This is a genomic window from Microbacterium sp. 22195, assembly GCF_052056515.1.
Taxonomy (GTDB): Bacteria; Actinomycetota; Actinomycetes; order Actinomycetales; family Microbacteriaceae; genus Microbacterium.
Genome location: NZ_JBQEPE010000006.1, coordinates 56056 through 109982, shown reverse-complemented (window position 1 = coordinate 109982; position 53927 = coordinate 56056). Strand labels below are relative to the sequence as shown.

54 protein-coding genes and 1 tRNA gene (2 of these 55 only partly in view) are annotated in these 53927 nt (G+C 69.6%); 23 read left to right on the top strand and 32 right to left on the bottom strand.

Annotation, left to right across the window (positions count from 1 at the left end):
- Positions 1-8, bottom strand: partial view of a hypothetical protein gene (locus tag ACTJJ4_RS16195; protein WP_440944262.1) — the beginning only. 448 nt of this gene lie to the left of the window's left edge; the window shows 8 of its 456 coding nt (coding positions 1-8); it begins with the start codon at positions 6-8; its stop codon lies off the left edge, out of view.
- Between the two features lie 144 nt (positions 9-152).
- Here ACTJJ4_RS16195 and ACTJJ4_RS16190 point away from each other — a divergent pair, with 144 nt between their 5' ends.
- On the top strand, positions 153-575 hold the full coding sequence (locus tag ACTJJ4_RS16190; protein WP_292698715.1) for an NUDIX hydrolase: 423 nt from the start codon (positions 153-155) through the stop codon (positions 573-575).
- A gap of 33 nt (positions 576-608) precedes the next feature.
- Positions 609-1796: an amidohydrolase family protein gene (locus tag ACTJJ4_RS16185; protein ID WP_440944261.1), complete on the top strand. Its 1188-nt coding sequence runs from the start codon at positions 609-611 to the stop codon at positions 1794-1796.
- A 3-nt stretch (positions 1797-1799) separates the two neighbouring features.
- On the opposite strand, the gene ACTJJ4_RS16180 is transcribed toward ACTJJ4_RS16185, so the two are convergent.
- Both ACTJJ4_RS16180 and ACTJJ4_RS16175 read right to left on the bottom strand, forming a co-directional pair.
- Positions 1800-2282 (bottom strand): aminoacyl-tRNA deacylase, encoded by a 483-nt coding sequence (locus ACTJJ4_RS16180; protein WP_440944260.1) that lies wholly within the window; start codon positions 2280-2282, stop codon positions 1800-1802.
- A 2-nt stretch (positions 2283-2284) separates the two neighbouring features.
- On the bottom strand, positions 2285-2779 hold the full coding sequence (locus ACTJJ4_RS16175; RefSeq protein WP_292698718.1) for a DNA helicase: 495 nt from the start codon (positions 2777-2779) through the stop codon (positions 2285-2287).
- Between the two features lie 137 nt (positions 2780-2916).
- On the opposite strand from ACTJJ4_RS16175, the gene ACTJJ4_RS16170 reads away from it, so the two are divergent.
- Both ACTJJ4_RS16170 and ACTJJ4_RS16165 read left to right on the top strand, forming a co-directional pair.
- Entirely contained in the window at positions 2917-3474 is a 558-nt protein-coding gene (locus ACTJJ4_RS16170) for a peptidylprolyl isomerase (RefSeq protein WP_285630953.1), read from the top strand.
- Positions 3475-3492: 18 nt separating this feature from the next.
- Positions 3493-4374 (top strand): rhomboid family intramembrane serine protease, encoded by an 882-nt coding sequence (locus ACTJJ4_RS16165; protein WP_440944259.1) that lies wholly within the window; start codon positions 3493-3495, stop codon positions 4372-4374.
- A gap of 337 nt (positions 4375-4711) precedes the next feature.
- Here the strand turns inward: ACTJJ4_RS16165 and ACTJJ4_RS16160 are convergent, their stop codons facing one another.
- On the bottom strand, positions 4712-4954 hold the full coding sequence (locus tag ACTJJ4_RS16160) for a cell division protein CrgA (protein ID WP_440944258.1): 243 nt from the start codon (positions 4952-4954) through the stop codon (positions 4712-4714).
- Positions 4955-4991: 37 nt separating this feature from the next.
- On the opposite strand from ACTJJ4_RS16160, the gene ACTJJ4_RS16155 reads away from it, so the two are divergent.
- Genes ACTJJ4_RS16155 through ACTJJ4_RS16145 form a run of 3 tightly spaced genes read left to right on the top strand, consistent with a single transcriptional unit; the run spans position 4992 to position 6561 of the window.
- Positions 4992-5774: a class E sortase gene (locus ACTJJ4_RS16155; RefSeq protein WP_440944257.1), complete on the top strand. Its 783-nt coding sequence runs from the start codon at positions 4992-4994 to the stop codon at positions 5772-5774.
- 11 nt (positions 5775-5785) lie between these two features.
- Entirely contained in the window at positions 5786-5941 is a 156-nt protein-coding gene (locus ACTJJ4_RS16150) for a hypothetical protein (RefSeq protein ID WP_440944256.1), read from the top strand.
- Positions 5938-6561 (top strand): anthranilate synthase component II, encoded by a 624-nt coding sequence (locus ACTJJ4_RS16145; protein ID WP_440944255.1) that lies wholly within the window; start codon positions 5938-5940, stop codon positions 6559-6561. The genes ACTJJ4_RS16150 and ACTJJ4_RS16145 overlap by 4 nt, the downstream gene beginning before the upstream one ends.
- Here the strand turns inward: ACTJJ4_RS16145 and pknB are convergent.
- Genes pknB through ACTJJ4_RS16110 form a run of 7 tightly spaced genes read right to left on the bottom strand, consistent with a single transcriptional unit; the run spans position 6543 to position 15366 of the window.
- Positions 6543-8240, bottom strand: a complete 1698-nt coding sequence (gene pknB, locus ACTJJ4_RS16140; RefSeq protein WP_440944254.1) for a Stk1 family PASTA domain-containing Ser/Thr kinase — start codon at positions 8238-8240, stop codon at positions 6543-6545. The genes ACTJJ4_RS16145 and pknB overlap by 19 nt on opposite strands.
- Positions 8241-8297: 57 nt before the next feature.
- Positions 8298-10034: a protein kinase domain-containing protein gene (locus ACTJJ4_RS16135; RefSeq protein WP_440944253.1), complete on the bottom strand. Its 1737-nt coding sequence runs from the start codon at positions 10032-10034 to the stop codon at positions 8298-8300.
- Positions 10031-11485, bottom strand: a complete 1455-nt coding sequence (locus ACTJJ4_RS16130; protein WP_440944252.1) for a peptidoglycan D,D-transpeptidase FtsI family protein — start codon at positions 11483-11485, stop codon at positions 10031-10033. The genes ACTJJ4_RS16135 and ACTJJ4_RS16130 overlap by 4 nt, the downstream gene beginning before the upstream one ends.
- Positions 11486-11501: 16 nt before the next feature.
- A complete protein-coding gene (locus ACTJJ4_RS16125) occupies positions 11502-12884 on the bottom strand; it encodes an FtsW/RodA/SpoVE family cell cycle protein (RefSeq protein ID WP_440944251.1) in 1383 nt (460 codons plus the stop codon).
- The gene (locus ACTJJ4_RS16120; RefSeq protein ID WP_440944250.1) at positions 12881-14185 is read right to left on the bottom strand and encodes a PP2C family protein-serine/threonine phosphatase; all 1305 of its coding nucleotides are present in this window, start codon (positions 14183-14185) and stop codon (positions 12881-12883) included. The genes ACTJJ4_RS16125 and ACTJJ4_RS16120 overlap by 4 nt, the downstream gene beginning before the upstream one ends.
- A 15-nt stretch (positions 14186-14200) precedes the next feature.
- The gene (locus ACTJJ4_RS16115; protein ID WP_292698737.1) at positions 14201-14689 is read right to left on the bottom strand and encodes an FHA domain-containing protein FhaB/FipA; all 489 of its coding nucleotides are present in this window, start codon (positions 14687-14689) and stop codon (positions 14201-14203) included.
- Entirely contained in the window at positions 14686-15366 is a 681-nt protein-coding gene (locus tag ACTJJ4_RS16110) for an FhaA domain-containing protein (RefSeq protein WP_440944249.1), read from the bottom strand. Before ACTJJ4_RS16110 ends, ACTJJ4_RS16115 begins: the two co-directional genes overlap by 4 nt.
- 184 nt (positions 15367-15550) lie before the next feature.
- On the opposite strand from ACTJJ4_RS16110, the gene ACTJJ4_RS16105 reads away from it, so the two are divergent.
- The 3 genes from ACTJJ4_RS16105 (at position 15551) to ACTJJ4_RS16095 (ending at position 16662) form a co-directional block, all read left to right on the top strand.
- Positions 15551-15634: transfer RNA gene (locus ACTJJ4_RS16105), tRNA-Leu, on the top strand.
- 84 nt (positions 15635-15718) lie between these two features.
- Positions 15719-16084, top strand: coding sequence for a low molecular weight protein tyrosine phosphatase family protein (locus ACTJJ4_RS16100; protein WP_440944248.1), 366 nt, complete (start codon positions 15719-15721; stop codon positions 16082-16084).
- A gap of 89 nt (positions 16085-16173) precedes the next feature.
- Positions 16174-16662 carry a VanZ family protein gene (locus tag ACTJJ4_RS16095; protein WP_292698740.1) on the top strand — a complete coding sequence of 163 codons (489 nt, stop codon included), beginning with the start codon at positions 16174-16176 and terminating at the stop codon, positions 16660-16662.
- A gap of 44 nt (positions 16663-16706) precedes the next feature.
- On the opposite strand, the gene ACTJJ4_RS16090 is transcribed toward ACTJJ4_RS16095, so the two are convergent.
- Complete coding sequence (locus tag ACTJJ4_RS16090) at positions 16707-17285, bottom strand: TetR/AcrR family transcriptional regulator (RefSeq protein ID WP_440944247.1); 579 nt, start codon at positions 17283-17285, stop codon at positions 16707-16709.
- A gap of 95 nt (positions 17286-17380) precedes the next feature.
- On the opposite strand from ACTJJ4_RS16090, the gene ACTJJ4_RS16085 reads away from it, so the two are divergent.
- The gene (locus ACTJJ4_RS16085; protein WP_440944246.1) at positions 17381-18223 is read left to right on the top strand and encodes an alpha/beta fold hydrolase; all 843 of its coding nucleotides are present in this window, start codon (positions 17381-17383) and stop codon (positions 18221-18223) included.
- Between the two features lie 199 nt (positions 18224-18422).
- A complete protein-coding gene (gene trpS / locus ACTJJ4_RS16080) occupies positions 18423-19475 on the top strand; it encodes a tryptophan--tRNA ligase (protein ID WP_440944245.1) in 1053 nt (350 codons plus the stop codon).
- A 40-nt stretch (positions 19476-19515) separates the two neighbouring features.
- Here trpS and ACTJJ4_RS16075 read toward each other — a convergent pair whose 3' ends face one another.
- Positions 19516-19980: a hypothetical protein gene (locus ACTJJ4_RS16075; protein WP_440944244.1), complete on the bottom strand. Its 465-nt coding sequence runs from the start codon at positions 19978-19980 to the stop codon at positions 19516-19518.
- Positions 19981-20063: 83 nt separating this feature from the next.
- Between ACTJJ4_RS16075 and ACTJJ4_RS16070 the strand changes: the two genes are divergently transcribed.
- Positions 20064-20255: a hypothetical protein gene (locus tag ACTJJ4_RS16070; RefSeq protein ID WP_440944243.1), complete on the top strand. Its 192-nt coding sequence runs from the start codon at positions 20064-20066 to the stop codon at positions 20253-20255.
- Here the strand turns inward: ACTJJ4_RS16070 and ACTJJ4_RS16065 are convergent.
- The 4 genes from ACTJJ4_RS16065 to ACTJJ4_RS16050 form a co-directional block, all read right to left on the bottom strand.
- Positions 20240-21316: a carboxylate-amine ligase gene (locus ACTJJ4_RS16065; RefSeq protein WP_440944242.1), complete on the bottom strand. Its 1077-nt coding sequence runs from the start codon at positions 21314-21316 to the stop codon at positions 20240-20242. The two genes, ACTJJ4_RS16070 and ACTJJ4_RS16065, sit on opposite strands and share 16 nt — an antisense overlap.
- Before the next feature lie 118 nt (positions 21317-21434).
- Complete coding sequence (locus ACTJJ4_RS16060; protein WP_285631031.1) at positions 21435-21608, bottom strand: CsbD family protein; 174 nt, start codon at positions 21606-21608, stop codon at positions 21435-21437.
- Between the two features lie 108 nt (positions 21609-21716).
- Entirely contained in the window at positions 21717-23228 is a 1512-nt protein-coding gene (locus ACTJJ4_RS16055; RefSeq protein WP_440944241.1) for a hypothetical protein, read from the bottom strand.
- Entirely contained in the window at positions 23225-24187 is a 963-nt protein-coding gene (locus ACTJJ4_RS16050; protein WP_440944240.1) for a hypothetical protein, read from the bottom strand. The genes ACTJJ4_RS16055 and ACTJJ4_RS16050 overlap by 4 nt, the downstream gene beginning before the upstream one ends.
- A gap of 657 nt (positions 24188-24844) precedes the next feature.
- Between ACTJJ4_RS16050 and ACTJJ4_RS16045 the strand changes: the two genes are divergently transcribed.
- Positions 24845-25051, top strand: a complete 207-nt coding sequence (locus tag ACTJJ4_RS16045; protein WP_017203899.1) for a cold-shock protein — start codon at positions 24845-24847, stop codon at positions 25049-25051.
- Positions 25052-25142: 91 nt separating this feature from the next.
- Here the strand turns inward: ACTJJ4_RS16045 and ACTJJ4_RS16040 are convergent, their stop codons facing one another.
- The 6 genes from ACTJJ4_RS16040 to ACTJJ4_RS16015 all read right to left on the bottom strand — a co-directional run bounded on the left by ACTJJ4_RS16040 (position 25143) and on the right by ACTJJ4_RS16015 (position 30256).
- The gene (locus tag ACTJJ4_RS16040; RefSeq protein WP_440944239.1) at positions 25143-26459 is read right to left on the bottom strand and encodes a hypothetical protein; all 1317 of its coding nucleotides are present in this window, start codon (positions 26457-26459) and stop codon (positions 25143-25145) included.
- 49 nt (positions 26460-26508) lie between these two features.
- Positions 26509-26952, bottom strand: a complete 444-nt coding sequence (locus ACTJJ4_RS16035) for a hypothetical protein (RefSeq protein WP_292698766.1) — start codon at positions 26950-26952, stop codon at positions 26509-26511.
- Positions 26953-27070: 118 nt separating this feature from the next.
- Positions 27071-27739: an HAD hydrolase-like protein gene (locus tag ACTJJ4_RS16030; RefSeq protein WP_440944238.1), complete on the bottom strand. Its 669-nt coding sequence runs from the start codon at positions 27737-27739 to the stop codon at positions 27071-27073.
- 48 nt (positions 27740-27787) lie between these two features.
- Positions 27788-28237, bottom strand: a complete 450-nt coding sequence (locus tag ACTJJ4_RS16025; RefSeq protein ID WP_440944237.1) for a hypothetical protein — start codon at positions 28235-28237, stop codon at positions 27788-27790.
- Between the two features lie 90 nt (positions 28238-28327).
- On the bottom strand, positions 28328-29023 hold the full coding sequence (gene nucS / locus ACTJJ4_RS16020) for an endonuclease NucS (protein ID WP_285631070.1): 696 nt from the start codon (positions 29021-29023) through the stop codon (positions 28328-28330).
- A gap of 9 nt (positions 29024-29032) precedes the next feature.
- Entirely contained in the window at positions 29033-30256 is a 1224-nt protein-coding gene (locus tag ACTJJ4_RS16015; RefSeq protein WP_440944236.1) for an MFS transporter, read from the bottom strand.
- Between the two features lie 58 nt (positions 30257-30314).
- Between ACTJJ4_RS16015 and ACTJJ4_RS16010 the strand changes: the two genes are divergently transcribed.
- On the top strand, positions 30315-31388 hold the full coding sequence (locus ACTJJ4_RS16010; RefSeq protein ID WP_440944235.1) for a LacI family DNA-binding transcriptional regulator: 1074 nt from the start codon (positions 30315-30317) through the stop codon (positions 31386-31388).
- A gap of 42 nt (positions 31389-31430) precedes the next feature.
- Here ACTJJ4_RS16010 and ACTJJ4_RS16005 read toward each other — a convergent pair whose 3' ends face one another.
- Positions 31431-32978 carry a hypothetical protein gene (locus tag ACTJJ4_RS16005; protein ID WP_440944234.1) on the bottom strand — a complete coding sequence of 516 codons (1548 nt, stop codon included), beginning with the start codon at positions 32976-32978 and terminating at the stop codon, positions 31431-31433.
- Positions 32979-33141: 163 nt separating this feature from the next.
- Here ACTJJ4_RS16005 and ACTJJ4_RS16000 point away from each other — a divergent pair, with 163 nt between their 5' ends.
- Genes ACTJJ4_RS16000 through mnhG form a run of 6 tightly spaced genes read left to right on the top strand, consistent with a single transcriptional unit; the run spans position 33142 to position 39472 of the window.
- Entirely contained in the window at positions 33142-36114 is a 2973-nt protein-coding gene (locus tag ACTJJ4_RS16000; RefSeq protein WP_440944233.1) for a Na+/H+ antiporter subunit A, read from the top strand.
- A complete protein-coding gene (locus tag ACTJJ4_RS15995; protein WP_440944232.1) occupies positions 36114-36671 on the top strand; it encodes a Na(+)/H(+) antiporter subunit C in 558 nt (185 codons plus the stop codon). The genes ACTJJ4_RS16000 and ACTJJ4_RS15995 overlap by 1 nt, the downstream gene beginning before the upstream one ends.
- Positions 36668-38221: a Na+/H+ antiporter subunit D gene (locus ACTJJ4_RS15990; RefSeq protein WP_440944231.1), complete on the top strand. Its 1554-nt coding sequence runs from the start codon at positions 36668-36670 to the stop codon at positions 38219-38221. Before ACTJJ4_RS15995 ends, ACTJJ4_RS15990 begins: the two co-directional genes overlap by 4 nt.
- Positions 38218-38802, top strand: a complete 585-nt coding sequence (locus ACTJJ4_RS15985) for a Na+/H+ antiporter subunit E (protein ID WP_440944230.1) — start codon at positions 38218-38220, stop codon at positions 38800-38802. The genes ACTJJ4_RS15990 and ACTJJ4_RS15985 overlap by 4 nt, the downstream gene beginning before the upstream one ends.
- Positions 38799-39071 carry a monovalent cation/H+ antiporter complex subunit F gene (locus ACTJJ4_RS15980; protein ID WP_292698790.1) on the top strand — a complete coding sequence of 91 codons (273 nt, stop codon included), beginning with the start codon at positions 38799-38801 and terminating at the stop codon, positions 39069-39071. Before ACTJJ4_RS15985 ends, ACTJJ4_RS15980 begins: the two co-directional genes overlap by 4 nt.
- Positions 39068-39472 (top strand): monovalent cation/H(+) antiporter subunit G, encoded by a 405-nt coding sequence (gene mnhG, locus ACTJJ4_RS15975; protein WP_440944229.1) that lies wholly within the window; start codon positions 39068-39070, stop codon positions 39470-39472. The genes ACTJJ4_RS15980 and mnhG overlap by 4 nt, the downstream gene beginning before the upstream one ends.
- Before the next feature lie 21 nt (positions 39473-39493).
- Here mnhG and ACTJJ4_RS15970 read toward each other — a convergent pair whose 3' ends face one another.
- Entirely contained in the window at positions 39494-40255 is a 762-nt protein-coding gene (locus ACTJJ4_RS15970) for an alpha/beta fold hydrolase (RefSeq protein ID WP_440944228.1), read from the bottom strand.
- A 116-nt stretch (positions 40256-40371) separates the two neighbouring features.
- Between ACTJJ4_RS15970 and ACTJJ4_RS15965 the strand changes: the two genes are divergently transcribed.
- On the top strand, positions 40372-41250 hold the full coding sequence (locus ACTJJ4_RS15965) for a patatin-like phospholipase family protein (RefSeq protein ID WP_440944227.1): 879 nt from the start codon (positions 40372-40374) through the stop codon (positions 41248-41250).
- 101 nt (positions 41251-41351) lie between these two features.
- Here ACTJJ4_RS15965 and ACTJJ4_RS15960 read toward each other — a convergent pair whose 3' ends face one another.
- Positions 41352-42008 (bottom strand): class I SAM-dependent methyltransferase, encoded by a 657-nt coding sequence (locus ACTJJ4_RS15960; RefSeq protein ID WP_440944325.1) that lies wholly within the window; start codon positions 42006-42008, stop codon positions 41352-41354.
- Between the two features lie 211 nt (positions 42009-42219).
- Here ACTJJ4_RS15960 and ACTJJ4_RS15955 point away from each other — a divergent pair, with 211 nt between their 5' ends.
- Positions 42220-43230, top strand: coding sequence for a DUF2510 domain-containing protein (locus tag ACTJJ4_RS15955; protein WP_440944226.1), 1011 nt, complete (start codon positions 42220-42222; stop codon positions 43228-43230).
- A gap of 144 nt (positions 43231-43374) precedes the next feature.
- Here ACTJJ4_RS15955 and ACTJJ4_RS15950 read toward each other — a convergent pair whose 3' ends face one another.
- From ACTJJ4_RS15950 to ACTJJ4_RS15925, 6 genes are all read right to left on the bottom strand, one after another.
- Positions 43375-46047 carry a penicillin acylase family protein gene (locus tag ACTJJ4_RS15950; RefSeq protein WP_440944225.1) on the bottom strand — a complete coding sequence of 891 codons (2673 nt, stop codon included), beginning with the start codon at positions 46045-46047 and terminating at the stop codon, positions 43375-43377.
- A 167-nt stretch (positions 46048-46214) separates the two neighbouring features.
- Positions 46215-48398 carry a YhgE/Pip family protein gene (locus ACTJJ4_RS15945; RefSeq protein WP_440944224.1) on the bottom strand — a complete coding sequence of 728 codons (2184 nt, stop codon included), beginning with the start codon at positions 48396-48398 and terminating at the stop codon, positions 46215-46217.
- Positions 48395-51253, bottom strand: coding sequence for a YhgE/Pip family protein (locus tag ACTJJ4_RS15940; protein WP_440944223.1), 2859 nt, complete (start codon positions 51251-51253; stop codon positions 48395-48397). The genes ACTJJ4_RS15945 and ACTJJ4_RS15940 overlap by 4 nt, the downstream gene beginning before the upstream one ends.
- 41 nt (positions 51254-51294) lie before the next feature.
- Positions 51295-51927 (bottom strand): TetR/AcrR family transcriptional regulator, encoded by a 633-nt coding sequence (locus ACTJJ4_RS15935; protein ID WP_440944222.1) that lies wholly within the window; start codon positions 51925-51927, stop codon positions 51295-51297.
- A gap of 229 nt (positions 51928-52156) precedes the next feature.
- Positions 52157-53587, bottom strand: coding sequence for an argininosuccinate synthase (argG, locus tag ACTJJ4_RS15930; RefSeq protein ID WP_292698822.1), 1431 nt, complete (start codon positions 53585-53587; stop codon positions 52157-52159).
- A 53-nt stretch (positions 53588-53640) separates the two neighbouring features.
- Positions 53641-53927, bottom strand: partial view of a MarR family winged helix-turn-helix transcriptional regulator gene (locus tag ACTJJ4_RS15925; protein WP_440944221.1) — the 3' portion only. It continues 238 nt past the right edge of the window; 287 of the gene's 525 nt are visible here — the last part of the coding sequence; its start codon lies off the right edge, out of view; it ends in the stop codon at positions 53641-53643.

Here is a 53927-nt window from a genome sequence, read left to right as displayed (position 1 = left end):
TCAGCCATGTCGGCCTCCTTCGTGTCTGATCCCACGCTAGAAGCGGCGTCCTCGCCGCGCTTCTCGATTCCTGATCGGATGCCACCGGGCACCCGGACTCCGCATGGCGGACCGCCCGGGATGCTCGCGGGAACCGGCGCTACTGTGAATCCATGGATCTGCGCGTCGCCGCCTACGCCGTCGTCACCGACGATGAGGACCGCATCCTGCTCGCACGCTGGACCGAGGGGCGCCGCGTCGCCTGGACCATGCCGGGCGGAGGACTCGAGGAGGGTGAGGATCCCGAGGTCGCCGTGCGGCGCGAGCTGCGCGAGGAGACGGGTTTCCACATCGAGACGACCGAGCTGCTCGGCATCCACTCCCGCGTCATCCCCGGGTCGCAGCGCGTGCACCGGGAGCGCTCGCCCCTGCACACCATCCGCATCGTGTATCGCGCGGAGATCACGGGCGGTCGGCTGCGGTTCGAGCAGAACGGGTCCACCGACATGGCGGCATGGTTCACGATCGCCGAGGTGGCGGAGCTGCAGCGGGTGAAGCTCGTGGACATCGCGATGCGGATGGCGGGAATCCTCTAGTCATCAGACAATCGGATGGGTCAGAATGGGAGGATGGTCGAAAAGCTCTCCCCCGTCTCCGCCGTTCGGAACGTCCGTCCCTGGGGCGGTGAGCTCAGCGACATCCTGATCGACGGCGACAGCATCTCGCAGGTCGTCGCAGCTTCCGGCGCTCCGATCGGCGCCGGCGAGATCGACGGGCGCGGCCTGCTCGCGATCCCCGGCATCGTCAACACCCACGCCCACGTCGACAAGTCGTGGTGGGGTCTGCCGTGGCAGTCCTACGGCGGTGTCCGCAGCACCGACGGCCGCATCCAGCACGAGCGCGCGCACCGCGACGAGCTCGGAATCCCCAGCCGCGAGCTCACCTCGCGCGTGCTGGAAGAATTCGTCAAGCACGGCACCACCGCCATCCGCAGCCACGTCGACGTCGACCTGGGCCTCGGCCAGCGCGGCATCGAGGCCGTCCGCGAGGCCGTCGCCGCCTACGACGGCGGCATCGCCTGCGAGATCGTCGCGTTCCCGCAGGACGGCGTGCTGCGCCGCCCGGGCGTGCTGGAACTGCTCGCGGACGCCGCGAAGGCCGGCGCCGAGCACATCGGAGGCCTCGACCCCGCCGGCATCGACAAGGACCCGGTCGGACAGATCGACGCGATCTTCGCCCTCGCGGCCGAGCACGGCGTCGGCATCGACATCCACCTTCACGACGGCGGATCGCTGGGCGCCTTCCAGTTCGACCTCATCATCGACCGCACGCAGAAGCTCGGCCTGCAGGGGCGGGTCAACATCGCGCACGGCTTCGCGATCGTGGATGCCGACGATGCGCGTCGCCACGATCTGCTGCAGCAGATGGGCGAGCTCGACATCTCCATGACCACCGTCGCGCCGCTGCGGATGAAGCAGTTCAGCCTGCACGAGTTCGCCGAGGCCGGCGTGCGCTTCGGCTTCGGCACCGACGGCATCCGCGACCTGTGGAGCCCGTACGGCACCGGCGACACCATGGGCATCGCCTGGCAGTTCGCGCGCAGCTCCGGCGTCGTCTACGACGACGACCTGCGTCGCGTCGTCGAGCTGGCCACCTCGCTGGGCGCGCCGTTCGCGGGCGTGCAGAAGAACGACCTGACCGCCGGATCGCGAGCGGATGTCGTGCTCGTCGACTCCGAGAACACGATGGACGTGCTCGTGCGCACCCTTCCCCGCGAGCTCACCGTCGGCGGCGGGAAGCTGCTGTACCAGCGCTGAGCGTCAGTCGCGGGGCTGCTCGGGCTCCGAGATGTCGGCGACCGTGGCGCCGTAGGCGCGGATGAGATCGTCGGCGTCGACGAAGAGGCTGTAGCCGTGCGCGCCGGCGCCCATCGCGATGCGGCGGCCCACGATCGTCTCGTCCGCGAACACCGGCCAGTCGGTGGTGCTGCCGATCGGCACGATGGTGCCGCGCTCGTAGCCGGTGGCGGCCAGAGCCAGCTCGGGCTCGGGCAGGCGCAGCTTGTTCACGCCGACGATCGCGCGCAGCTTGGGCCACGAGATCGATCGCCCGCCGGGGACCAGGGCGAACAGGTAGGTGTCATCTGAGCGCTTGACCACCAGCGTCTTGACGATGTCGGACGGCTGCAGGCCGAGCAGCTCGGCTGCCTCGTGCAGGCTGCGGGCGGCAGGACGCTCGCGGATCTCGATCTCGAGTCCGCGAGTGGATGCTGCTGCCCGAACCCGCTCGTGCGGGTCGGCCATGCTCAGGCGTTCGGCGTCGACAGCGGGTCGTCGGCGACCCACAGCTCGTCGTCCGCGCGCAGCGCCTGCCAGGCGGCCACGACCACGCCGATCGCAGCGGCGGCGCCGAGCACCAGAGCCACGACGGAGCCGAGGCCCATGCCCTTCTTCTGCGGTGCGGCGGGCGCGCGGTGCAGCACGCCGTTGCGCTTGGCGTTCGCGACGTCCCAGGCCGACAGCGCCGTGCCGACGACGCCGCCCACGATCGGGACGACCTTGTCGTCGACGACGTGCTTGCCGATCTTCAGCCCTCGATCGACCGTCGGGGCGACCTTGCGGCTGTAGGCGTCCTGCACGACCGGCACGACCTGCTCACGGTTGAAGTTGCCGAGCTGGCGGCCCGCCTCGCGGGCGATGTCCGCGGCGTGGCCGACGAGCACCTGCTGCGCCTCCCACAGGTGTCCTGCATCATCCTGAAGCTTGCGCAGTTCCTTCTTGCGCTTGCGGCTGAGGTTCACGTTGCTCTCCCGTCGGTCGGAGTCCGTTCGTGTTCATCTTGCCATGCGAGGCTGGATGCGGGCAGGGATCTGGCGCTGAGGGCGAACATCTGCGATCATGCCAGCCCGGTCAGAGGTCGCTCTGCGAGAATGTCACCATGCCTCACGCTTCTCACGTCGCAACCCTGCACACCAACCACGGCGACATCGTCGTCAACCTGTTCGGCGACCACGCCCCGAACACGGTCGCCAACTTCGTCGGCCTGGCCGACGGCACCAAGGACTGGACGCACCCCGCCACGGGCAAGCCCGGCGAGGGCCCGCTGTACAAGGACGTCATCTTCCACCGCATCATCCCCAACTTCATGATCCAGGGCGGCGACCCGCTCGGCCAGGGCGTCGGCGGCCCCGGCTACAACTTCAACGACGAGATCAACATGGAGCTGAACTTCAACGAGCCCTACATCCTCGCCATGGCCAACGCCGGCCTGCGCCGCAACGCCATCACCGGCCAGGTCGAGGGCACCAACGGCTCGCAGTTCTTCATCACCACCGACCCGACCCCGTGGCTGCAGGGCAAGCACACGATCTTCGGCGCCGTCGCCGATGAGGCCTCCAAGGCCGTCGTCGACGCCATCTCCGCCGTGCCGACCGCCGCGGGCGACCGCCCGATCGAGCCGGTCGTGCTGCAGTCGATCGACATCGTCCAGGCCTGAGAGCGCGAGCCGATCCGGATGACGAACCCAGAGTTCACGAGCAATCGCGACAACTTCTGTTACCGGCATCCGGATCGGCAGAGCTTCGTGCTCTGCCAGCGCTGCATGCGCACCATCTGCCCGGAATGCCAGACGCAGGGACCCGTCGGGGTCATCTGCCCCGAGTGCATGAAGGAGCAGCGCAAGGCGGAGTCCCCGGCCCAGCGCCGCGCCCGTCGCGCCTGGGGCCGGGGTCCCGTCGCGATGACCGGCCGCGGCGGCCGGCCCGTCGTCACCTACGTGCTGCTGGCGATCACCACGGCCATCGGCCTGCTGCAGCTGCTGCCGGGCGTCGGGGCGCAGATCACCAGCACGCTGCTGTTCAACGCCGTCTACCTCTATCCCGACCTCTCCGGCTTCCCGTTCGAGCCGTGGCGGCTGCTCACCTCGGTCTTCGTGCACGGCGGCATCCTGCATCTCGGGCTCAACATGCTCGCGCTCTGGATGCTGGGACAGACCCTCGAGCCGATGCTGGGCCGTGGCCGCTACCTCGCCCTGTATCTCATCAGCGGCCTCGGCGGCTCGGTCGCCGTCGCGCTCATGGCGCCGGGCACTTCGACGGTCGGCGCCTCCGGCGCGCTGTTCGGCATGATGGCCGCCCTGCTGATCATCGGGCGCCACATCGGCGCCAACGTCACCGGCATCCTCGTGGTGCTGGCCATCAACTTCGCCTACGGCTTCATCGTGTCCGGCATCGCCTGGCAGGCCCACCTCGGCGGCCTGATCGTCGGCGCCCTCATCGCGCTGATCTACATCAACACCAAGCGCCGCGACCAGCGCACCTGGCAGGTCGTGCTGCTCTCGGTACTCACAGTCCTGGTGCTCGGACTCGCCGTCGCAGGCAACTGGATTCTCGCTTAAGGCTGATCAACGGTTGTTAACAGGGTTATCCCCCTGTGTGAATAACACCGGTGTAATTCTCCCCAGGTTGTGGATAACTCTGGGGAGAACTCCTGTGGAAAGCTGTGGGCGGATGCTGATGGGCGGATGCTGGGGCGGGCGCGGAGATGTTCCCTGCGCTCGCAGAACGGGTGCCCCTCCCGCTTCGCGGGTCCCTCCCCGATGCTCGCTCCGGGAACATCTCCGCGCCCTCAAGCTCATGAGGGTGTCATCCAGCAGGAGTTGGTGGTGGGTACGGGTAGACGAAGAGGGCTCCTCGCTGCGCGAGGAGCCCTCTTCAGAGTCTGTGCAATTGGCGTCAGCGCCAGCGGGTGGTCATGAGGAAGCCGACCAGGGCGATGGCGAGGCCGATGCCGAGGTTCCAGCCGCCGAGGCCGGGGATCGGGTACAGCGAACCGGAGATGTAGTACACCAGGATCCAGGCGAGCCCGAGCAGCATGAAGCCGACCATCACGGGCTTGAACCAGACGGCGTTGGGGGCGGCGTCGTCAGCGCCTTCCGGGCGCTCGACGGGCTCTTCGGGTACGCGAGATCGTGCCATGGGGATCAGTCTAGCCGGGCGGAATAGACTTCCCCTCATGCACGCTCCCGCGCCGACACGCCGTACCCGGCGCGCGGCGGGCCGCTCCCGCGCGACGGTCACGAGCGTAGTCGGCGAGGTGCTGCTCACGGCGGGCGTGATCGTGCTGCTCTTCGTGGCCTGGCAGATGTGGATCGGCGACATCATCATCGGCGCGCAGAAGAACGCCGAAGGCAACCAGACCATCCGGGAATGGGCACGGGAACCCGCTCCGGCCCCGCCGCCGCTCGTGCAGCAGCCCGACGGCACGTCGGCGTACGAGCCGCCCATCCTGCCGCATCCCGCCGACGCCGAGAAGTTCGCGATCATGCGCATCCCCCGGTTCGGCGCCGACTACGCCAAGGACATCGCCGGCGGCACCACCCGCGCGCGCACGCTCGACAGGATCGGCATCGGGCTGTACACCCAGTCGAAGATGCCGGGCGAGATCGGCAACCTCTCGCTCGCCGGCCACCGCACCACCTGGGGCAAGCCCTTCAACCAGCTCGACAAGCTCAAGCTGAACGACGCCATCGTCGTGGAGACGCCCGCCGGCTGGTATACCTACCGCTTCCGCACCCTGGAGTACGTCAAACCCACCCAGGTCGACGTGCTCGACGACGTGCCGCAGATGCCCGAGCAGCAGACGGGCGAGCGCTACATCACCCTCACCGCCTGCTCGCCGCTGTACTCCCTCGCCGAGCGCATCGTCGCCTACGGGGTGTTCGAGGGCTTCCAGCCGCGCGCCGAGGGCCCGCCGGCATCCCTCGCCCCCGTCGAACCCGCCACCCCGTCCCTCTGAGGAGACCACCGATGTACGCAGCACTGTGGCGCCTCCTGCCCGGCCCCTGGTGGGTGCGCCTGATCATCCTGCTCGCCGTGCTGGCGGCGGTGCTCTATGCGCTGTTCTTCTGGGTGTTCCCCTGGGTCAGCCCGCTCATCACCCCGGGAGAGGTCGACGTGGAATGAGCGTGCGGGTGCTGGTGGTCGACAACCACGACAGCTTCGTGCACACCCTCATCGGGTACCTGCGCGAACTCGGCGCCGTCGTGACGATGGTGGAGGCGGATGCCTTGGACGAGAACGACCTCGATCCCCGGTTGGACGCCCACGACGCCGTCATGATCTCCCCCGGTCCCGGCACCCCCGCGGACGCGGGGGCCTCGCTGGCCGTCGTGCGCGCGGCGGCGGAGAGGCGGATGCCGCTCCTGGGCGTGTGCCTGGGGCATCAGGCCATCGGCGAGGCGTTCGGCGGGACGGTCGCCAGAGCGCCCGAGCTCATGCACGGCATGGTGTCGCAGGTCACCCACGACGGGTCCGCCCTGTTCCATGGCATCCGCTCTCCGTTCGCCGCCGGGCGATACCACTCCCTCGCCCTCGTCGAGTCGGATCTGCCCGCCGAACTGCGGGTCACCGCACGCGCTGAGAACGGCACGATCATGGCCGTCGCCCATGAGAGCCTGCCGATCCTGGGCGTGCAGTTCCACCCCGAGAGCGTGCTCACCGAGGACGGGCACCGTCTGCTGGGCAACTGGCTGGCGAGCGTGCGCTCAGCCCCGGATGAGCGGGATCAGCCCGCGGTGCAGTAGCTCAGGCCGACCGTCGAGAGGATCGGCACCTCGCCGGGCGAGACCGTCATCGACAGCACGGTGTTCGGCGACTGGCCCTCGGTGCAGGCACCGACTTCGGTCGGGGTGACCGTCAGCGACAGCGCCTCGAGCTTCTTGGTCGCGGCATCCATCGTGAAGCCGGTCATGTCCTCGACCGTCACCTTGCCGTTCGCGACCACCAGGTTCACGGTCGTCCCCGGCGCGACCTTGGTGCCGGCCTGCTGGCTGGAGTGCAGCACGGTGCCCGCCTGGGCGGTCGGATCGTTGGTCTGCTCGATCGTGCCGAGCACGAGCCCGTTGTCCTTGAGCACCTTGGTCGCGTCGTCCTGCGACAGCCCCTCGATCACGGGCATGTCGATGGTGTCGGCGCCGGTGGACACGTAGACGATGATCGACTCGCCCTTGGAGACCTTCGCATTCGTGCCGGGTTGCGTGCGGATCACGTGATCCACCTCGAAGTCCGCACTGGACTCGTGGCGCACGTCGGCGACCAGCCCGGCGTCCTTGAGCTCGGTCTTGGCCTCGGCGACGGTGAGGTCCACCAGGTTCGGCACGGTCACCGACGACGAGGGCGTCTCCGGCGGGCGCATCGAGAGGCTGACGACCCAGAACAGCACCGACACCAGCAGCACGGCGAGCAGCGCCACGCCGGCCCAGATCCACGCCACCGGAGGGCCGGACTGGGTGCGGGTCATGGTCGTGTCTGTGCTCAGCTGCCGCAGCGATCGGGCCGTCTCCTGCGCCTGACGCGGGCTCGACCCGTACAGCTCGCTGGTGAGGGCGCCGATCTCCTTCTTCGTGGGCGCGTGCCCCGTCGTGATGCCCTGCAGGGCCATGCGGAACGAGCCGGCGTCGGGGAAGCGCTGGTACGGGTCCTTGGCGAGAGCGCGCAGCACCACGGCATCCAGCGCGCGGGGCAGCTCCTCGTTCACCTCCGACGGCGGAACCGGCGTCTCGCTGACGTGCTGGTAGGCGACGGCCACCGGGGAGTCGCCGCGGAACGGCTGACGTGCGGTGAGCATCTCGTACAGCACCACGCCCGTGGAATACAGGTCGGTGCGCGAGTCGACCGACTCGCCTTTGGCCTGCTCGGGCGAGAAGTACGCGGCGGTACCGATGATCTGCGTGGTCTCGGCGACGGTCGACGACGAGTCCGACACCGCGCGGGCGATGCCGAAGTCCATCACCTTGACGGTGCCCTTGTCGGTGATCATCACGTTGCCGGGCTTGATGTCGCGGTGCACGACACCGGCGCGGTGCGAGTAGTCCAGCGCCTCGAGGATGCCGTCGGTGTAGCGGATGGCGTCCTCGACCGACAGGGGGCCCGCGGCGATGATGTCCTTCAGCAGCGTGCCGTGCACGAGCTCCATCACGATGTAGGGCTCGGTCTCGCCCTGCGCACCAGGGGTCGCGCCCGGGTCGCCGGCGTCGAAGACGCGGACGATCGACGGATGCGACATGCGCGAGGCGGCCTGCGCCTCCAGGCGGAACCGGGTGCGGAACGCCGTGTCGCGCGCGAGCTCGGGGTCGAGGATCTTGATCGCGACCTCGCGGCCCAGCGTCAGGTCGTACCCGCGGTGCACCTGGGCCATGCCGCCCTTGCCGATCACCTCATCGACCCGATAGCGGTCGGCGAGAATGCGCGGCTCTGTCGTCACGTCCCGTCTCCCCCTGATGCCTTGAAGTCTCCTGTCAGATTACCCGCTGGAACCTGATCAATTGGCGGGAGGCGGCGTGATCCCCTCGGTCGGCAGGGGCGATCCCGGCTGGATGCCCGTGGAGGTGCCCGAGTTGGACATGCCCGAGGCGCGGTCGCCGCAGAAGGCGCGGTAGGTGGCCGTCACGGTCTTGCCCGCCGAGCCCTGGTCGACGACGATCACTGCGGAGCCGGTGCCCGGCTTGAAGTTCAGGGTGGTCGAGCCGTTCTGGAACTTCGCGTTCACGATCGTCACCTCGTAGCCCGATAGCGCGTCCGTGCCGGAGGGGCAGACGTAGGCGTTCCAGTTGACGGTCGCCTCCTCGCCCTCGGTCAGCGTCCCGGGGATGCTGGGCGCGGACGCCGGCGCGGGGATCGCGACCTGGTCGGCGTAGTACTTCACCCGGATCGTGGCGGGAGGGGTGACGTTGCCGCTGTCCACCAGCTCGTAGATCTGCCCCTGCTCGGCCTCGGACCCGGCAGGGTTCCCGGCGACGCAGTCCAGCGTGAGGTCCTTCGCCGCGAGCACGGTCTTCGCCGCATCGCAGGTCATGCCGATCAGGTTCAGCGACTCGATGTTCACCGGCTCCGCGGTGTCCTCGGTCGGAGACTGCGACGGACTCGTGGCGGGCGCCGAGCTCGACGTCTTGTCGACCGGCTTGCCGTCACCCTGGTTCAGGAGCAGACCCAGCAGGGTGCCGCCGAGCGCGATGACGAGCAGCGCGATCAGGGCCACCAGGGGCCAGGTCCACGGGCTGCGCTTCTTCTTCTGCGGCTGCTCCTCGGCATCCGCCTGCCCGGTGGGCAGCTGAGCCGTGGTCGGCAGGATGCTGGTGGCCTGACCGTCGCCCATCCCGGTGAGGATGCGCGTCGCGTCGTCGGCGTTCGCCACGCCGATTCCGGCGATGGCGGGCACGGCGATCGCGGCCGAGTTCAGGTCGCCGCGCCGCAGCGCCTGCGCGGCGCGCGACACCGTCGCGGCCGAGGACGGCCGGTCGGCGGGCTTCTTGGCGATCATCGCCATGACCAGGTTCTGCACGGGCTGCGGCACCGTCGACGGAAGCGGCGGCGGCTGCTCGTTGATCTGCGCCATCGCGATGGCGACCTGCGACTCCCCTGTGAAGGGTCGCTTGCCCGCCAGGCACTCGTACGCGACGATGCCCAGTGAGTACACGTCGGTGGCCGGCGATGCGGCGTGGCCGGAGGCCTGCTCGGGCGACAGGTACTGCACGGTGCCCATCACCTGGCCGGTGGCGGTCAGCGGCACCTGGTCGGCGATGCGCGCGATGCCGAAGTCGGTGATCTTGACGCGGCCGTCGGGCGTGATCAGCAGGTTGCCCGGCTTGATGTCGCGGTGCACCAGGCCGGCGGCGTGCGCCGCCTGCAGAGCGGATGCCGTCTGCGAGACGATGTCGAGCGTCTTGTCCGCGCTCAGGGCGCCGTCGCGCTCGAGGATCGTGGACAGCGCCTCACCGGGCACGAGCTCCATGACGAGGTAGGCGGAGCCGTTCTCCTCGCCGTAGTCGAACACGCTCGCGATGCCCTCGTGGTTGACGAGCGCGGCGTGGCGGGCCTCGGCGCGGAAGCGCTCCAGGAAGCCCGGGTCGCCCATGTACTCGTCCTTGAGGATCTTGATCGCGACGGTGCGTCCGATGACGTGATCCGTCGCCTCCCAGACCTCACCCATGCCGCCGATCGCGATCCGCGACTGCAGCTCGTAGCGACCACCGAACGACACACCCTGCGTCGGCCTCATCTGCCCAGCACCGCCTCTATGACTTTCTTCGCAATCGGGGCGGCAATACCGTTGCCGGAACCCGACTGTCCTCTTCCACCGCCGTCTTCGACGACGACTGCCACCGCAACCTTCGGATTCTCCGCCGGTGCGAAACCTGTGAACCACAGCGTGTACGGGTTGGATCCGTTCTGCGCCGTGCCCGTCTTTCCGGCGACATCGACGCCGTCTATTCTTGCACCCGTCGCCGCCCCGGAACTGACTCCCTGCACCATCACAGAGGTGAGCGCCTTGGCCTGGTCGGCGGGCATCGCCTGGTCGAACGCCTCATCGGTGTACTGCTTGTACACCGAGAAGTCGTCGCGGATCACGGCATCCACCATCCGCGGCTTCATCACGGCGCCGCCGTTGGCGATGCCGGCGGCGACCATGGCCATCTGCAGGGGCGTCGCGGTGACCTGTCCCTGGCCGAATCCGGTCAGCGCGGTCTGCGGGTCGTTGAGCCCCTCGGGGTACTTCGAGGGAGTGGCCTTCAGGGGGATCGCGAACTCGGAGTTGAAGCCGTACTTCTCCGCCGTCTCGCGGATCGCCTTGTCGCCCAGCTCGGCCGCCAGCTCCGCCATCGGGATGTTGCAGCTGCGGATGATCGCCTGGGCGATCGTCGTCGTCTCCCCCTCGCCGCAGGTGGTGCCCGAGGCGTTGGAGATCTCGGTCGAGGTGCCGGGCAGCGTGTAGCGGGCCGGGTTCGGCAGCGTGGAATCGAGCGTGTACTTGCCCGAGCTCAGCGCGGCGCTCGCGACGACGAGCTTGAACGTCGACCCCGGCGGGTTGAGGTTCCCGGCGATCGCGCGGTTGTACAGCGGCTTGGTCGGGTCGGCCACGAGCGCGTCGTGCTCGGTGTTCACGGACTTCGCGTCGTGCACGGCCAGCTTGTTCGTGTCGAAGCCGGGGGTGGATGCCATGGCCAGGATGCGCCCGGTGGAGGGCTCGATCGCGACGACGGCGCCCTGCAGGCCCTGCAGCGCGTCCCAGGCCGCACGCTGCGCGTTGGCGTTCATGGTGAGCTGCACGCTCAGACCCTGCTGCGGCTGGCCGGAGAGGATGCGCTCGATCTCGGCGACCAGCGAGTTCGAGGTCGTGCCCGAGAGTTCGGCGTTCAGCGCGCTCTCGATGCCCGTGGAGGACTGCAGCACCGGGTTGAAGTAGCCCGTCACGGGCGCCCACATCGCGGCATCCGTGTAGACCCGCTGGTACTGGTACTTGTCGTCCGTCTGCACGGAACTCGCGATCGCCGAGTCGCCGACCAGGATCGATCCGCGCTGGATCTGGTAGCTGTCCAGCCGGGTGCGCGTGTTGGCCGGGTTCTGGGCCAGGTTGTCGGCATCCATCACCTGGATCCAGCTGGTGGCCAGGAACAGCGACAGGAACATCGCGAGGATCACGAAGCTGAGGCGGCGCAGCTCTTTGGTCATCCGATCACCACTCCCCTCATCCGATCACCACTCTGGGCTGGCGGCGCACGCCGTCGCTGATGCGCAGCAGCAGCGCGACGATGAGCCAGTTGGCGACCAGCGACGATCCGCCGGCGGCCAGGAACGGCGTGGTCAGGCCGGTGAGCGGGATGACGCGGGTCACACCGCCGACCATGATGAACACCTGCAGGGCGATCGTGAACGACAGCCCGGTGGCCAGCAGCTTGCCGAAGTCGTCCTGGCCGGCGAGCCCGATGCGCAGGCCGCGGCTGACGAACACCATGTACAGGCAGAGGATCGCGAACAGGCCGACGATGCCGAGCTCCTCGCCGAGGCTGGGGATGATGTAGTCGCTGTTGGCGAGCGGGGTGATGTGCGGACGGCCCTGACCCCAGCCGGTGCCGATCAGCCCGCCGTGCGCCAGGCCGAAGATGCCCTCGACGAGCTGGTAGCTGCCGCCCTGAGCCTGGATCAGATCGGGGTTGAACGCGTCCAGCCAGTTCGTGAACCGGCGCTGCACGTATGCGAGCACCCGGGTGGCGAGGAACACGCCGATGGCGACGCCGGTGAGGCCGATCAGCACCCAGCTGGTCTTGCCCGTCGCGACGTAGAGCATCGCGATGAACATGCCGAAGATCAGCATCCCGGTGCCCAGGTCGCGCTGGGTGACGATGATCAGCAGCGAGATGATCCACACCACCAGCACGGGGCCGAGCTCACGCATCCGCGGCCAGGTCATGCCGAGGAACCGGTTGCCCACCGAGCTGAGGCTCTCACGGGTGCGCACCAGGTACCCGGCGAAGAAGATCGCCAGGCAGATCTTGGCCAGCTCACCCGGCTGGAACGAGAAGATGCCGCCCAGCGACACCCACACGTCGGCGGTCGCGCCCCTCGCCTTCAGACCGGGGATGAACGGCAGGATCAGCAGCACGATGCCGGCGAGGCCGAAGATGTACGTGTACCGGTAGAGCACGCGGTAGTTGCGCAGGGCGATGACCAGCGCGATGACGCCCGCCAGGGAGATGGCCGTCCAGGCCAGCTGCTTGTTCGAGAACGCCGGCCAGCCGGAGAGCTGCTTGGCGATGTCGATGCGGTAGATCATCGCGATGCCGAGACCGGTGAGGGTCGTCGCGATCGGCAGCACGAACGGATCGGCATCCGATGCCACCACGCGCAGCACCACGTGCACCGCGAAGACGAGCACCGCGAGCGCTCCGCCGATCACGAGGATCATGGGGTCGATCGCGCCCAGCGCGCCGAGCTGCACGAGCGTCAGGGACGCTCCCGAGATGGCGATGGCGAACAGCAGCAGCCAGAACTCCCGGTTGCGCTGCTTCTGCGGCATCCGGATCCGCTTCAGCGCCTTCAGGACGCTGGTGTCGGCGGCGACGTCGGTCATGGCGTCGGCACCTCCGTCGGCGTGGGCTCGGGCGCGGAGGGCGTCGGCGTCGGGATCGGCACGGGGATGGGCGGGAGGGCGCTCTGCCGCAGTCGCTCGGTGATGGCGATGGCATCCGCCAGGGAGCGGGCGTTGATGGTGCGCTCGACGGAGTCGCGCTGGTACGAGGGCAGGTCGGCCAGCAGGATGAAGGTGTCCTTCACCTCGGTGGAGAGCTTGATCGGCCCGAGGTCCTGCTGGATGCCGCGGTAGATCACCACGCTGTCGTCGTCGGCGCCGACGAAGTAGCGCGTCTGCGTCCAGTTGTAGGCGAGGATTCCGCCGCCGATCAGCGCGAGCACCGCGACGAGCAGGCCGGCGAGCCAGGCGATGCGCCGGCGGGTGCGGCGGCGCTTGTCCTCCTCGATGATCTCCTCGAAGTAGTCGGAGTCGGGCTCGAAGTGGCTGGGCTCGTTGGCGGCCTGCAGCACGGGGTGCAGCCAGCCGGTCAGCGAGCTGCGCGGCGGCGCGACCGGGAGGCTGGACGGGTTGGATGCCGCGCCGACGACCGTGGGGGTGCCGGAGGAGAGCGGATGCGCCCCGCCGACGTCGACCAGCACGACCGTCACGTTGTCCGGTGCACCGCCGTCGAGCGCCTGCTTGAGCAGGTTGTCGGCCGTGCGGCCCGGGGCGAGGCCCTGCCCCATCGCCTTGGCGATGTGCGCCTCGTCGACCACGCCGGACAGTCCGTCGGAGCAGAGCAGCCAGCGGTCGCCCGGATGCGTGGGCATGACGAACATGTCCAGGTCGGGCGCGATGTCCATGTCGCTGAGCACGCGCATCAGCACCGAGCGGCGCGGGTGGTAGCGGGCCTCTTCGAGGGTGATGCGACCGGAGTCGACCAGCCGCTGCACGAACGTGTGGTCGGTGGTGATCTGGGTGAGCGCGTCGTCGCGGTACAGGTAGATGCGCGAGTCGCCGATATGCCCGATCACCGCGTGGTCATCGACCATCACGATCGCGCTGAGCGTGGTGCCCAGGCCCGCCAGCTCGGGTCGCTCCTTCGAGGCGCGGACCAGATCGGATGCCGCGGTGGTGGCTGCCGCCTGCAGCGACGCCTGCGCGTCGTCGGTGGACGCATAGGCGTGGTCGAGGCCCTCCATGCGGCCGATCGCGATGCTCGAGGCGACGTCGCCGCCCGCGTGCCCGCCCATGCCGTCGGCGACGACGAACAGGTTCGCCCCGGAGTACCCGGAGTCCTGGTTGTTGGAGCGGACCTTCCCGGTGTGGGAGATCGCGGCGCTCGAGCCCTCGAAGACCATCTGGAGGCTGCGCCCTTACGCTCGCAGCTCGAAAGTCGTGGCGCCCACCTTGATGGCGCTGCCGATCTGCACCTGGACGGGCTTGTCGCTCAGCCGGTGGCCGTCGAGGAATGTGCCGTTGGTGGAGCCGAGGTCCTGCAGGGTCCAGATGTCGCCGCGGCGGGTGAGCCTGGCGTGGTGGCTGGAGGTGTAGTCGTCGCGGATGACCAGGCCCGATTCGCTGGAGCGGCCGATCGACATGGAGTCGGCGGTGCCGAGGGGGACCTCGAGGCCCTCCTTCGGGCCCGAGGTGATGATCAGGCGTGTGGCGGCCTTCGCCGCGGGGGCGCTCGGGCGGGGTGCCTGATGCACGGGAGCCGCGGGGACCGGGGCCTCGGCCGCCGGCATCTTGCGCACGCGGACGCCGAACAGATCGGCCCGCAGCGAGTAGACCACCGCGAACACGAAGAACCACAGCATCACCAGGAAGCCGATGCGGAGCAGCAGGAGCAGCAGGTCGCTCATCGGGCGGCTCCCTTCGAGACCGGGACCACGCGGAAGGTCAGCTGCGTCCGCCCGATGGTGAAGGTGGACCCGGGGGCGAGCGCCGCCTCGCGGATCTTCTGCCCGTCGACCTTGGTGCCGTTGGTGGAGCCGAGGTCGCGGAGCATGGCGCGCTCGCCGTCCCAGAGGATCTCGGCGTGGCGCCGGCTGGAGCCGGCATCCGCGATGGTGATGCCCGCGTCGCTGCCGCGGCCGATCACCGTGCGGGCGCTGGTCAGCGGGTGCTCACGACCGTCCACCTCGACGACGCCCTGCCAGGAGACGCTGCTCTCCACGGAGGAGGAGTTCACGCGCACGGTGCCGGTGGCGACCTGCGGGTCGCCCTCGATCGAGATGTGCAGGGGGCCGGAGAAGCTGTAGCCCTGAGTGCGGGCGTGCTTGGTCAGCAGGGCGAAGAGCTCGTCGTTCAGAGCGTGGCCGAGGCTCAGCATCCGCTCGTGGTCCTCGGGGCTCAGCCGCACGAGGTAGTCGCTGGGGGTGATGATGCGCTCGCGGCTGACCACGGCCGCCTTGGTGTCCGCCTCGCGTCGCAGGGCCGAGGCGATCTCCACGGGCTGGATGCCGCTGCGGAAGGTCTTCGCGAACGCGCTGTTCACGGCGCGCTCGAGACCCTTCTCAAAGCTGTCAAGTAGTCCCACGGGGCTCCTCTGGCATCCGACCTGTTTGGGGCCATCGTAGCCAGCCCCGCTGAATATGCGCCTCTTGAGGCGGGATTACGGCTTGCGGACGCCGTTCGACGGATGCTGTCGCCAGTCGCCGTGTTCGGAGCACCGGCTCGGACATGTTAGTGTTAGCAGGTTGAGTTCTTCGGAACGAGACACTGCGCGAGTGGCGGAATAGGTAGACGCGCTGGCTTCAGGTGCCAGTGTTCGCAAGGACGTGGGGGTTCAAGTCCCCCCTCGCGCACAGTAATGAGAAGGTCCCGGCCCGGAGGGTCGGGACCTTCTCATTTGCACGCGGGGTGCTCAGGTGCGAGACCTCGACGACGCTATGTTTGCGATCGATGATCTGCGTATCGAAGTCTTCGTGATGCGGGTGCTCTTCGTCTGCAGTCGCAACCGGCTGCGCAGCCCGACCGCTGAGCAGGTGTTCCGCACGTGGCCGGGGATCGAGGTCGCCTCGGCCGGCCTGAAGCCGGATGCGGACGAGGTCCTCGGACCCGAGGACCTCGAGTGGGCCGATCTGGTGCTCGTGATGGAGAACAAGCACAAGCGGGAGCTGAGCCGGCGTTTCATGCGGCACCTCGATCACGTGCGAGTCGCCGTGCTCGGCATCCCCGACGATTACGACTTCATGGATCCGGACCTGGTCGAGATCTTGCTTCGCCGGGTTCCGCCCTTCCTGACCTCGGGCTGAACCGCAGGACGCGCCGCACACGGCGGGCGACGTTCGGGAACCCGGGATTTCATACGCTCACGCAACATCCGATCGGATGGAGTGGTGTCATGACGACTTCGAGTCTGCAGCTTCCAGCCCGTTCCGGCACCGGCATCCGGGTCCTCCTGATGCTCGTGTCGGCCGCGACGATCCTCATGCTCACGCTCGCACCGCGGGCGCTGGTGGGGCCCGCACGCGGACTCTTCATGCGGTTCGCGCACCTCGTCGCGAACCCGGTGATCGAGCCGATGACCTACGCGCAGGTGGAGAGCACGCTGAACGCGCTGATGTTCGTCCCGCTCGGGGCCGCGCTGGCGATCCTGCTCAGCAGGCGGCTCTGGGTGCTGGCGCCGATGATCGGGTTCTTCCTGTCGATCGCGGTGGAGACGCTGCAGTCGCGCATCCCCGGTCGTGTGCCCGACCTGGGGGATGTCGTCTGGAACTCGCTCGGCGCGCTCGCCGGGGCGATCGTCGCCGGCGTGCTCCGACTGGTCGGCCTCGGCCTGCGGCGGCTCCGGATGCGCGCCGATCGACACTCCGTGGCGACCTCAGCCTGACCAGGGAGGCGCGGGTCAGGTGCTCGGGCCCCAGATCGTGTGCATCACACCCGGGGCGGATGCGTCGCGAGTGACGCGTCGATGAGGATCTCGGCGGCTGCGCGCGCATGCCGCGCCGCGTCAGGGGTGGCGGCGATCGCCGCCGTGGTCTGCGCACCCTCGGCGAGTATCGAGAGCTGGAATGCGACAGCACGTGGCACCCCGGCCTCCTCCGCCAGCACGGCCATGCGCTCCTGGAAGGCCGCCTTGTGCTCTCGCACGACGCGGGCGACCTCGGGATCGTTGCCCCCGAGCTCTCCGAACGCGTTGATGAACGCGCACCCGCGGAAGTCGTCGTCGCAGAACCACCTCTCGAGATGCCCGTACACCGCGAGCAGCCGATCCCTGGAGCTGTCTCCGGCGGCAGTCACCGCCGCCTCCAGCGCCGCCTCCCACTCCTTGTGCTTGCGCTGCAGCACGGCGGCGATGACGTCGATCTTCGAGGGGAAGAGGGCGTACAGGCGCCGGAGCGACACGCCGGCGGCGGTGCGCAGCTCGTCCATGCCGACGGCCGCGTATCCCTTGCGGTAGTAGAGGTCCTCCGCGGCGCTGAGGATCTGCTCGCGTGCATCCGTCTCGGTCATGACATCAGCATACTTGACATGAGAACGATCGTTCTCGTATGGTGGGCAGCGAAGCGAGAACGATCGTTCTCGCTCACGTCGAAAGGAACGATCCCATGGGGTACATCAACGTCGGCACCGAGAACACCACGCCCATCGAGCTCTACTACGAGGACCAGGGCGAAGGGCAGCCGGTCGTGCTCATCCACGGCTACCCCTTGAACGGTCACAGCTGGGAACTGCAGACCCGCGAGCTGCTCGCTCAGGGATACCGCGTCATCACCTATGACCGTCGCGGATTCGGCAACTCGTCGAAGGTGGGCATCGGGTACGACTACGACACCTTCGCCGCGGACCTCAACACCGTGCTGGAGACGCTCGACCTCCGCGACGTGGTCCTGGTCGGCTTCTCGATGGGAACCGGCGAGCTCGCGCGGTACGTCGCCACCTACGGACACGACCGCGTCGCGAAGCTCGCCTTCCTGGCGTCGCTCGAACCGTTCCTCGTCCAGCGGGACGACAACCCCGAAGGCGTGCCGCAGGAGGTCTTCGACGGCATCGTCGAGGCCGCCCGAACCGACCGCTACTCGTGGTTCACCCAGTTCTACAACGACTTCTACAACCTCGACGAGAATCTCGGCAGCCGGATCAGCCAGCAGGTCGTGACGGCGAACTGGAACCTGTCGGTCACCAGCGCGCCCGTCGCCGCATACGCCGTCGTGCCGTCGTGGATCGAGGACTTCCGCGGTGATGTCGAGGCCGTTCGGCTCGCGGACAAGCCGACCCTCATCCTGCACGGGACGAAGGACAACATCCTCCCCATCGACGCGACCGCACGGCGCTTCCACGAGGCCGTCCCCGCGGCCGACTACGTCGAGATCGAGGGCGCCCCGCACGGTCTGCTCTGGACCCATGCGGACGACGTGAACGCCGCGCTGAAGGCATTCCTCGCGATGTGACGGACGTGCGCGGCCCCGCCCCCGGATGACCGTCCGGAGGCGGGGACAGGCGTATCCTGGTGCACATGCGTTCCCTGACCCGATCCTCGTGGTGGCTGCAGTAGCAGCCGGTTGACGCATGTTCGCGGGCTGCACGGCAGCCCGCGCCCCGGTTCGCGGCATCCCTCGTCGTGCGGCCCTTCTCTCGGAAGGACTCACCATGACGGATTCATACGCGGCGACGCAGGAGCGGATGCCGGACCTCGAACGCAGGATCAACGACGACCCCGGGGCGTTCCGCGTCCTCACCGGGGAGCGGCCCACCGGGAGCCTGCATCTCGGCCACCTCTTCGGCACGATCCGCGAGCGCGTGCGCCTGCAGGCGCTCGGCGTGGAGACGTTCGTCATCCTGGCCGACTACCAGGTGATCACCGACCGGGACACCGCGGTGAACGTCGGCGACCACGTCCGGGGCGCGGTGCTCGACTATCTGGCCGCGGGACTCGACCCCGAGCGCACCACGATCTTCACCCACTCCGCGGTCCCGGCGCTCAATCAGCTTCTGCTGCCGTTCCTCAGCCTGGTCAGCGAGGCGGAGCTGCACCGCAACCCCACCGTGAAGGCCGAGCAGGCGGCGTCCGGCCGCGCGCTGAGCGGGCTGCTGCTGACGTATCCGGTGCACCAGGCCGCCGACATCCTGTTCTGCAAGGGCAATCTCGTGCCGGTCGGCAAGGACAACCTGCCGCACGTGGAGATCACCCGCACCATCGCGCGCCGCTTCAACGAGCGGTACGGCGAGGTGTTCCCCGAACCCGAGGCGATGGTCACCGAGACGCCGGAGATCCCCGGGCTCGACGGCCGCAAGATGTCGAAGTCCTATGGCAACGCGATCGCGCTGTCGATGAGCGAGGACGAGACTGCGGATGCCGTGCGGCGCACGGTCACCGACAGCGACCGCGTCATCACCTATGACCCGGTGGCTCGGCCAGGCGTCGCGGGGCTGCTCTCCACGGCCGCGCTGTGCACCGGCAGCACGCCGGAGGCCGTCGCCGAGCGGATCGGGGGTGCCGGAAGCGGGGCGCTGAAGGCGTTCACCACGGACGCCGTGAATATATTCCTTTCAGGGCATAGAGCGCGCAGGGCCGAACTCGCCGCTGACGCCGACCTCGTCGACCGGGTGCTCCGCGCGGGCAACGCGCGCGCGAACACGATGGCCGAGGCGACGCTCGCCGAGGTGCGCGAGCACATGGGCATGGGCTACGCCAACGGTTGACACTCGGCGTCGCCGAGAAGAGCGCTCTGCAGAGCGGATGCTACGCCGCGAGGCGGATGACACCCGAGATCGCGGCGAACACGGCAACGGCCGCGATCACGAAGGCCCAGTACTGCAGCGGGATGAAGAAGAGCGTGTGCTGGTTGCGCGCGCGCTGTGCCTGCTGCGTCTCCTGCTCGAAAAGCCACGCGCTCTGCTGGCGCGCTTCCTCGACGGACTGCGGCTGCGGCTGCCCGGGGCCGAGACTGAACCGGCCGGTCTCGACGAGCTCGTGCAACTGCTCGGAACGAGCCTTCGCCCACGCGTCGATCTTGCGCTGCGCCCCGGTGCCGTTGAGCGCCTGCCCGGTGTACCACGTCGCGATCGCGGCGCCGATCATGCCGATCGCGATGGACACCGGTACCGCCGCATAGGGCAGGAACGTGCTGCCCAGCCCGCCGAACAATGCCGCCGCCGCACCGGCATAGATGACCGCCAGTATCCCCCACCCACGCCAGATGATCATCCGTGCAGTGTATCGACGGCGACCGGTTCAGGTCACATCGCGGGTGCCGAGCCGAATCAGACGGCGGGCGGTGCAGTCGGCTCGTGAGGTGGTGCCGGGACAATGGGCGACCGCTGACCGATCAGCAGCAGCACGCCGGTCGCGGCGAGGGCCACGGAGACGAGAATGAGCAGGAACATGCCGAATCCGCGGGCAACGCGCGCGCGAACACGATGGCCGAGGCGACGCTCGCCGAGGTGCGCGAGCACATGGGCATGGGCTACGCCAACGGTTGACTCGGTGCGTCGAAGAGCTCTGCCAGCCCTTCGACCCCGCCGCTCGCGTGCGCTCGCAGCTGGCGCTCGGCGCCCGTGCCCTCCGCCCGCAGGTAGGCCAGGCGATCGTCGACGAACTCGGCGTCGCCGAGCTCGTCGAGCACCGGACGGATGCCGGCCAGCACCCGCTCCGCGGCCGCCCACGCCGACTCCGACCCGCCGTCCGCGGTGCAGAACCGCGCCTGCATCCCGTGCCTCGCGGCGAGCCACAGCGAGGCGTCCAGGTCGTCGGGAGCCGAGCTGGTGGGGACGACGTCGTCGGCGAGGACGATCGCCCGGGTCAGAGCAGTCAGCAGCAGCGTGTCCTCGACCTCCAGCTGGGCATCCGCGACCCGGGTCTCGACGGTGTCGTACTGCTCCGACAGGCGCACGGCCCAGGACACGGATGAGCGGGCCGGGAGCAGTCCGATCCCGACGAGCCGGTCGACCGTGCGGCGGTAGTGATCGGCATCCGTGAAGATCGGCGGCCCCCATGACACCGGAAGCCGCCGGATCAGCGTGCTCCGCCAGCTGGCCAGTCCGGCCGGCACGCCGAACGCGAAGGGCGAGTTCGCGCTGAGCGCGAGCAGCAGCGGAAGCGCCTCGCGGAGGCGCAGCAGCGCGCGGACTCGCTCCTCGTCGCCGGTCACCTCCACGTGCACGTGCAGCCCGTTCACGGTGTGCTCCGACGCGAGCCGGCCGATCAGCTGCGAGACGTCGTCGTAGTGCGGCGTGGGGGTGACGCGCCCGGCACCGGCGAGAGCGAAGGGCGCACCCGTGGCCGCGACGACGGTGCGCTCCGGGGCGTGCTCCGCCAGCATCCGACGCATCCGCCCCAGCTGCTCGCGCGCCTGCGCGAGCGAACCGACCGGATCGGTCGCCGCCTCGACCTGGCTTGTCATGAACTCCGCGCTCAGCCGGCCTCCGCCCTCCACGTCGCCGAGCACGGCGGCGTGGACTCCCTCGGCGGAGACGGGCACGAGCGTGGAGGCGTCGAGCAGCGTGAACTCCTCCTCGATGCCGAAGCGACCGGTGAGCGGCATCCGTGCCCCCTTCACAACCGAGAGCGGGTGCGCCGTGGTCCCGTCCGGGACCGACGGTGCACCCGCCCGTTCTCAGACGGCCCGCCGTGCGAGCCGTCGCATGTCGATGATCCGACGACTACTTGTCGAAGGCGTCCTTCACGTCGTCGCCGATCTTCTTGGCACTGGCCTTGGCCTGATCGAGCTTGCCCTCGGCCTCCAGGTCCTCATTGTCCGTCGCGTCGCCGATGTGCTCCTTGGCCTTGCCGACCAGCTTCTCGGCGTTGTGCTTCGCATCGTCCATGACACCCATGGGATATCCCCTTCCTGTGGTGGGCGGTACGCCGCCCGATTGCGGAGAGGCAAGACTCTCATCCGCGAGGATCCGGATGAAGGGGATTGACAAGCAGGCGGTGTTCCGTCAGCGCCGCTTCAGCCACGCCTTCCAGTTCGCCTCGCTGAAGCGCGGATCGTTCTCGATCTCGATGAGGTTCTTGTCCACGGCATCCGCTCCGTCGAGCGCGAGCTTCCACGGGTCGCCGCCGTTCTCGGCGACGAACAGGTAGTACGAGCCCGCCGCGATGTACGACAGCCACGCGTCCTCACCCTCGGTGAGCGCCTGGTCGGACAGCGCCGCCACGCCCTGGGAAGCGACGAGATCCTTCACGTCCTGCTCCTGCAGCCAGCGGATGTCGGTGATGCCGGTGCGCAGTTCGATGTACGTCGCGAAGCCCTCGTACACCGCCACCGGCGGAGCATCGAACGAGGTCAGCGGGGCGGCCGCGTAGTGCAGTCCGTGCGCGAACTCGTGCGTGAAGGTCGCCAGCCGATTCTCGGTGCTCAGCGGGCCCATCATCACCAGCACCCCGGAGGTCGCATCGCCCACGGCGACGTCGGACTCGAAGAAGTCCGAGCGGAACGCGGGCCTGTTGGTGGCGGTGGCGTAGCCGGCGATCGTCGGGTCGCCCTCGGGCACGTCCTCGCCGTACTGCCAGCGATCCATGCGCTCCTGGTCGCCGGTGATGCCCGACACGAATCCCGCCATCGGCACCTTGCCGCCCAGGTCGGTGATCGTCCTGATCGCCAGCACCGCACCCTGCTCGGCGGTGTCGACCGTGGCGTCGACGAGGGCCCGCTCGTCGGCCATGCCGTACAGCACGACGTGGTCCCGTCTGGCGACGTACAGCTCGCCCTCGTCCCACGGCATCGGCGTGACGGGCGTGAACGAGGTGAGGCGCATCCCGTCGCCGTCGCCCTTCGTGGTGATGTCGTACGTGAAGCCCTGCGTCAGCCGGTAACCGGCATCCTGATCCCCGCTCCCCCGCAGCGGACGCGACGAGAACGCCAGCTCGGCGCCCAGGAACGCGCCCGCGCCTCCGTCGCTGCCGGTCGTCGGGACGATGTAGGCGGTTCCCCGCCCGATCCGCTCGGTGTTGTCCCACCACAGCGCGAGCTGGTCTCGGGCCTCGCCCTCGGCGTAGGAGAGGAACGCATCGCGATCCTTGGCGCGCAGCGCGTCGTTCATCGATGCCCACGCCTTCGGGTACTGCGCCGAGTCGGGGACGTAGTCCGGCAGCCAGGGCGCCTGCGGGTCGGGCGAGGCGAAGTCGGCGGAGCGGCCGGTCGCCGGCACTTCCGGCCACTCGGATGCCGCCCAGCCGCCGCTGAGCAGCAGCGCCAGCACCGTGAGCGCGACGATGATCGGCTTCGGGCGCAGCGGACGGCGCACTGCGGGCTGCGGCCGCGGAGTCGCGAGTCCGCCGAAGGCGTCCGGCAGGTGGTGCGAGCCGAGCGAGAGCGGGATGCCGGCCGGCTCGGCGTGCACGGCCGGAGCGGCGGGCGGGTCAGGGACGCGGCCGACGGAGGCCTGGGCGCCGGGAGCGTGCTGGGTGCCGGGGATGCCCGGCTCTGCGGGGCCGCGCGGATCGCTCATCGCCCGGCGCCCTTCTCGCGGATGCTGACGATGCGCACGGCCTGTCCGCCGTCGTCGGTCGTGACCGCCGCAACGGTGAGGACGTACCGGTCGGCGATGAGGAACTCCGTGAACGGAGCCCGCGCAGCGCCGAAGGCGTTCGTGTCGACCCGGGTCAGCTCGGGCGGCATGCTCGCGGCATCCGTCCTGTCGATGGCGGGGAACGCCTCGAGCAGGGCATTCGCATCCAGCCCGGAGGCCAGGGCATCCGCGCCGTCCGCCGCTCCGAGGAAGCAGTCCGACGCGAGCCGGCCGTCGACGCGCGCGCTGTCGGCGATCTGCTCGAGCGCGGTGTCGGCCGAATAGCACGCGAGATCGTCGGCATCGCGGGCGTCGGAGGTGAGCCCGGCCGCCGCTGCCGCCGATCCGTCGCCCGTGCCGGGAGCGGTCAGCCCGGTCACCCGCCACGGACCGACCGCGGTGGGGGCGATCTTCGGGCGCACCTGCTGCGGCTCATCCGTGCCGTAGTAGAACGGGCGCGTCAGCCACACCTTCTGCTGGATCGACGAGGCGCCCCGCCGTCCATCGATGGTGAAGCGGTAGTCGATCGTCACGAGCGCGCTCGCGGTGTCGCTACGCTCCACGCTCCGCCCCGAGAAGGTCAGCTCCCCGATCTCATAGCGCGCCGTCAGCTTCAGGGCATCCGCCGTCCCCCGCTCGCCGACCAGAGGCGCGCCCACAGGCACGACCGCCCGCAGCAGCGGGCTCGCGGTGTCCTTCCAATCGGCGTCGAGCGCCGCGGCGTCGGAGAGGAACGCGCGCAGGGTGCTCTCGGCATCCCGTCGCGCCCCGTCGCGGACGTAGCCGGGCAGCAGCACGGCGGCCGCCACGGCGACGGACACGACCAGTGCGCACACGACCAGCAGCACCGTGGTGCCGCGCGTCCGGGTGCGTGCGCGCGGCGGGCGGGGAAGCGTCATCGGTCTCCTCGACGGAAGGTGATGACTGCAAGATTAGGGCCTGCGAGCGACGCCGGATGCACCCCGGAAGTGGAGCGGCTCGGAGGGGGCCGGCCGCCTCGCTGTGCGGCCTTTCCCTCTCCGAGCCTGCTGATCTCCCCTCAAAGTCCTTCACACCTGTCGGGCTTGAAGCCGTGGACTTCGAACCACCCCTCCTCTAGTGTGAAAGAGCATGCGCGTGGGAAATCGATCGCCTTTCGCTGAACCCCAGTCAGCGACGGGTTCCCCAGTCACCCGGCGATCCACGCATGCACTTTGGCCCTCTCGTCTGATGCAGTCCCCAGACGCACCTCGCGAGGGGGTCGAATCCATGATGACACCGTTTGGGAAATTTGTCCCCCAAATGGGGGACAAATCATCCGAAACCTGTGTATGCTGAGACGTGACGCACCCTCCGGTCGTCTTCGGCCCTCACCGCTCCCCCCGCGGTGGGGGCCAACCAATTTCCCCCCGGAGGTCGCTGCGCAGGCCGAGATCTCGGGCCGCGGACACGCCGATCCGCATGCAACATTTAGATCACCTTCTGCCGCCCGCTGTTGCCGGGCGGGTCGTCTGGGATAGCGTTAGCGGCAGTCGGTGCATCCTGCGTCGGCATCGCAACAAGCAGAACGGCAGTAAATGAGCACCCAGGGCACGGTCAAGTGGTTCAACTCGGAGAAGGGCTTCGGCTTCATCTCCCCCGACGACGGAGGCGCTGACGTGTTCGCGCATTACTCCGCAATCCAGTCTTCCGGCTACCGCTCCCTCGAGGAGAACCAGCGCGTCGAGTTCGACGTCGCGCAGGGTCCCAAGGGCCTGCAGGCTGAGAACATCCGCCCCGTCTGAGGCGAATGCGAAGAACCCCGCCGAGCTGCTGATCGCAGCGCGGCGGGGTTCTTTTCGTATCCGGGGCCCGTCTCCGGGCCCCGGACCAGGGTCAGGCGGATGCCTTGGCGGTCTTCCGGCCTCCGCGGCGGCTGCCGTCGCCGTCGGCGGCGACCTGGGCGGCCGCAGCGGCCTCCTCGGCCGCGCGGGCGGCGAGGAACAGGCCCTCGCGGTTCAGGTGGCGCGAGTACCGGGCATCCAGGTACAGCACAGGCACATCGCCGGCCGCCTTGATCAGCTCGGGGTACAGCTCCTCCTTGATCGGGCCGGAACCGCCGCCGTACACGTACACGACCTCGGTCGACTCACCCGACTGGCTGAGCGTCTCGCTGAAGGCGCGACGGATCTGGTCGACGAGGTGCTTGATGTCCGGCTCGACCAGCTGCACGGCACGCTGGTGCCGGTTGCGCTGCAGCACCGAGGGCGTGGTCTGCAGGAAGTCGGCGAGCTGCTTGCGGCTGGTGAAGCGCAGGTCGGCCTCGTCCTGACGGTCGAGGGCGTTCTCGAGGATGGTGCCGTAGCCCATGTCGAGCGTCGACGCGGCCTCGGCGTTGAACCGGGCGTTCGTGAACACCGGGAAGTTCACGGTGCCCTCGCCCACGTCGATGCCGACGGTGTTCTGCGCGGCGACCAGGTCGGCGCCGGTCACACCGGGGAGCATCTCGGGCTCGCGGGAGCGCAGGTCGGTGAGCAGCGCGTTCGCGAGCGGCTCGCCCTTCTCGGAGATCGCGTACTGGGCGGAGGCGCCCTCAGCGACGACCTGGACGTCCTCGAACTCGATGCGCACGCTGACGGGCGTGTTGAAGTTCTTGATGGTCACCAGGTGCACGGCCGAGCCCTTGGCGCCGATGAACTCGCCGGCGTAGCCGTAGCGACGCGCGACGAACTCGCTGATCGGCAGCGCCAGGCCGGTGCGCACCTTGACGCGCAGCTCCTGCTCGGGGAGCTTGTCGTTGACGCGCACGTAGTCGCGCAGCGCCTTGGCCGCGTATACGCCGAGCACGAGGATCTTGCTGAGCTGCTGGTCGGCCTTGCTGGCGTGGCCGTCGTGCACCTCGAACTCGCTGAACACCGAGCCGCGCACGCTGAGCGCGGAGCGGCCGAAGATGCGGCGGTCGCTGTCGGAGACGAGCGGCGACGAGAACGAGGCGTCGAGGCGGTTGTAGAAGTCCTCCTCGGCGTCGTTCATGGTCTGGAAGGCCTCAGCGTCCTCCAACGGCACCTTCGGCGACTGCCGGGGCGTGGCGACGATCGCGCTGGGCAGGTCGATGCGGTCCCGAACACCCGTGTCGGTGTTGAGGATCATGCCCTTGACGTAGCCGTTGCCGACGTCGATGCCGCCGGTCAGGTGAATGATGTCCGAACTCATGGGAAGGCCTTTCGTTCCGAGTCGTCGGTTGAATGGTGGTGGTGATCGATCACAAGCCGAGGAGATCGTCGATGGTCGCCGTGGCGTCGGTGTTCTCCGAGCGAACCGATCGCCGCGTGGGCGTGGAGGGCTCGTCGTCGGCGTCGTCGTCCGTCTCGGTCTTCCGGGGGGCGGGCTTCGGCGCTGCGGCCTCCGGAGCGGATGCCTCGGATGCCGGGCTCTTCGCCGTCTTCGCGGCCGCCTTCGGCGCCGGGGGCTCCTCGGAGGGCTCCTCGACGTCGGCGGGGAAGCTCTCGGCCACGTACACCGGATTCGCCGGCGGACGCACCGGCCGGTTCGCCACGTCGGTGAACCCCTCGCGGGCCACGGACTCGCGGATCAGGCGGCGGATCGATTCCGATGCGGAGTACTGCAGATCGAGCCATTCGGCCACGGTGGTGTCGGCGGTGGGGACGCTGAGCTGCACCTTGCGGGTGGTCGGTGCTTCAGCCACTGCGGTTCCCTCTCTCCTCGTCGCGCGATTACCAGGGCACGCGCATAATCACGGTACAGCACGAGGCTGTCCGCTGAGCCGATACCGTCGCAGAACCGACCGCTCGTCCGGGGCCGGGTCAGTGCAGCAGGAGGGTGCGCAGCGACGTGGGATCGGATGCCCGGAAGGCGGCGGCATCCGCTTCGCCCTCCCCGCCGAAGCCCCAGCCGACGAAGATCACCGGGATGCCGTGCTCGGCACCGCCCTCGACGTCGTGGTGGCGGTCGCCCACGAGCACGGGTCGCGAGGTGTCGACGCCGGCCGCGCGCAGCCGCTCCAGAGCCTGCCCGATCACGAACGACTTGCCGTCCGCACGCCCCTCGGGCGTCGGGCGCGCGCCGGAGAGCGCGGTGAAGGCGTCGATCAGCTCGTAGTGCTCGAGGATCGCGCGCACCTGGTTCTCGGGCTTGGTGCTGGCCGTGGCCTGCGGGATGCCGGCATCCTGCACCGCCCGCAGGATCTCGGGGACGCCAGGGTAGATGTCGACGGATGCCGCGTAGCCGTCTGCCGCGGCGAGCTCCCGATACCGGGAAACCGCCTCGTGCGCCTGCTCCTCGTCCATGCCCGCCCGCTCCTGGAACGACACGTACATGGGCGGACCGATCCAGAGCGCGAGCTCACCGGCATCCGGCTCCGGCAGCCCGTACGAGGCGAACACCTGGCGCAGCCGCGGCAGAATGCCGGCGGACGCGTCGGCGATGGTGCCGTCCACGTCCCAGAGGATGCAGGTGTAGGGCGAGGAGGGCATGGTCCCAGCCTACGGCGGGCGCACGGCCGCACCCGCCGGGATGTCGGATCAGGACGCAGGGGACTCGGCGGCCTCGTCCGGGGCGTTCGGCGTCCAGCCGAGCCATCCGTCGTCGGTGCGGACGACCGACCAGGAGCCGCAGGCGAAGACCTTGTCCATCTCGTAGACGGCGGGGGCGTCCTTCAGTGCGTACACGGGGGCGGACCGTCGCGGAACCTCGGCGCACACCGCCGGGTCGAGGTCCTCCTCGCTGCGGAACATGATCGCGGCATGCGGGCCGTCGGTGCCGGCCGTGCCGATGATGTGCGTGGCATCCGCCGGCACCCACTCCTCGAACCGGTTCCAGCCCTCCTTCATCGCGGCGCGGTCCTCGAAGGTCAGATCCTGCTGGTGATGCACCACCACGTCGATCACGGATGAGCAGCCGGTGGCGAGCAGGGCGGCAGGAAGCAGGATGGCACCGAGCGCGAGGGCGCGGATGACGGGACGCGTGTTCATGCTTCCAGCCTTCCGGAGCGGCGTGAGCCGATCGTCAGCCTGCGGAGTGATCCCGCGTACGCCGCCGGGATGATCTCTGCGCGTCGTCGCTCAGAACAGGCGCGGGGCGCCCGAGGCGGTGCCCTTCATGTCCTCGTAGTCGAGCACGACGCAGCGGATGCCGCGGTCCTCGGCGAGCACGCGCGCCTGCGGCTTGATCTCCTGCGCGGCGAATACGCCGGTGATGGGCGCCAGATGCGGGTCGCGGCCCAGCAGCTCCAGGTAGCGGGTGAGCTGCTCCACGCCGTCGATGTCACCGCGGCGCTTGACCTCCACGGCGATGGCCGCACCGCCGGCATCCCGGATCATCAGGTCGACCGGGCCGATGGCCGTCGGGTACTCGCGGCGCACGAGCGTGCCGCCCTCGCTGATCAGGTCGACCTGCTCGGCCAGCAGCCGCTGCAGGTCGGCCTCGACGCCGTCCTTCTGCAGACCCGGGTCGATGCCCAGGTCGTGGTTGGAGTCGTGCAGGATCTCGTAGATCTGCACGCGCAGGGCGTCGCCGGTCTTCTTGTGGGTGACGCGCCACACCTCGACGACGCCGGCGCTGGCCTCCTCCTCGCCCGGCACCTCGGGTGCCAGGGTGCACGGCGGGCTCATCCAGTTCAGCGGCTTGTAGCTGCCGCCGTCGGAGTGCACGAGCAGACTGCCGTCGCCCTTGTGCACCAGCAGGCGCGTGGCGAGGGGCAGATGGGCGTTGAGCCGCCCGGTGTAATCGACGGAGCAGCGGGCGATGACGAGACGCACCCGATGAGCCTACTTCGTCGTGACGGGTGCGCCCTCGCGCAGGGGACGCGCGGCGCCCGAGAACAGCCCCGAGAGCACCACCAGCGCGACGAGGATGAACAGGGTGTTCAGCAGCCCGAAGTGCTCGCTGATCACGCCGAGAACCGGCGGGCCGCCGAGGAAGGCGATGTAGCCGATGGTGGCTGCCGCGCTCACGCGTGCCGCGGCCTTGGCCGGGTCATCGGCTGCGGCGGACATACCGAGCGGGAAGCCGAGGGACGCCCCGATCCCCCACAGCGCCGCGCCGATCAGCACGAGCGGCAGGTTCGGACTCAGGATGAACAGCAGGATGCCGGATGCCGCGGCCACGGCCAGCACTCGGAGCACGGCCACGCGGCCGAAGCGGTCGACGAGCGGGCCGCCGAACAGCCGCACCACGGTCATGCCGACCGAGAAGACCGCCAGGGCGAGCGCGCCCATGCCGGACTCCTGGTGGTGCCCCTGCACCACGCCCAGCGCGATCCAGTCGTTGGCCCCGCCCTCCGCGAAGGACATGCCCAGCATCACCACGCCCAGGGCGTAGGTGCGCGGCTCGCGCCAGGCCTCGAGCGCCGTGTGCACGCGCGCACCGAAGCGGGGCTTCACGTCGGGCTCCGGGTCGAGAGCGGCCTCGCGCACCGGCACCTGGAAGAAGCAGACGATCGCGGCCGCGATGATGGCGGCGCTGATGATGCCGGCGTGCACCGCGACGATCAGGCCCAGGCTCGCGGCCAGCACGCCCGCACCGGCGCCGAGCACGGTGCCGAAGCTGAAGAAGGCGTGGAACACGGGCAGGATCGTGCGGCCCATCTGCTGTTCGATGGCGGTGGCCTCGACGTTCATCATCACGTCGACCGAGCCGTTGCCGTAGCCGAACAGCACCATTCCCAGCACGACCAGCGGCACGGATCCGAAGAGGTCGGCGCCCAGGCCGATCAGGCACACGCCGGCGCCGAACGACAGCATCATGACCAGCATCCCGAGCCGTGCGCCGGTGCGCGCCATGACGAGCGGGCCGGTGGAGATGCCGACGATCGAGGAGATGCCCATGCCGAGCAGCAGCAGGCCGATCTGAGCCCGGTCGATGCCGAGCGACGCGGCGATGTCGGGCACGCGGGAGGCCCACGTCGCGACCGAGAGGCCGCTGGCGAGGAAGATCGCGAAGATCGCCGCGCGCCAGCGCACGAACTGCGAACGGGTGAGCGCGGTGTCCATCGGGCCAGTGTATCGAATCGATTCGATGATGCGCGACGCGGCGGGTTATCCTCGGAGGATGAGCAGCACCGCACGCCGTGCGACCATCGCCGACGTGGCCCGCGAGGCCGGCGTCTCGACGTCGACGGCCTCGGTCGTGTTCAGCGGCAAGGTGAACGTGGCCGACGCCACCCGCGAGAAGGTTCTCGCCGCCGCTGCCGTGCTGGGCTACACCGGGCCCGACCCGCGGGCCGCGTCGCTGCGCACCGGACGCAGCGGGATCGTCGCCGTGGTGCTCGGGGGAGAGCTGCGGCATGCGTTCCTCGACCCGGTGACCACAGCCATGATGGACGGCCTCTCCGACGCGCTCGCCGCGATCAGCGCCGGCATCCTGCTGCTGCGCGACGACCCGCAGGGCGATGAGGCTCCCCCGATCACCGAGGCGCCGGTCGACGCCGTGGTGCTGATCGGATGCTCGGGCCGCACTCGCTCCGCGCTGGAGACCGTGCGCCAGCGCGGGCTGCCGGTGGTCGTGATCGAGGGCGACGCGGGGGAGGGGATTCCCCAGGTCACACTGGACAATCGCGAGGCGAGCGCGGAGATGGCGGACTACGTGCGCCAGCTCGGGCACACCGACGTCGCGACCGTGACGCTGGCCCTGGACGCGGAGCGCGAGCGCGGCCCGATCACGCCGGTGCGCGTGGCAGGGGCGACGGTCGATGTCACCCTCGACCGCCTGGCGGGGTTCCGCGAGATCTACCCTGATGCGCCCGGCGTCACCGCCGCGGCGAGCCTGGTCGACGAGGGCATGATCGCCGCCCGCACGCTGCTGACCCGGGCATCCGGCGAGCTGCGCGACGACCGCCCGACGGCGATCGTCGCGCAGAGCGACCTGCTGGCGGTGGGCGTGATCCGCGCCGCCGAGGAGCTCGGCCTGCGCGTGCCGGACGATCTCACCGTGGTCGGCTTCGACGGCATCAATGCCGACGGGCTCGGCTCGCTGAGGCTCACCACCATCGCTCAGCCCGCGGTGGCCAAGGGCCGGGCGGCGGGGGAGCAGGTGGCGCGGATGCTGGCCGGCGAGCCGGGGGAGTCCGTGCACTTCACCTGCTCGTTCCGCGAGGGGGAGACCGCCGCGCCGCCCGTGCGCTGACGGCCCGGTTCGCGCGGCGCCACATGTCGCGGAGCCGTCGTCTCAGGAGCGCTGGGGACCGATCTCCAGCGGATGCGAGGCGTAGTCGAGGATGCGGTAGCGGCCGCATCCGATCACGGCATCCGGCCGCGGATCGCCGGCGATCTGCCAGCGCACCGTCTGGGCGTCCTCGATGAGGAAGGTCAGCTCGCCCGCCGCGAAGTCCGTGCGGTTGGCGAGCCAGTTGTAGCCGCGCAGGGTGTGGTCGACCTGCACCAGCTGCGCGGGGTCCTCGAGCAGCGTCTTCGGCAGCCGCACGGTCCAGAACTGACCGCCGCCCGTGCGGCCCGAGGCGTTCACCCAGTCGACGACGCACGCAGCATCCGGATCGGGCGCCGTCGCGGCCGCGTGGATGCGCGGGACGGATGCCGCGGCTCCCGCGGCCAGCAGCAGGGCGCCGATCGCGGCCACGACCTTCATGGGGGAGGGGAACCGGATCGCCCGCGGATGAGCGATGAGCCCGAGCACCGGGGCGAATGCGATCGGCTCGAGATACCTCGCGGCGTGCGTGCCCAGCAGGATCGCGCCGACGACCGTCGCGAGCGGGGTGAACCAGCCGTAGGCAGCCAGCAGCATCCCTCCGGCTCTCGAAACTCCGTCGCGGGATTCGGGGCGGAACGTGCGCAGCACGCAGGCCAGCAGCAGCGCGAGAGTCAGCGCGGCGGCGCCGATGCCGGCCGGCGTGATCAGCCGGTCGCCAGCGAGCGCGCCGTAGTACTCGGCGGACCTCAGCAGCTCGGTCGGATGCGCGTACCCGGTGCCTGGATCCGCGATCCATGCCGAAAGCGGAATACGCGCGAGCATGCCCAGGATCGAGCCGCCCGCCACGACGAGCAGCGGGCGCAGCGCGGATGGGCCGCACAGCCGCGGATGCACGGCGACCAGCAGCAGGACGAGCAGGGGAGCGGTGGCCCAGGCGAGGAACAGCGGATTGGTCGCGGTGGACAGCGTCGTCACGAAGCCGAGCCCCACGAGCAGCGACCACCCGGCGCGATGTCGGAGATCTGCGCCACGGGGTGAGGACGCACGCGCGTCGAACCAGCGCCGCACCAGCCCGGCGGCCAGCACAGCACCGATCACGGTGGCCGAGTAGTAGGTGGTGGTCAGCAGCAGGGACGCCGGCTCCAGGGCATCCCGCGAGGACGACGTCTCGGTCAGCGCCAGCATCCCGAACGCACCCAGGGCGACCAGCGACCAGGCGACGGGCGCTCGACCGGGGCGACGCCGTCCCGCGGCGAGACGGATCGCACCGTACAGGGCCACCAGGTTCACCACCGCGTTCACGGCCAGCACGCCCATGACAGACAGGGCAGGCAGCAGCATCCGCAGCACCGTGTATGCCGCGGTCTCCGGCAGGAACAGCACGCCCGAGAACATCCAGTCGAGCCGGTCGTGCTCCAGGATCGACCGAGCCACGAGGGCGACGATGAGCGAGTCGCCGTCCCGGAAGAGCAGCTCCGAGCGCGCGGTGGACGCGACCTGTCCGACGATCACGGTCGACATCGCGACCGCAGCGGCCCACCCCGACGCCTCGCGCCATGCCCCACGCATGGGTTCACTCTCGCACGGCCGGCCTGTCGGGCGGCTGAGATCCGGGGGTGCGAAGGGGTGCCGCGTTCGACTCCGGGGAACCGGCGGCCGTATCGCCCCGGTAGAATGGACGAAGATTCGCCCGCCCGTGCCGGAAGGCCCCGACGAGCTTGAGGAGCCGCTTATGCTGTTGCTCCTCGCCGTGTTCCTGATCGGGTCGCTGCTTCTCCCCGTTCTGGTGCGCTGGCTCGGAGCACAGGCATTCGTGATCGGCGCGCTGGTTCCGGCCGCCGCATTCGTGCACGCGCTCACGCTCACTCCGCAGGTGCTGGACCCGAAGACGGTCCCGTTCCAGGACTACGAGTGGATCCCGCAGCTCGGTCTGCACCTCTCCATGCGGATGGACGTGCTCGGCTGGGTGCTGACGCTCATCGTCACCGGCGTGGGCGCGCTCGTGCTGCTCTACTGCCGGTGGTACTTCCACGACGACGGGGTCGAGGTCGGCCAGTTCGCGGGCGTGCTGCTCGGTTTCGCGGGCGCCATGTACGGGCTGGTGCTGACCGACGACCTGATCATGCTCGTGATGTTCTGGGAAGTCACCAGCATCCTGTCGTACCTGCTCATCGGCCACTACCGGCGGCGCGCCGCCAGCCGCCGCGCCGCGCTCCAGGCGCTGCTGGTCACCACGCTGGGCGGGCTCGTGCTGTTCGTCGGCGCGGTGCTGCTCGTCGTGGATGCCGGCACGGCCAGCATCCGCGAGCTGCTGGAGCTCGCGCCCACCGGACCGGTCGTGGATGCCGCGGTCGTGATGCTGCTGATCGGCGCCGTGTCGAAGTCGGCGATCTTCCCGTTCCACTTCTGGCTGCCCGGTGCGATGGCGGCGCCCACCCCCGTGAGCGCCTACCTGCACGCGGCCGCCATGGTGAAGGCCGGCATCTACCTGATCGCCCGGTTCGCGCCGATCTTCGCGCTCTCCGCGCCCTGGCGTCCGATCGTCATCTCGCTCGGCGTCCTCACGATGCTGCTGGGCGGCATCCAGGCCCTGCGCGAGACCGACCTCAAGCGCATCCTCGCGTTCGGCACGGTCAGCCAGCTGGGCTTCTTCTCGGTCGTGATCGGATTCGGCACTCCCGGTGCGGCCCTGGCCGGACTCGCCCTGGTCATCGGGCATGCGCTGTTCAAGTCGGCGCTGTTCCTGATCGTCGGCGTCATCGACCGCCAGCTCTCCACGCGTGACATCACCGAGCTCTCCGGCGTCGGACGCCAGGCGCCGGTGATGGCGACCGCCGCGTTCATCTCGGTCGCCTCGATGATGGGCGTCGCCCCGACCATCGGGTACGTCGCGAAGGAGTCCACCCTCACCGCTCTGCTCGAGGACGCGCAGCACGGATCGGCCTGGGGCTGGGTCGCGCTGATCGGCGTCACCCTCGGCGCGGTGCTGACGGTGGCGTACGGATGCCGGTTCCTCTGGGGCGCCTTCTGGCGGAAGAAGGATGTCTCCGGCGCATATATGCCCGAGACGGCATGGCCGGATCCGCCGGTGGGATTCCTGGCGTCGCCGATCGTCCTGGCGGGGCTCAGCATCGCCGCGGGCATCGGAGCCCCGGCAGTCGACGTGGCGCTGCAGGGGTACGCGCGAAGCGTGGATCCCTCGACCGGCTCGGGCCACGAGGCGTCCGGCCCCGGCCACCTCGCGCTCTGGCACGGATTCGAGCCGGCCCTGTTCCTGTCCCTCGGTGCGATCGCCCTGGGCATCGGGGCGTTCGTGCTCAGCATCCGCTCCGGCTGGCACCGCTGGCCGCGCCTGCTGCGCTTCACCGCAGCCGACGTCTACTACCTGACCATGCGCGGCGTCGACCGTCTTTCGGTGCTGACCACGAGCCTGACGCAGCGCGGTTCGCTGCCGCTGTACGTGGGCACGATCTTCGTGGTGCTGCTCGCCGCGGAGGCCACCGCCCTCGTCGGCGCGGCACCCGAGCGGCTCGCACTCTCGGCCTGGCACACGCCGGTGCAGATCGTCGTCGCGCCGATCATGGCCGTCGCCGGCGTCATCGCGGTCCGCGCGCAGAAGCGCTACACCGGCGTGGTGCTGGTCTCGGTCACCGGCCTCGGCATGGTCGTGCTGTTCGCGACCAGCGGCGCTCCCGATCTGGCGCTGACGCAGATCCTCGTCGAGACCGTCACCATGGTCACCTTCGCGCTCGTGCTGAGGCGGCTGCCCTCGCGGATGGGGGAGCACAACGCATCCGTCGGACGCGTCCCGCGTGCCGTCCTGGCCATCGGCGTCGGCGTGACCATGGCCCTGGTCGCGATCGTCGCCACGCAGGCGCGCATCTTCGACCCGATCTCGGTGGAGTTCCCGCAGCTGGCCTACGACCTCGGGCACGGCAAGAACGTCGTGAACGTGGCGCTCGTCGATCTGCGCGGCTGGGACACGATGGGCGAGCTCAGCGTGCTGGTGCTCGCCGCCACGGGCGTGGCATCCCTGGTCTTCGTCACGCATCGGGCGGATCTGCTCTCGACGACCCGCGACCTGCCGCAGACCGCGCGGCGCCGCACCGCCCGCCGCCCGATGGTCGAGACCGCCGACGGCCCGCGCTTCCAGACGCCGGAGAACCGCGACGCGCCGCGCGCCTGGCTGGTCAGCGGCCAGCGGATCAAGGCGGAGGACCGCTCGATCCTGCTCGAGGTCATCGTGCGGGTGCTGTTCCACACCATCATCGTGGTGTCCATCTACCTGCTCTTCGCCGGGCACAACGGTCCGGGCGGCGGCTTCGCCGGCGGACTCGTCGCCGGCATGGCGCTCGTGATGCGCTACATCGCCGGCGGCCGCTGGGAGCTGGGAGCTGCGGCGCCGACGGATGCCGGTCGTCTGCTCGGCTTCGGCCTGATCCTGGCCGTGGGCGCCGCGCTCATGCCCATGTTCTTCGGCATGGCTCCGCTGGAGAGCGCGGTCTGGTTCGCCGACGTGCCGCTGCTCGGCCACCTGGAGTTCGTGTCGTCGACGGTCTTCGACATCGGCGTGTACCTGGTCGTGATCGGCCTGGTGCTCGACGTGCTGCGCAGCCTGGGGGCCGAGGTCGACAGGCAGACCGCCGAGCGCCGTGGCCGCTTCCAGCCGGCCACCGAGCGCGGCGGCAAGGGGGTGCAGCGCTGATGGATGTCTCGCTGACCCTGATCATCATCATGGCCGTGCTGTTCGCCGCCGGCGTCTACGCCATGATGGAGCGCAGCCTGACCCGCGTGCTCATCGGCTTCCTGCTGCTGGGGAACGCCACCAACCTGCTGCTGCTGATCGTGATGGGCGTCCCGGGCAAGGCGCCGTTCTTCGGCGAGGAGGGTGCGATCAGCGATCCTCTGCCGCAGGCGCTCACGCTCACCGCCATCGTGATCACCTTCGCGGTGTCGGCCTTCCTGCTGGCCCTCATCTATCGCTCCTGGCAGCTGGGCCAGGCGGACACCGTCGAGGACGATGTCGACGACATCGCGCTGCGCGAGCGGACGGATGCCGAGGAGGAGCTGTTCGACGACGAGTCCTCGCCGGACGAGGAGGAGGCCACCACCGACTTCGTCGGGACCGCCACCTCGCCGATCACCGTGCTGCATATGCGCGATCACGCATCCATCGACGACGACGCCCCCATGGACGTTCCGGATCCCTCGCCCCGACCCGCGGGAACCGCGGACGATGACGACGAAGGGGACCGCCCATGACCTCGCTGGTTCCCCTCATCGTGATGCTGCCGCTGCTCGGCGCCGCGGTCACGCTCGTGTTCGGCCGCAACCCGCGCCTGCAGATGCTGGTGACGGCGGGCACTCTGGCCGCGGTCTCGATCATCGCCGCGGTGCTGCTGGTGGCGGTGGACGCGGCCGACAAGCCGTTCGCGGTGTCGGTCGGCGGCTGGCCCGTGCCCTTCGGGATCGTGCTGTACGTCGACCGGCTCGCCGCGCTGCTGGTGCTCGTCTCGAGCATCGTGCTGCTCGCGGTGCTGCTGTTCTCGATCGGTCAGGGTGCCGCGGACGGCGTCGAGGAGACGCCGATCTCGATCTTCAACCCGACGTACCTGATCCTGGCCGCCGGCATCTTCGACGCGTTCATCGCCGGAGACCTGTTCAACCTCTACGTCGGGTTCGAGATCCTGCTGGTCGCCTCGTACGTGCTGATCACGCTGGGCAGCACCGAATCGCGGATCCGCACCGGTGCGGTCTACATCGTCGTGTCGCTGGTCTCGTCGATCCTGTTCCTGGCCGCGATCGCGATGATCTACGGCGCCGTCGGCACCGTGAACATGGCGCAGGTCGCCGAGCGCGTCGCGCAGCTGCCGCCGGAGACCCAGCTCGTCCTGCATCTGATGCTCGTGATCGCGTTCGGCATCAAGGCCGCCATCTTCCCGGTGTCGTTCTGGCTGCCCGACTCGTACCCCACGGCCCCGGCGCCGGTCACCGCGGTGTTCGCCGGCCTGCTGACCAAGGTCGGCGTGTACGCGCTGATCCGCACCGAGACGCAGCTCTTCGCGAGCAGCGACATCAACACCCTGCTGCTGATCGTGGCCCTGGCGACGCTGGTGGTCGGGGTGCTCGGCGCCGTCGCGCAGGCGGAGCTCAAGCGCATCCTGTCGTTCACCCTGGTCAGCCACGTCGGGTACATGATCTTCGGCCTGGCCATCGCGACCGAGAACGCGATCGGCGCCACGGTGTACTACATCGTGCACCACATCGTCGTGCAGACCACGCTGTTCCTGGCCGTCGGTCTCATCGAGCGCAAGGCGGGCAGCACCTCGATCCTGAGGGTCAGCGGCCTGATGAAGGCGGCGCCGCTGCTGGCCGTGCTCTACTTCGTGCCGGCGATCAACCTGGGCGGCCTCCCGCCCTTCTCGGGCTTCATCGGCAAGGTCGCGCTGTTCGAGTCGGCGGCGCAGGTGCGCACACCGCTGATGATCGTGCTGATCCTGGGCGGCATCCTCACCTCGCTGCTCACGCTGTACGCGCTGATGCGCGCCTGGAACCTCGCGTTCTGGCGCGAGGGCGACGACCTCGCCGAGATCGAGGGCCGCGTCGGCTACCTGGGCAACGCGCCGGCCGCCGACGTGCAGACCGAGACCCGCCGCATCCCCGCCATCATGACCGTCGCGACGGCGGGCATGGTCGCCGTCACGATCGCCCTGACCGTGTTCGCCGGCCCGCTGTACGCGCTGTGCGACCGGATCGGCGCGGGCCTGCTTCAGCCGATCACGCTGCAGCAGATCGATGAGGAGGCCGGATGAGCCCCGAATCGAAGCACCTGACCAAGCGCGGCCTGCTGCGCGACATCCTGCTGCAGCTGCCGTTCATGCTGTGGCTGATCCTGATCTGGATGCTGCTCTGGCACCAGTTCACGCCGCTGGCGCTCGTCACGGGCATCCTGGTCGCGATCTTCGTGACCCGCGTGTTCCGACTGCCGACCGTCGAGCTCGTCGGCCGCATCAACGTCTGGTACTCGCTGGTGTTCATCGTGCGGTTCCTCGGCGCGGTGGTGCTGGGCGCCATCAGCGTGGCCATCCAGGTGTTCGACTTCCGGCGCCAGCCGGGCGCTGCGATCGTCGAGATCCCGCTGCGGTACGCCGACGACATCGTCACCACGCATGTCGCGGTCACGGCATCCCTCATCCCCGGTTCGCTGGTGGTCGAGAGCGACCGCGACCGGCGCATCCTGTATCTGCACGTGATCGGCGTGCGCAGCCGCGCCGACGTGGACGCGTTCCGCGACGAGGTGCTGCGCTGGGAGCGTCGCATCGTGCGCGCCGTGGGGACGCCCGAGCAGTACGCGGCGCTGAAGGCGGACGAGAAGAGGGGACGCGCCCGATGAACGACATCCTGTTCATCGCGATCATGGTCGTGTTCGGCCTGGCCGCGATCCTGAGCGTGATCCGCATCGTGCGCGGCCCGTCGATCCTCGACCGCACCGTGGCCTCCGACGTGCTGCTCACCGAGGTGATGTGCGTGCTCGGCGCCGACATGGCGATCAACGGGCACATGCGCAACGTCCCGGTCATGCTCATCATCGCGGCCGTCGCCGTGTTCGGCTCGATCGCGGTGGCCCGGTACGTCGCGCGGAGGGACAACACGGCACCATGACCTCCACCATGACCTCGTTCCTCGAGATCGCCCTGCCCCAGCCGGTCGCGGATGCGATCGTGCTGGTGCTGGTGCTGATCGGCGCGATCCTGTGCCTGTCGGCCGCTGTCGGGCTGCTGCACTTCCGCGACGTGCCGAGCCGCCTGCACGCCGCCACCAAGCCGCAGGTGCTCGGCCTGGTGCTGATCTGCCTGGCGATCGCGGTCGCGCAGCGCACCATCGGCGGGATGCTGCTGGGCCTGCTCATCGTGATCCCGGTGATCCTGCTGCAGTTCGCCACGGCGCCGCTGTCGGCGCACATGGTGGGCCGACAGGCGTACCGCAACGGCACGGTCGACCACCAGGGGCTGATCGTCGACGAGTACGCGGACTCCAAGACAACGCCACCCGCCGCGGGCTGAGGCGCGCGGTCGCCGGCTGACTCAGAGCCCGCCCACGAAGTCGCGGATCTTCTCGGCCGCAGGGCCGACGTCGCTGATCAGTGTGCCGTGGCCGTGGTCGGGGATCTCCTCGAACCGGGCATCCGGAACGAGCTCCACGATCTCGTGGCACCAGGTCATCGGCGCGAGCGGATCGCGCTGGCCACGCAGCACGAGCGTCGGCACCTGCACCCGCGGGTACGCCTTCTCGGGCTCGTGCACGATGGTCGCGCGCATCTTGCGGATCAGGTGCGGACCGCCGCGCAGGTACTCGCGCGCGCCGCGCCACAGCACGGTCGGCCGTTCGCCGAGCAGGTCTCGCAGCAGGTAGCCGGCCTGCACCCGGATGGTGCGCGCGGTGCTGTCCACGGTGGGGCCGGCCAGGATCAGCGCGGAGACGACGTCCGGATGCCGCGCCGCGACCTCTGCGGCGACCTGGCTTCCCATCGAATGGCCGAGCACCACGGCATCCGCCACCTCGCGCGAGCGGAGGAACGCCGCCACCAGGTCGGCGTGACGCTCCATGGTGAGCGTCCTGCGTGGCTCGGGCGCCTCACCGAATCCGGGGAGGTCGATGCCGATCACGCGGCCGCCCAGGCGCTGCACGAGGTCGATGTACACGCTGCGGCCCATGCCGATGCCGTGCAGCAGCACGACGGGGCGGGTACCGGATCCGAAATCCTCGAAGACGAGCGTCGCCCCGCCGTGGTCGAACTCGCCCAGCTGCACGCGACTCCCCTCGGGTGCGAGCAGACGTTCCGGCATCCGTCCACGCTACCGGGAACGCGGCAGGAACGCGCTGCACGGGCCCTCGTCCGGGGCCGGATGGCGGGGGAAGGGGACTGACGGTCGCAGTCCCTGCGTGCTAGCGTCTTCCCCGCATGAGCACACACACCAGGGCACTCATCCTGGGCGGCGCGGGTTCGGCGGGCAATGCCTGGCTGATCGGCGTCGTCGCAGGGCTCCTCGAGCGCGGAGTCGACGTCACGGATGCCGATCTCATCGTCGGCACGTCCGCCGGATCGACGACGGCCGTGCAGCTGGTCTCGGGAGACCCGCGCGAGCTGTACGAGGCGACCATCGCGCCTGTTCCGCCACGGTCCCCGGCGGGTCCTGCGACGCGGGGCGCGGGCGGGCCTCCGCGCGTGAACCATTTCGAGCGCACGACCGCGATCATCGCGGCATCCGCGGATGCCGTCGACATGCGCCGCCGCCTCGGCGCCTCGGCCCTGGAGCTGGATGCGGCCGACGACGGAACGGCCGCGCGGCGCTGGCGCGAGGTGTGCGCCTCGCGACTCCCCGCGCAGGAGTGGCCGGACAGGCGGATCGTGATCACCGCGGTCGATGCGCGCACGGGGGATCCGGTGCTGTTCGACCGTGACAGCGGAGTCGACCTGGCGGATGCCGTGGCCGCGAGCACCTCGAGCGGCCTGCCGCACCGCATCGGCGAGGACCGCTACATCGACGGCGGCTACCGCACGAACGCCGACAACGCCGATCTGGCGGCGGGGTATCAGCGGGTGCTCGTGCTCTCGCCGTTCGGAGGGCGCACGCGCTCGCCGCAGGAGTGGGGCCTGCACCTCGCCGATCAGATCGCGGCTCTGCGCGCTGCAGGAAGCCACGTCGAGACGGTGTTCCCGGACGACGAGCGGCTGTTCGGAGCGAACGCGATGGACCCGTCGCTGCGCGCCCCCGCGGCACGGTCGGGGCATGAGCAGGGTGTGGCGCTCGCTGATCGGGTTTGCGCGCTCTGGGCGTGACGGCATCGTTCCTGACGGATGTCGTCCGTGACGGCGCCCACCTCGTACCGACGCCCTTTCGTGTGCATGGGTGGGCGCAGATCCGAGCGTCCGACGGACGGTCACCCTTGCGGTGCGATCCAGAACGCGGTGTAGCGCCAGAAGAGCCGCCGACGCATTCGGATGCCAGGAAGCACGGCGGACGCTGCGGCACGGATGTCCTCGAAGGTCTGCGACGCCTCGGCTACGGGCGAGGTCATGTGCTCAGGATGGCGGACCGCCCGGCGGGGATGGCGCAGCAGGCCGATGATCGGATTCAGGGCCATCGACACGGCGGAGCGCAGCGCGTCGCTCGGCGTCTCCTTCGCGATTCCGACCACGACCAATCTTCCCCCTGGACGCAGCGAATCGCGGACGGTCGTCAGCGCCGCGTCGAGCGACATGTGGTGAAGGGACGCCACGAACACGACGAGATCGTAGGCGTTCCGGGGCTCCGTCCCGAAAGCACGGACATCGATGCGCACTTGTGGAGATGCCGCCCGCGCTTCGGCGATCGCCGCGGATGGCGCGTCCGGCTCGATTCCGATCACTACGGGAAACACACGAGCGAGCCGCCTCAACAGGTTTCCCGTGCCGCACCCGACATCCACGGCGGTGTCGCCTCCTGCGCGGCGGACGGCTCGAGCGTGCCGGAGAACGAACCCCGAGTACGCGTCGTTGTGCGACCAGGGATGCGCCGCGTTGAACCGGCCGAGTGCCTCCAGAAGTCGCACGTCCATGAAGCTCACCCTAGGCTTCGGCGCCGCAGATGATGATCGCGGTGAATGGACGCATCGATCTGGACTGAGGTCGCCGATGAGCCGGGCTCGGTGGCGCGGGGTGCTCAGCGCGAGCCACCTCACGCGTCCACGGGACGGCGGAGCCCAGGCGCGCGGGCTTGTACGATCGAGCGCAGGGGGAGGCCGCTCGGCCGAACCGGAGAGGACGAGCATGGCGGCGCAGCCGGGATGGTATCCGGCCGGGGTTCCCGGGCGTGAGCGCTGGTGGGACGGACTGCAGTGGACCGCGTACGAGCGCGAGGTGGCGGCATCGGCGGCCCCGATGATCCCGCAGACGCCTTCGGTTCAGACGCCTTCAGTTCCGCAGGCGTCAGTCCCGCAGGCGCCCGCGCCGCAGCATCCGCAGTTCGCCGCGCCCGGTGCCCCGTCCGCAACCCCCGGCGCCCAGTTCGCCGCTGCCCCTGCGTTCGCGCCGACGCCGCAGCCCACGGTCCACCCGCAGTCCGCGGCAGCGCAGGTCGTCACCCCGCCGATGGGCTGGTACGCCTTCCCGCCGTCGGGGCAGACGCGCTGGTGGAACGGCGTGGACTGGACCGCCTACAAGCTCAAGAACGACCGGGTGCGGGCAGACGCCTATGCCGTGGAGCCTCCGGGAATGGGCTGGGTGCTCGGCGGGATGTTCGCGCTGATCGCCCTGATGAACCTGTTCATGGGACTGCTGAATCCCGGCATGGGCGCGCTGTCCATCGTGTGGTTCGCCATCTCGATCGTGTGGTTCGTCGGCGCCGGTCGCGACCACGCGCGTCGCCGGGTTCCGCCGCCCACGACCGCCCCGTCCGTGGACGCCGAGCTGCGGCCCTTCCCCGGTGAGGCGGATGCCGCCGGAGCCGGCTGGTACGTCGTCAGCGGCGCTGTGCTGCGCTGGTGGACGGGAACGCGCTGGGCGCACTACGTGCTGGACCGGGGCCGCGTGCGCCCCACGCACTTCGCTCCGCGGGCCTTCCGCACCTCGATGATCACGTCCGCAGTCATCGGCGGGCTGGGCCTGATCGGTCTGGTTGGCGGCATCGTGCTGGCGAACACCACCGACGACTCCGAAGCAGGCATCATGTTCGCCGTCCTGGGCGGCGCATTCGTGTTCATCGCCCTGATCCTGCTGATCAGCGTGTACGCCCGCCGCTACGCCCTGATCCTGCCGGCGAAACCGCCGCAGCAGCGCTGACCGCCGCGTCGCCGGGTCGCCGCCGTCGCGAGCCACCATCGAATCCCCGAGCCACCACGCTGATCACTGCGATTCTCCTGGTGGCTCGGGGTTTGCGTGGTGGCTCGGCGAAGCGGGTCGGCCTCGCCCGCCAGCGCTGACCGCTCAGCCTGCGGGCTTCAGCACCAGGGTGTCCACGGTCGCCTCGGCGACGGCCTTCTTCGTGAACGCCCAGGGATGCTGGACCCCGGCGGCCCAGTCCTCGGTCTGGTCGGTGTAGTGCTCGTTGAACGCGTGGCCGCTGGCACCGGTGAGGTGGATCCAGGTCGAGTCGTCGAAGTCGGCGAGGTCGACCACCATGCGCATGGACGGCACCGTCGTGGTCGCGTACGACTCGCCCACCTTCCAGCCGGTGGCGTTCACGAGCGACGACCCGCCGCTGACCGGGAACGGCCCGCGGTTGAAGAGCATCTCGATCGGGGCGATGCCCGATGAGCCCAGCGTCGAGCTGCGCAGCGACAGCGCATGCAGCGAGCCCCAGTTCCAGCGGCTCACGTCGTCGCCCTGCAGCTTCGACAGTTCGGCGTACGCCTGCTCGGCGGAGAGGGCGAGCACGGCGTCCATCCCGTCGGCCTTCAGCCGGTCGTTGGTCCACAGCGGATCCGAGGGGTCGTCGAGCATGGCGCCGACCACCGTGAACAGCCGTCCCTGATCGCCTGTGGGCAGCGGCACCTCGCGGTCGATGAAGACGTTGCGCACCAGGTTCGACCACAGCACGTTGGCGTAGGCCGCGGCCGGCGAGTCGGCGCGGTTCTGAGCATCCCAGGTCCGCAGCAGATCGACGGCCGTCTTCGGACCCTCGCCCTCGACCTTCACATCGGCCATCGCCACGGCGAGCTGCTTGCCGATCCACATCTCGTCGTCCATCTGGATGTCGCGCAGATCCTGCGGCTTCAGGGGCCCTGCGGCCGACTTTCGCTCGATCAGGTGCGCGATGCGGGCCGCGCGGTAGCCGTAGTCCCAGTCCCGCGACAGGAAGTACGGGTAGTCGTCGGAGACGATCGCGTTGTTGGCCGTGACGATGTAGCCGTCGCTCGGGTTGTACGACACGGGCAGATCCTCGAAGGGGATGAACCCGGTCCAGTCGTAGGCGCTGTCCCAGCCGGGCTGCGGCAGCCAGCCGTCGCCCGCGCCGCGGATCGGCAGCCGGCCGGGGGCCTGATAGCCGATGTTCCCCTTCCTGTCCGCGTAGATCAGGTTCTGCGCGGGCACGTCGAACAGGGATGCCGCGCGGCGGAAGTCCGTGAAGTCCTTCGCCGTGTCGAGCGCGAAGATCGCCTTCGCCGTGGTGCCGGGGTCGAGCGCCGTCCAGCGCAGGCTGACCGCGACGTCGCCCTCGGGGATCTCGGGCGCATCCGCGAGCGGCAGCGCACTCTCGCCGGAGCCCTTGCCGACACCCACCACGGGCGCGTCCGCGATCGCCGTGAAGTCGTCTGCGAGGCCGGAGATGATCGGGCCGTGCACGGTGCGCCGGATGGTGAGCGGCACGTCCTTCCCGCCCGCGACCTTGATGACGTCCTTCTCCACCTCGATCGGCTGCAGCGCGCCGTCGCGCCAGTACTGCTCGCCCTGCACCTTCTCGACGTACAGATCGGCGACGTCGGTGGTGAGGTTCGTGAAGCCCCAGGCGATCTTCTCGTTGTGCCCGATCACGATGCCGGGAAGGCCCGAGAACGAGAAGCCGGCCGTGTCGAACGGGCAGGCCTCGCTGACCTTCGCGCACTTCAGCTGCATCTGGTACCAGACCGAGGGGAGCGCGGCACCGAGGTGCGGGTCGTTCGCGAGGAGGGGCTTGCCGCTGGCGGTGAGGTCGCCGGAGACGACCCAGGAGTTGGAGCCGATGCCCTCGCCCACCGGACCCAGCAGCATGCTCGCCGCCTCGATCACGCTGTCGGCCTGCTGCCACTGCACGGTCGTCACGGCGTCCGACACGTCGGTGTCCGTGCCCGGCTTCGTCGAGAAGGATGCCGGCGCCGTGCCGCCCTCGTCGCCGTCGACCTTCAGAGGTTCGAGCGTGGAGATCTTCGGAACGATCACCGGATTCTGCTCGAACGGATACGCCGGGTAGACGCGATCGATGAGCGTCTTGGCATCGGCATCCGATTCGCCGGCCTTGCTCAGCTGCGCGGCGAGCAGCGCACGGTCGGTCTCGTCGCCGATGTTGGTGCGCAGGTCCCATGCCATCGCCTTCAGCCACGCCACGGAGTCAGCGGGCTGCCACGGCTCGGGCTTGTAGTCCGGGTTCTGCACGCCGAGCACCGCGTACTCCAGCGACAGATCCGCGCCCGAGCGCGACGCCAGGTAGGCGTTCACTCCGGCCGAGTACGCCTCGTAGTAGCCGCGGGTGGTGTCGTCGAGCGCCTCGACCTCCTGCTCGGCGACCTTCCGCCAGCCCAGCGTGCGCAGGAACTTGTCGGTGGGAACCTGGGATGCCCCGAACATCTCCGCCACGCGGCCCGAGGTCACGTGCCGGCGGAAGTCCATCTCGAAGAAGCGGTCCTGCGCGTGGGTGAAGCCCTGGGCGAAGAAAAGGTCGTCGGTGGACGATGCGGTGATCGTGGGGATGCCCAGGGCATCGCGCTGCACGGTGACGTTCTTCTCGAGCCCCTTCACGCTGAGCTCGCCGGAGGTCTCGGGGAAGGAGCGCTGGATGGTCCAGACCAGGAAGAAGGCCGCGGCGGTCGCGATGACCAGCAGCGAGGCGAGGACGAGGAAGGCGATGCGCCCGATGCGGCTGCCGAGCGATCGGCGGGGTGCGGTCGTGGTGTCTGTCGTCATCGGCGGGTTCCCCAGGAGCGGATCGTGGGACCCCGTGTCACGGAGTCCGGGTGCGCGTCTCGGGTGACGCGCACCCCGGCATCCTATCCACTCGTTCGGGTGCTGCCGGAGTGCGATTCCGGCCGGGGGATATCTGCACTCCGTCCGACAATCCCCTGATCACACGCTCACATGAGCTTGGTGGAGTGCAGCGCCTGCAGCATCTTCTGGTTGGCGTGGATGAACGGCAGGCGCAGCGCGAGCCCGAGCAGCAGCGCAGGCACGGCGAACAGCGCGAGCCAGCCGAGCGACACCCAGGAGTCGTTCCGGTAGATGCCGGCGATCGCCGAGCGCATCGCGTTCACCGCGTGCGTGGCGGGCAGGAACGGGCTGATGTTCTGGAACCACTGCGGCAGCACCTGCAGCGGGTAGGCGCCGCCGGAGCCGGAGATCTGGATCACGAGCAGCAGCACGGCCAGCGCCTTGCCCGCGTTGCCGAAGGTCACCACGAACGTGTAGATGATCAGCTGGAACACGAGGGAGCTCACCCAGCCCGCCAGGAGCAGCAGGAGCGGATGCTGCGGCTGCACCTGGGTGAACAGGATGCTGCCCATGCACACCAGCGAGCTCTGCAGGAGGCCGACGATCGCGAAGATCCCGAACCGGCCCAGGTACGTCTCGGCGGGGGAGAGCGGGGGAAGCGGTGAGCCCTCGCCCTGCGGCGGGTCGACGCGGATCGACACCGCGGTCAGCAGCGCTCCGACCCACAGCGCGAGCACGGTGTACAGCGGCGTCATCGCGGCGCCGAAGCTCACGACCGAGTAGACCGGCACGCGGTCCAGCCCGACCGGTTCGGCGAGGAACGTGGCCAGGGCCTTCGGGTCGGAGCCGATCACCTTGCTGAGCTCGCTCAGGTCGCCCGTGTCGATGGCCTTCGTCAGTGCGGCATCCAGCTGGTCGAACCGGTCGGCGGTCTCCGAGAGCGACTGCGAGATCCCGGTGGTCAGACCCTCGGCATCCGTCAGCGCACTGCTCAGCGAGCCCGAACCGGTGAGCGACTTCGCCGCGGCGGAGAGCTCACCGCCGATGCCCTGCACGTCGCGGCCGATCGAGGCGAGCGTGCCGGCGAGGGCGTCGAGCTTCGGCTGCAGGCTGCCCGTGTAGGCGCTGCGGGCGTCCTGCACGGCAGCCTTGGCCTGGGCGATCAGCTGCGAGATCTCGGCGTGCATGGCCTGGCTGTCGGCGTTGCCGTCGGCGATCTGCGTCGCGCCGTCCTCGAGCCGGTCCTGCAGGGCCTGCTCGCGGGCGATCGCGGCGTCGATGCGCGACACGGCGGCGTCGAACGAGTCCAGCGTGCTCTCGGGAAGCAGCGGACGCACGGTGTTGACCAGGTCGTCGCGCAGCCTCTGGTGCTGATCGACCTGCGTCTGCACCCGGGTCGCGACGGCCCGGAGCGAGTCGGCCGAGCTCGTCGCCTGCGCGTTCATCGACGCGAACACGTCGTCGACGCTGTCGGCGACCGCCTGATAGCTGTCGGCCGTGCCGGAGAGCGCGTCGCCGAGCGCCGAGGTGGTCGAGGCGAGCACCTGCTTCAGCGACTGCGCGGCCTTCTTGCCGTCGCCCAGCGCGCCGGTGGCGCTGCGCAGGGCATCGCCGGAAGCGGATGCCAGCCCCGAGGCGCTGTCGACCAGGGGACGGCTCGACGAGATCAGCGCGGTGAACATGTCGGCGGTCGACGCGCCGGCGCGCAGCTGCGCGGCGACCTCGCCCACGTGGGCCTGCAGGCGGGACAGCGCTGCCTGGGTGTCGGCGTCGTCGAGGTACTTCGACAGCGACGTGATGATCCCGAGGCCCGCCTCGCTGAGCGTGGACGTGAACGCCTCGTTGATGGTCGTGGCGACCTCGCCGGCGCCCTGTCCCGTGATCTTCGGGGCCAGGGCGTTCTTCTTCTCGTTCGTGTAGTACTCGATGCGCGTGCGCTCGGCGCCGTTCGAGTAGAACGTCATCATGTCGGTGCTGAACGTCGGCGGCAGCACGATCGCGGCGTAGTACGCGCCCGACCGGGTGCCGTCGATCGCGTCGTCCTTCGACGTGAACACCCAGTCCAGGTCGTGGTTCGCGCGCAGCGTGGAGAGCACCTGGTCGCCCACGTTCAGGCGGATCGGCACGAGGTCGCTCTGGTACCCCTCGTCGGTGCTGGCGACAGCGACCTTCAGGTTCTTGGTGTTGTCGAACGGGTTCCAGCTGGCGATCACGTTGAACCACGTGAACAGCGAGGGGATCACGACCAGGCCGAAGAGCACGATCACGGCCATGACGCTGCTCGTGGCACGGCGCAGATCGAAGCGGAGCACCTGCAGGATGTTCCTCATGCGCGCTCCCCTCCTTCCTGGGCGTCGTCCTCTTCGGAGACGTGCGGTGGTGCGTCGTCGGGTTCCGGATGCTGTGCATCCGCGGCGTCCTCGGGCGCGTCGACCGTCTCGGCATCCGCAGGATCCGGGTCGGTCGCGACGTCGGCATCCGCCTCGACGTCGGCGTCCGTCTCGGCGTCCGGGCCGAACAGCTCGTCCAGCACGGCCGTGTCGTCGTCCGGTTCGGACTCGACGTCCGTCCGCTCGAGCACCGCGGTGCGCACGGCATCCGAGCCTCCGGCCGACGCGGCGGACGCCCCGGCGCCTGCGAGCAGCACGCCGTCACCGGCGGTCTCGTCGATCAGCGCCTGCCGCAGCTCGGCATCCGGCATCTCACCCAGTTCGGCCGCCTGCTCGATGCTCTGCTTGATGTACTCCAGGGCCACGAGGAACGCGATCAGGATCAGGCACCACAGTGCCCACAGGCCGAGCATGGTCGCCTTGGCACCGGGCAGCAGCCAGGCGGCGACACCGATCACGGCCATCACCGCGGCGCCGACGATCAGGGTGAGTCGCAGCCGGGTCGAGTACCGCTCAGTGAACCTGCGTGCACGGTCCGCGACCTGCGCGCGGTAGCCGTCGCCGTCGGTCAGGGCGCGGATGATCTGCGGCGTGTGACGACGACCGGTGATCTGCACGTCCTCGCTCACCAGCAGCTCGCTCTCCGACAGCCGGCGGTTGAACAGCAGGGCGAAGTTGCCCAGCCGGCGGCGCAGGAACAGCCCGAGCGCGAACGCCAGCACGACGTAGATCGCGAGCGTTCCCATCGCGCGCCACCAGGCGCCGTCGTAGAAGCCGCTGATGGTCTCGCGCAGGGCGTCGATTCCGTAGGTGAACGGCAGGAACGGGTAGAGCCCGCGGAAGAAGTCCGGCATCATCTCGATCGGGTACAGGCCGGATGCCCCGGGGATCTGGAAGATCACCAGCAGGATGCACAGGCCCTTGCCCACATACCCGAAGCACACCGAGAGCGCGTAGATGATGCTGAGGTACGCCAGGCCGATGAGCACGCTGGTGCCCACGAACGCGAAGGCGTTCGCCGTCTGCACGCCGATGAACAGGTTGCCCACCGAGACGAGCACCGCCTGGCACACGCCGATCGCGGCGAACAGCATCCAGCGGCCGAGATAGGCCTGCCGCACGGTGACGCCCTCGACGCCCTCGGTGTCGACTTCGAGGCGGAAGATCACCATCAGCACGAACGCGCCGATCCAGAGCGTGAGGTTCGTGAACAGCGCGGCCATCGCCGAGCCGTAGGCCTTGGTCGGGAACATGGCGTTCTCGTGCACCTCGACGGGCGAGGCCATGAAGTTCGCGATCTGCTCGGGGTTCAGACCGCTGATCGTGCTCAGCCTGTTCCACACGTCGGCCGCGCTGAGCGCCAGCACGTCGGTGCGCACCCCGCTCAGGCCCGACTCCGCCGTGGCGAGGTTGCCGTCCAGCGCGCCGAGGGCGGCGGTCGTCGACGCGAGCTGGGTCTTCAGCCCGGAGAGCAGGTTCTGCGCCTGGGTGATCTGGGAGCGCTGGGCGCCGAGAGCGGCCGAGAAGCCGTCGGCGCTGGCGGACAGCGCCGACATCGCCCGGTTGAGCTCGGGGACGCTCTTCGTCAGCGCATCGCGGATGGCGCCCGCCGAGGTCGCCGCCTGCGAGGTCGCCGCATTCACCTTGTCGGCCGCGGTCTTGACCGAGCCGATCGTGTTCGTGACGTCGCCGTTCAGCGCCTTCAACTGGTCGAGCACCTGCTGGTCGTCGGCGTTGCGCTGCTTCAGGTCGTCGATGGCCTGGCGGAGCTTCTGCGCGGCCTCGGAGCCGGGGTCGGTCTGATCCAGCACGGACTGCAGCTCGTCGAGCGCCGCACCGTTCGCCTTGACGACGGCCGACAGGTCGTCGATCGCGGTGCCGACCGCCACGTTCGCCTGCTGCAGGCCGGCCGACAGGGTCGCGATCGAGGCGTTCATCTTCGACGAGGCGTCGGCGATGAGCGTGGCACCCGACACGTAGGCGGACGTGACCTTGTCGGTGACGGTGAGCAGTTCCTGCTGCGCCTCGGCGGCGAGGGCCTGCGCCTGCGCGACCGCGGACTGCACCTTGCCGAGCGTCTTGTCGACCCTGCCCAGAGTGCCCGCGGCGCTGTCCAGGCGGCTCTGCGCGTCGGCGAGACCGCTCTGCAGTTCGGTGATGCGTCCGCGCGCGGACGAGACCTTCGCGACGGCGTCGTCGAGCGCGGCGACCGAGCTGTCGCGCGCGTCGCCGAGGCGGTCCTCGACATCCGCTCCGACGCCCTTCAGCTGCTCGGTGACGGCCTTCGACACCACCGACACGAAGGTGCCGTTGATCTGGTTGTCGAGGGTGGAGGCGCCGACGTCGGTGATCTTCGGCGCGATCGCGTTGGCCTTCTCGTTGACGTAGTACTTCAGCTCGGGGCGGGTGAACTCGCCGGTCGTGATGCTGAGGAAGTCGCGGCTGAAATCCGGGGGGATGATGATCGCGGCATAGCTGCGGCCGCTGCGCACGGCATCCATCGCCTCGTCCTCGTCGAGGAACTCCCAGCCGAGCTGGTCGTTCTTCTCGAGCTGATCGACGAGCTCTCCGCCCACATCGATGCTGCCGGTGAGGTCGGAGGAGGCGCCGTCGTCCTGGTTGACGATCGCCACGCTGACGTGCTGGGTGTTCGAGTAGGGATCCCAGAACGCGACGATGTTGAACCAGGCGTAGAGCGAGGGCGTGACGATCACGCCGATGATGATGATCCACGCCTTGCTGACGCGCGCGAGGCGGCCGAGATCGCGGCGGAACACGCTCCACGCGTTGGGCATCGCACCTCCCGGCAGGCCAGCGGCATTCCGAGCATAGGGGCTCACGCGGCGCCCTCCGCGGCATTCGAGGCGAGGGTGATGTCGGGGTGCGCGGTGAGCAGGGCATCCGCTTCCCGCCAGGAGAGTCCCGCGATGCTCAGCACGGTGCGCACGGCGAGGTCGGCGGCGCCGGCGCTCGCCGCATCCGTGCGGGCCACGACCGTGCGCGCCATCTCCTCGATGAGGCGGGCGAGCGTCGGGGCGGCGAGGTCGGTGCGGAAGCTGCCGTCCTCCTGCCCGCGGCGCACCAGGCCTGCCACGGCGCGGCGCAACGGGGCGAGCGCGTCAGCGGTGTGCTCCACGTGCGCCTCATCGAGCGCGAGCACGGCCGCGAACTGCACGTGCGCGGCCTCCTGCCACAGGCGCGCGGCAAGGCGGGCGAGGGCCAGCCGGGCGTCCGCGTCGGCGATCGACTCCGCGATCGCGTTGAAGCGCTGCGCGCCGATGACGATCAGCTCGCGGATGAGGGCGTCGCGGTCGTCGAAGTGGCCGTACAGGGTGCGGCGCGACAGTCCCGCGCTGCGGGCGATGACGTCTATCGAGGCATGCGGGTCGGTGGCCAGGGCGTTGCGCGCCGCGTCGAGGATGCCTTCGCGGTTCGCGCGGGCGTCACTGCGCGGCGTTCGGGTCGTCATGCATCCAGAGTACGTAACTTGCACAGTAGTGTGCAACTTGGTTCGGCGGACTCACAGCATCCGGCCTGCGTCTAGCCGCCCGCCCTAGACACAGTCTGATGACCTTGTCCCGATCTGCTGACTGATCCGGCGGTTTCGTCCGCTGATCGGGACGACCTCCGCAGATCGGGCGCGGATGCGACGAAGCCCCGACCGATCAGAGATCGGCCGGGGCTTCGGGTGGGGTGCGTCAGTCCGTGCCGGAGTCGAAGGCTGCGCCCTCGGATGCCGCATCCACGGCCTCTGCGAGCTCCTCGTCAGCGGTCTCGGACGCGGCGATCTCGTTCGCACCGCCCGCGGTGACCTTGCCGACGAGCTCGCCGGTGGCGCCGCCGACCAGGCCGAGGTCCGCGTACTGCTCCAGGCGCGAGCGCGAGTCGGCGATGTCGAGGTTGCGCATAGTCAGCTGGCCGATGCGGTCGACCGGGCCGAAGGCTGCGTCGCCGACGCGCTCCATCGAGAGCTTCTCGGGGCCGTACGAGAGGTTCGGCGAGACGGTGTCGAGGATGGTCCAGTCGTCGCCGCGGCGCAGTCGGATGGTGACCGAGCCGGAGATGGTCAGACCCACCCAGCGCTGGATCGACTCGCGCAGCATGAGGGACTGCGGCTCCAGCCAGCGACCCTCGTACATCAGGCGGCCGAGGCGGCGTCCTTGCTCGTGGTACGTGGCGAGGGTGTCCTCGTTCAGGATGCCGTTGACCAGGCGCTCGTAGGCGATGAAGAGCAGTGCCATGCCGGGGGCCTCGTAGATGCCGCGCGACTTGGCCTCGATGATGCGGTTCTCGATCTGGTCGCTCATGCCCAGACCGTGACGGCCGCCGATGGTGTTGGCCTCCATGACCAGGGCCACCGGGTCGCTGTACTCGACGCCGTTGATGGCGACCGGGCGGCCGCCCTCGAACGTGACCGTGATGTCCTCGGTCTCGATGGCGACGGCGGGGTCCCAGTACTTCACGCCCATGATCGGGTCGACGGTCTCGAGCGAGACGTTCAGGTGTTCGAGCGTCTTCGCCTCGTGCGTGGCGCCCCAGATATTGGCATCCGTGGAGTACGCCTTCTCGGCGGAGTCGCGGTACGGGAAGCCGCGCTCGACGAGCCACTCGCTCATCTCCTGCCGGCCGCCCAGCTCGGTGACGAAGTCGGCGTCGAGCCACGGCTTGTAGATGCGCAGTCGCGGGTTGGCGAGCAGGCCGTAGCGGTAGAACCGCTCGATGTCGTTGCCCTTGTAGGTGGAGCCGTCGCCCCAGATGTCCACGCCGTCCTCGCGCATGGCGCGCACGAGCAGCGTGCCGGTGACCGCGCGGCCCAGGGGAGTGGTGTTGAAGTACGTCTTGCCGCCGGAGCGGATGTGGAACGCGCCGCACGACAGGGCGACGAAGCCCTCCTCGACCAGAGCGGTCTTCGCGTCGACCAGACGCGACGCCTCGGCGCCGTACTCCAGCGCGCGGCCGGGGATCGAGGCGATGTCGCTCTCGTCGTACTGGCCCAGGTCGCCCGTGTAGGTGAAGGGGATCGCACCCTTCTCGCGCATCCACGCGACGGCGACGGAGGTGTCGAGACCACCGGAGAATGCGATGCCGACCTTTTCGCCGACGGGGAGGGACTGGAGCACCTTGGACATGCGCTCAAGTCTATCGGCGTGTCGCGGGTGGGCCCGTGCGGGTTGCGGAGCTCTCACCGTCCGGAGTGCGCCGCCAGCTCGCCCTGCGGGGAGTCCGCGTCGGTCATCGCGGCGAGGAAGCGGACGACGGCCTCGCGGTCGGCGGCGGGGAGGGATGCGACGGCGGTGAACCGCCTGGCGTGCTGCCGGCCGATCGTGTCGTGCGCCGAGCGGCGGGTGCTCTCGGTCACCTGCAGGCACATGGTGCGCCTGTCCGACGGATGCGGGACCCGGATCAGGTGCCCGCCGTCGACGAGGCGGTCGACGAGCTTTGTGGTCGATGCGCTCGAGATGCCCACCT

What these genes read in the sequence shown, in the direction of transcription:
- ACTJJ4_RS16190 (WP_292698715.1), top strand. Translation starts at nt 153, where the DNA reads ATGGATCTGCGCGTCGCCGCCTACGCCGTCGTCACCGACGATGAGGAC.
- ACTJJ4_RS16185 (WP_440944261.1), top strand. Translation starts at nt 609, where the DNA reads ATGGTCGAAAAGCTCTCCCCCGTCTCCGCCGTTCGGAACGTCCGTCCC.
- ACTJJ4_RS16180 (WP_440944260.1), bottom strand. Translation starts at nt 2,282, where the DNA reads ATGGCCGACCCGCACGAGCGGGTTCGGGCAGCAGCATCCACTCGCGGA.
- ACTJJ4_RS16170 (WP_285630953.1), top strand. Translation starts at nt 2,917, where the DNA reads ATGCCTCACGCTTCTCACGTCGCAACCCTGCACACCAACCACGGCGAC.
- ACTJJ4_RS16165 (WP_440944259.1), top strand. Translation starts at nt 3,493, where the DNA reads ATGACGAACCCAGAGTTCACGAGCAATCGCGACAACTTCTGTTACCGG.
- ACTJJ4_RS16160 (WP_440944258.1), bottom strand. Translation starts at nt 4,954, where the DNA reads ATGGCACGATCTCGCGTACCCGAAGAGCCCGTCGAGCGCCCGGAAGGC.
- ACTJJ4_RS16155 (WP_440944257.1), top strand. Translation starts at nt 4,992, where the DNA reads ATGCACGCTCCCGCGCCGACACGCCGTACCCGGCGCGCGGCGGGCCGC.
- ACTJJ4_RS16150 (WP_440944256.1), top strand. Translation starts at nt 5,786, where the DNA reads ATGTACGCAGCACTGTGGCGCCTCCTGCCCGGCCCCTGGTGGGTGCGC.
- ACTJJ4_RS16145 (WP_440944255.1), top strand. Translation starts at nt 5,938, where the DNA reads ATGAGCGTGCGGGTGCTGGTGGTCGACAACCACGACAGCTTCGTGCAC.
- ACTJJ4_RS16135 (WP_440944253.1), bottom strand. Translation starts at nt 10,034, where the DNA reads ATGAGGCCGACGCAGGGTGTGTCGTTCGGTGGTCGCTACGAGCTGCAG.
- ACTJJ4_RS16130 (WP_440944252.1), bottom strand. Translation starts at nt 11,485, where the DNA reads ATGACCAAAGAGCTGCGCCGCCTCAGCTTCGTGATCCTCGCGATGTTC.
- ACTJJ4_RS16125 (WP_440944251.1), bottom strand. Translation starts at nt 12,884, where the DNA reads ATGACCGACGTCGCCGCCGACACCAGCGTCCTGAAGGCGCTGAAGCGG.
- ACTJJ4_RS16120 (WP_440944250.1), bottom strand. Translation starts at nt 14,185, where the DNA reads ATGGTCTTCGAGGGCTCGAGCGCCGCGATCTCCCACACCGGGAAGGTC.
- ACTJJ4_RS16115 (WP_292698737.1), bottom strand. Translation starts at nt 14,689, where the DNA reads ATGAGCGACCTGCTGCTCCTGCTGCTCCGCATCGGCTTCCTGGTGATG.
- ACTJJ4_RS16100 (WP_440944248.1), top strand. Translation starts at nt 15,719, where the DNA reads ATGTTTGCGATCGATGATCTGCGTATCGAAGTCTTCGTGATGCGGGTG.
- ACTJJ4_RS16095 (WP_292698740.1), top strand. Translation starts at nt 16,174, where the DNA reads ATGACGACTTCGAGTCTGCAGCTTCCAGCCCGTTCCGGCACCGGCATC.
- ACTJJ4_RS16090 (WP_440944247.1), bottom strand. Translation starts at nt 17,285, where the DNA reads ATGACCGAGACGGATGCACGCGAGCAGATCCTCAGCGCCGCGGAGGAC.
- ACTJJ4_RS16085 (WP_440944246.1), top strand. Translation starts at nt 17,381, where the DNA reads ATGGGGTACATCAACGTCGGCACCGAGAACACCACGCCCATCGAGCTC.
- trpS (WP_440944245.1), top strand. Translation starts at nt 18,423, where the DNA reads ATGACGGATTCATACGCGGCGACGCAGGAGCGGATGCCGGACCTCGAA.
- ACTJJ4_RS16075 (WP_440944244.1), bottom strand. Translation starts at nt 19,980, where the DNA reads ATGATCATCTGGCGTGGGTGGGGGATACTGGCGGTCATCTATGCCGGT.
- ACTJJ4_RS16065 (WP_440944242.1), bottom strand. Translation starts at nt 21,316, where the DNA reads ATGCCGCTCACCGGTCGCTTCGGCATCGAGGAGGAGTTCACGCTGCTC.
- ACTJJ4_RS16060 (WP_285631031.1), bottom strand. Translation starts at nt 21,608, where the DNA reads ATGGGTGTCATGGACGATGCGAAGCACAACGCCGAGAAGCTGGTCGGC.
- ACTJJ4_RS16055 (WP_440944241.1), bottom strand. Translation starts at nt 23,228, where the DNA reads ATGAGCGATCCGCGCGGCCCCGCAGAGCCGGGCATCCCCGGCACCCAG.
- ACTJJ4_RS16050 (WP_440944240.1), bottom strand. Translation starts at nt 24,187, where the DNA reads ATGACGCTTCCCCGCCCGCCGCGCGCACGCACCCGGACGCGCGGCACC.
- ACTJJ4_RS16045 (WP_017203899.1), top strand. Translation starts at nt 24,845, where the DNA reads ATGAGCACCCAGGGCACGGTCAAGTGGTTCAACTCGGAGAAGGGCTTC.
- ACTJJ4_RS16040 (WP_440944239.1), bottom strand. Translation starts at nt 26,459, where the DNA reads ATGAGTTCGGACATCATTCACCTGACCGGCGGCATCGACGTCGGCAAC.
- ACTJJ4_RS16030 (WP_440944238.1), bottom strand. Translation starts at nt 27,739, where the DNA reads ATGCCCTCCTCGCCCTACACCTGCATCCTCTGGGACGTGGACGGCACC.
- ACTJJ4_RS16025 (WP_440944237.1), bottom strand. Translation starts at nt 28,237, where the DNA reads ATGAACACGCGTCCCGTCATCCGCGCCCTCGCGCTCGGTGCCATCCTG.
- ACTJJ4_RS16015 (WP_440944236.1), bottom strand. Translation starts at nt 30,256, where the DNA reads ATGGACACCGCGCTCACCCGTTCGCAGTTCGTGCGCTGGCGCGCGGCG.
- ACTJJ4_RS16010 (WP_440944235.1), top strand. Translation starts at nt 30,315, where the DNA reads ATGAGCAGCACCGCACGCCGTGCGACCATCGCCGACGTGGCCCGCGAG.
- ACTJJ4_RS16005 (WP_440944234.1), bottom strand. Translation starts at nt 32,978, where the DNA reads ATGCGTGGGGCATGGCGCGAGGCGTCGGGGTGGGCCGCTGCGGTCGCG.
- ACTJJ4_RS16000 (WP_440944233.1), top strand. Translation starts at nt 33,142, where the DNA reads ATGCTGTTGCTCCTCGCCGTGTTCCTGATCGGGTCGCTGCTTCTCCCC.
- ACTJJ4_RS15995 (WP_440944232.1), top strand. Translation starts at nt 36,114, where the DNA reads ATGGATGTCTCGCTGACCCTGATCATCATCATGGCCGTGCTGTTCGCC.
- ACTJJ4_RS15990 (WP_440944231.1), top strand. Translation starts at nt 36,668, where the DNA reads ATGACCTCGCTGGTTCCCCTCATCGTGATGCTGCCGCTGCTCGGCGCC.
- ACTJJ4_RS15985 (WP_440944230.1), top strand. Translation starts at nt 38,218, where the DNA reads ATGAGCCCCGAATCGAAGCACCTGACCAAGCGCGGCCTGCTGCGCGAC.
- ACTJJ4_RS15980 (WP_292698790.1), top strand. Translation starts at nt 38,799, where the DNA reads ATGAACGACATCCTGTTCATCGCGATCATGGTCGTGTTCGGCCTGGCC.
- mnhG (WP_440944229.1), top strand. Translation starts at nt 39,068, where the DNA reads ATGACCTCCACCATGACCTCGTTCCTCGAGATCGCCCTGCCCCAGCCG.
- ACTJJ4_RS15970 (WP_440944228.1), bottom strand. Translation starts at nt 40,255, where the DNA reads ATGCCGGAACGTCTGCTCGCACCCGAGGGGAGTCGCGTGCAGCTGGGC.
- ACTJJ4_RS15965 (WP_440944227.1), top strand. Translation starts at nt 40,372, where the DNA reads ATGAGCACACACACCAGGGCACTCATCCTGGGCGGCGCGGGTTCGGCG.
- ACTJJ4_RS15960 (WP_440944325.1), bottom strand. Translation starts at nt 42,008, where the DNA reads ATGGACGTGCGACTTCTGGAGGCACTCGGCCGGTTCAACGCGGCGCAT.
- ACTJJ4_RS15955 (WP_440944226.1), top strand. Translation starts at nt 42,220, where the DNA reads ATGGCGGCGCAGCCGGGATGGTATCCGGCCGGGGTTCCCGGGCGTGAG.
- ACTJJ4_RS15950 (WP_440944225.1), bottom strand. Translation starts at nt 46,047, where the DNA reads ATGACGACAGACACCACGACCGCACCCCGCCGATCGCTCGGCAGCCGC.
- ACTJJ4_RS15945 (WP_440944224.1), bottom strand. Translation starts at nt 48,398, where the DNA reads ATGAGGAACATCCTGCAGGTGCTCCGCTTCGATCTGCGCCGTGCCACG.
- ACTJJ4_RS15940 (WP_440944223.1), bottom strand. Translation starts at nt 51,253, where the DNA reads ATGCCCAACGCGTGGAGCGTGTTCCGCCGCGATCTCGGCCGCCTCGCG.
- ACTJJ4_RS15935 (WP_440944222.1), bottom strand. Translation starts at nt 51,927, where the DNA reads ATGACGACCCGAACGCCGCGCAGTGACGCCCGCGCGAACCGCGAAGGC.
- argG (WP_292698822.1), bottom strand. Translation starts at nt 53,587, where the DNA reads ATGTCCAAGGTGCTCCAGTCCCTCCCCGTCGGCGAAAAGGTCGGCATC.